The organism is Chelonobacter oris (genome assembly GCF_000772535.1).
Lineage (GTDB): Bacteria > Pseudomonadota > Gammaproteobacteria > Enterobacterales > Pasteurellaceae > Chelonobacter > Chelonobacter oris.
The window spans coordinates 1-57,671 of sequence record NZ_JSUM01000012.1; the positions used below are offsets into that span (position 1 = coordinate 1).

Below are 57,671 nucleotides of genomic sequence, written 5' to 3' on the forward strand. Positions count from 1 at the left end.
CAGTCAAGTTGTAGGGGCGTTAAGTGCGGCAGCGATGGCGAACAACGGCACAGATGCTTATCAAGGGGCTGAGACGGCGAAAAGTGCGGTTGAGAATAATTTATTTAGGTATGTTGAAGAAAATCCAGAAGTTGCAAATAATATGTTTGTTCTTTCTAAAGCAAATTCAGTAAGTAAGAAAATTGAAGAAAAAGTTTTAGAAGAACTACCGGCTCGCACAATTCCACATTATATGATAATAGAAGGGGTTCTGTATAAGTATCCAATAAAAGTAGCAGTTAATACTAGAACTGCCGATATATTCACTGGAGTAGGCATGAATCCACTGACTGCACCCACTTCAGGATTATCTATGTCAACTCAGATAGGATGGATTACTAATTTAGATAAGTATGAACTTGGTAATAATTTAGGTGCGACGATCAATAAAACCCTAGAGGGGGAGTATTGGTGGAAGTCTTTGCTATAGTCTTGTTTGCAGTTCTTTTTCTAAGACGATTGTAATTAATGGTAATTCTAAATATTTGTTAAGTGTTGGAGCTGGAGGTGGTGTTTCTGTTAGTTCAGATTATTTATATAAAGTAACAGGAAGAGATAGTAATGAATCTAATTAAAAAAACAAACAAGCTTAAAATAGCTAGTGTTATGATGCTACCTTTATGGATTTTCTTTCTTTTATTCTCATTTTTAAAGGTTAATGGAGTGAAAATTGAAAACAAGAGAAATGACACTAAAATAATAAATATTCTTAGTCAAGAATATGGTCGGATTGAAAAATATGATAATAAAAGTTCTACATTTGGTTATGGCTTGATTTATTTTAATAATATTTATTTTTCTAATTGTCGAGATAAATTAATAAGATTAGGATTTAATCCTAAAGGGGGATATTATTGTTATGAAAAAACAGAAATTTCCATTCTGATAATAGATGGGAAGAAATTGTTTAGATATTACTATCCAAGTGAAAAGTGTCAAAATTAATTAAAGTATGTAGTCGATTGAAAGGCGGCATTATCGACAGCAAAGCGACGGCAGAAAACAACCGCTTCAGCACCGGTACATTGACCACGGAGAACATCGAAATGCGCATCTTAATATTGAGGATAAATAATGAAAGCAAAATTAAAACTAATAAGTGACTTATTCGGTGAATTTGAACCTGCTGAATATTCACCTAAAGAAATTGATATCTTTCACGTATCATTATTACTTGGTATTGGAGCAAATGAAAATGATTCTATAGATTATTTTGATGTTTTTGTATGCACGCCAAAATGGATAGATCTTAACGAAAGAAAACCAATTTTATTAAGAAATACGATCGTAGTCAAAGATTATAACTTTAAGGAAATTATTAGGTACATAAATTCATTTATAGATAGTTGTGATGGGAACGATTGGGAGGAAATAGCACATAAACTGTCGAAACTTTTCCGATGGGAATTTGATGATTATAAATAATATTAATAACATCAAATTCTTATCTGGGATTAACCACGGAAAACATCGAAATGCGTCTGCGAATGTAATAGCACACACTTTGCTGGGGGCAATTGAAGCAAGTGCAACGGGTAATAATGCGTTGGTAGGTGCGGCAGGCTCTGCAACAGCCGAGTTAACGGCACCAATTCTCACTGAACGGCTCTATGGTAAATCTGTTAAAGGACTGACTGAATCGCAAAAAGAAACGGTTTTAACACTTAGCCAAATTGTGTCGGGGTTAAGTGGTACATTAATTGGTGATGGTACTCAAAGTGCGGTCGTGAGTGCTGAGATAGGGAAAAGAGCAGTTGAGAATAATTGGATAAAGCATATGATGAAAAATCCTCAAATTGCTAATGACATGCTATTTTCAGAATTAGCCAAGGAAAAGCAAGACGAAGTAGAAAAAGAAATATCAAAACAATCTTTGAAAGAGCTGGCAGATAGGGGAATTCCACACTATCTTGCCAGTAGCATAGCGCTAGGAGAAGCATCAGCAAAAATAGCCATAAATACAAGGAATGCAGATTTATTCGGAGGCTATGAAATATCACCCAATATGACATCAAAGCCATCGAGAATTATTTCTATGGAAACAGGTTGGATCGTTAACTTAAAAAAAGAAGATTTAGGTGATAATCTCTCAAGGGTAATAAGTAATACTCTAGAAGGGCAAAGTGTTGGTGTAAAAGGCTGTTATTATGGGGTGTGTTTTGGTTTTTCAGAAACCATTTCTCCAGAACCTAAAAAGCTTTTTTCGATAGGTACTGGTATAGGATATTCTGCTGGCTCTGATAAGATGGATAAAATAAAATGATTGATGTAAGAAGAATATTCGTTTTATTTATTTCTGTATTGCTTGTTGTTTATATATCCTATATGGGAAATGATAAGAAAGAAATTTCTTGGGAGACAAAAGATATATTTAAAAAAGAATTACAAAAGGAGTTTGGTGAGAAAATCATAAGGATCCGTGATTCTAGCCAAACCTCAGCTTTGATGTTTTTCGAGTTTGATAGAGCTGATAAAAAAACGTTATCAAATTTTGTTGTATCCTTAGGATTTTTTCCAATGAAAGAATCAAATAATGAGTTTTGCTTAAGAAAACAATATATTCGTATTTTTTATTTAGAGAATAATTATAGATTAATGTATGTATATCCTGATGAACAGTGTTGATAAGATGTAACCAGTGAAGAAATTTCCGCACGGAGTTTAATCGAATAGCTTTATGGCAAAGCAGCGAACGAACTGACCGCCGACGAGAAAGAAACCATCTCAAGCCTCAGTCAAGTTGTGGGCGCACTAAGTGCGGTAGCGGTGGCAAATAATGGAACCGACGCATATCAAGGGGCTGAAGTAGCGAAAAGTACGGTTGAGAATAATGCGTTAATGAATATAGCCGTTAAAGGTTGCATGCATATTCATGCATATTAATGTATGTAAAAAAGAGATACCGTGATGAATTCCGGCGGCGATTTGCTCGAAACGCATTACAACGTATCGGATGTGAATTACCTGTATGGGCGTGATGTCAGCCATGAACGAAACGGGTACCGGCAGTGCAGGTGATATATGATATATTTATCAAGTGAGTATGAAATTTTAAAAAACCTTTCCGCACGCCAAACGAAGTCATGAAATGTAATCTCTTACAAAAAGCGAGAGCCGGATCACAAATTTACTTTTTGTGATTTAAGTGTCGGCGATGTCCTCTATATAATCGCTTCTTCTATTATTCCTTTCCTTTTATTACTTTTTGATTTTTAGTCAGTTTTTTATAGGACTACTCGGAAATCATATTTTTCGTAAATATTATTGCGAATAATTCTCAAGTCTATATCATTCCACAAATTTAATAACTATTAGTTATTATTATTGGTGGTTATTATTTCAACGGATAGTTTATGAAGTCAACGATTAAAAGTGCGGTCGGAAAGGGGTTGCTCCCGTTTTTGATCGGAATGCCGTTTAGTGTAGCGGCGGAAGTCGCCGTTCAGCACGAGCAGAGTTTGCGTGACAGTGAGCGTGAGATTCAACAACAGATTGAACAAAACCGCTATCAACAGCTGTCGGCACAAAAAGATCAATCGCTCGAAGAATCTTCAGATGAGGCATTGTCGACACACTGTTTGCCGATTAACGGCGTACAGCTTTCAGGTATTACTTTGTTAGACAAACAAGATTTGGCGGGTTTATCGACCATTCCCGGCGACTGTATTAACGATGAAAATGTTAATCGTTTGGTCAGAGAGTTGACCCGGCGTTATTTGGATAAAGGCTATATTACAACGCGCGTGGTGTTTGCGCCGTTAGATGAAAATAATACCTTGCGGCTGCATGTCGTGGAAGGTGTGTTAGAGGCAATCGAAAGTGATGACGATCGGTTTTCGGTCGGCAATGTGTTTCCGAATATGCAGGGTAATGCGCTGAATATCCGTGATTTGGATCAAGGGTTGGATCAATTGAATCGGCTGCAATCCAATCAGGTTACGCTGGATATTGTGCCCGGTACGAAATTCGGCAGCTCGATTTTACGCTTGAAAAATCAGCGGAAATCGCCTTATCACGTCTCTTTTTCAGTAGATAATTACGGCAATCGGCGTACAGGGCGAACCTTGGGGCGCATTGGGTTAAGTGTAGATAATTTTAGTGGACATTCGGATTTTTTATCGTTGAACCACAGCCGGAATTTAACCGATCGCTCAATTGGTTATAACCGCACATCAAGTGCATTGTATTTTATTCCGTACGGCTATTGGACGGCGAGCCTATTTGCATCTCAAGCCGAATCGTCTTCGCTTTTGCCGTTGTCCGGCGCACGTTATAACGGCTCAAGTCGGCAAATCGGGGCGCGTTTGGATCGGGTGCTTTCACGAGATCAGCGTAAGATCAATACGCTGAGTATCGGTTTGAGCCATAAACAGAGCCGCAGTGAGCTGTTGGGCTATCGGCATCCGGATCAAAATATACGCTTAAGCGTGGTTGATCTCAGTTTCGATCAGTTGCGTGTGCTGGAGAACGGTACATTGACGCTGAATCTCGGCATTCAGAAAGGATTGGGAATTTTTGGGGCGAGTGCTGCCGATAGCGGTCGTTTGACCGAACCGCACTTTACGAAATGGAGTGCAAGTGCGGATTGGCAATATTCAATGACAATGGCGGAAAAGTCCTTTCAGATGAATCACCACTTTGCTGCGCAATATTCGCGGGATCGTCTGCCGTCAATGGAAACGTTTGATTTAACCGGACGCCATGTCGTACGGGGCTTTGACGAATTGAGCCTCAGCAGCGACAGCGGCTGGTATTTGCGTAATACCTTGTCCTATCCGATAAGCTACGGTGCGGTGCGTTTAGCGCCTTATATCGGAGTTGACGCAGGACGATTATTTAACCGAAAAAGCACGAATGCCTGGCAAAGTGCGGTCGGAACCAGCTTTGGGATTCGCTTGGGTTATCAGCAGTTAAGCGGATCCTTTTCTTTTGATCGCGGGTGGTTTGTTTCATCGCCCGGCCGACAAAATGAAAGCCGATTTTTAGGCAAAATTACCCTGTATTTTTAATCGAAAACCAATAATCTTAAATAGAGGAAAAATTATGCGATCTTTTAAATTGTCATTCAGCGGCAAGCTGAGTTGTACATTAAGTATTGCTTTATTAGGCGGGATAACCGCTGCTGTATCACATGCGAATCAGGATATTGTCGGCGGCGGCCACTCGGCGCCGACGGTTATCGGCGTAGCGGCAAACGGTGCGTCGGTGGTGGAAATTGTGACCCCGAATGCTCAGGGATTATCGCACAATACGTATGATAAATATAATGTGAATCAAGCCGGTGCGGTATTGAACAATTCACTGAAAGACGGAAAATCCCAATTGGCGGGCGAACTGAATGCCAATCCGAATTTAAAAAATGATCAGGCGGCGAAAGTGATCTTGAATGAAGTGGTCAGCCGTAATCCGTCGTTGTTGTTGGGGCAACAGGAAGTTTTCGGCATGGCCGCCGATTATGTATTGGCAAACCCGAACGGCATTACCTGTGACGGCTGCGGTTTTATCAATGTGCCGCGCGCCTCAATGGTAGTCGGACAGGCTGAAATCGATCAGGGCAAGATTAAAAACCTGAAAACCGCAAACAATAAGAACAGTTTGGACATTAAAGGGAAAGGCGTATCGGGCAGTGATGTACTGGATTTAGTTGCACCGAAGATCAATGCGTCGGGGCAAATTAAAGCAAAACAAGAAATTAATGCGTTTACCGGTCGTAATAGCGTCGATTATGAAACGAAAAAAGTGGTCAACAGACAAAACCGTGAGGTCGGGCTGGACGGTTATTATGTCGGCGGTATGCAGGCAGGGCGGATTAACATTGTCAGCACCGGTGCCGGCAACGGCGTAAATCTCAGTGGGGATATTCAAACGAGCGATCAAAGCGGTTTGAATGTAAAAGCCGTCAGCGTGATTAATTTTGTGGCGGCGGACGTTAAAGGCAATGTCAGTGCGATTGGACAAGATGTGAAGCTGACCGGCAAAATAAGCGAAAAAACCGAAACAATCCAACGTGACGGGAATTACTCGGCACATAACGGCGCCAGCAAGAAACGTGCCGAAAAAGAGAGCCAAAGTTGGAAGGGTACTGATATTCGGGGCGATAAAGTGGTATTGGCGGCAAAAAACAGCGTGAATTCCACCGCAAGCAATATTCAGGCAAAATCATTGAATGTAGTCGGCAGAAAGGTGAATTTGGATTCACAAAAACTGACGTCTAAAAATACCGAGTTGGATCACAACTGGAAATACTCGTGGGAGCATAATCAAACCCGAGTCAACACCGTTGAAACGCAGGTCGGGAATAGTTTTCGAGCCGATGAGACCACCATTCGGGCGACAGAATATGATGTTAATATTCAGGGCGGTTTGATTGAGGGCAAAAAGCAATTGTCGGTCAGAGCCGATAAAGGCAACGTCTTCACCAACGGCAGTGTTGAAAAAGTGACGGATCTTGATGTCGGCAATAAACGCAACCACACCGCCAGTCTGGAAACCGGCAGTTGGAATATTGTCACGGAACAGGAGCATTTGTATAAAACAGAGTTGGCCGGTGACGGTGCAATCGGTGTTTCCGCCGCAAAAAATGTCAATATTACCGGCACCGACATTATCGGCAGCGGAGATATTCTGTTGAATGCCAACGGCAAAGTCAATGTCGGCGCGCAGCAAATCAGCAACAATAAAGTCACACGTGACAACCAAGTTTATTGGGGCGGGATCGGCGGTGGTTACGATAAAGACAACAACCGTAGCGACAAGTTACAAGTGGCGTCCGAAATCGAAAGTAAAGGCATGATTATTGTCAGCGGCGATCAAGGTGTACAGGTGCAGGGCAGTAAAATTGTGGCGGATAAAGGCGGTTATGCGCAATCCAAAACCGGTTCGGTAAACGTGGATAATGCAACCAATTTCAGCCATGAGATTATTGAGCAGCGTAACGGCACGGTGTTCAACATCACCAAAGATTCACAATTCAGTGATGAGAAAACCGAAAAAGCCAAACAATCCGAATTGGTTTCCAATGCCAAATTTGACATTATTTCCAACCAGAATATTGCCATTATCGGCAGTTTGATCAAGGTGGCGGAGCAGTTGAACCTGAAAGCGGTCGGAAACATCGATATTGAGGGTGCCAGACAAACCTTGGATCGCCAGAGCAAAACCCGTGAGCTGAGAGGCTCGGCGTATGCCGGGCAAGACGGTGATAAACAGTATCGTGCCGGTGTCGGAATTGAGCTTGAAAGCACAGCCGAAGCCCGCAGCGAAACGTCACATTTGGGCAGCACGGTGCAAGGCGGAACCATCACAGTGTCCAGTGAAAAAGATGTCAACATCAAAGGCTCGACGCTGAAAACCGATAAAGGCAACGCCGGTGTGAATGCTGAAAATATCCGTATTACCGCACAGCAAGACACCGCAGTGGTGAATAAGGAAAACAAAAAAGCCGGTTTCGGGGTTTATGCCGGCGGCGGAATGGATCGTGTCACTATCGGATTGGAAAGCGGTTTGACGAAAACCGGCAGCGAGAAAGAAACGTCGACCGCACTTGAATCTTCAAGTGAAATCAGCGGTGATTTGTCACTGAATGCGAAAAACGCATTGCAGTACGAAGGCGGAAAACACCAAATCGGCGGCGCTTTAAGTGAAAATGCCGCAACGATTCAACGCAAAGCGGCGACAAATAGCGAAACCGGTAAAACAACGACCACAACCTTTAAGCATGATGTCGGGGCCAGTGCGGATATCGGCGGTATTACCCGCCCGATTGAAAAAGCCGTGAACGGTCTGGCGGACGGGAATCCGGTCGGTGCGTTTGCATCTGTCAATGCAATCGGGGCGCCAAACGCCAATGTGACCGTGAAATTCAGCGGCGGAACCAAAGTCGAGCACAGCGAAAGCAGCCAAGCGACAGGTGTTCAAATTCAGGCCGGCAGCGTGGCGGCAACCGCCGACAGTATTCGTGATGAAGCGACAAGCTACACGGCAACGGCAGGCGGAATCCGCTTGAAAACGCAGGATTATGCCAATGTAGCCGCCGCCAATACCAAAACCGTCAATACGGTTGAAGATAAAGGCGAAGCCTCATTGGGGGTTGCGACCTCTACCGGACAAGACATTACCATTACGGCAAAAGGCAAAGGCGGACACAGCGAAGGGCGTGAATTCAACTCGGAAGCAGTAGTCGGCGGTTTTAATTCGGTTGCCGATATTCAGATTACCGCCGATAAAGGCATCGTGCTGGAAGGCAACCAAGTGCGGTCTGAGAAAGGCGGTTTAAACCTGAACAGCAACGGTAACGTCAAATTGGTGCAGGCCAATAACGTTAAAGAGAGCAGTAAAAACGGCTTTAATGTGGATCTTAACCTGTCAGCCGGTATCAGCAGTAGCAGCAAATCCGGTTCAGGCGGAATCGGCGGCGGTGCTAATAATGCCGATTCGCAGTCGGTGGTTGCCAAAGCGGGTGAAATTGCGGTCAACAGCATGACGCTGAGCGGTGACAATGTATTGCTGCAAGGCATGAACGGCAAGGCTGATAAGGTGACGGTCACGGCGAAACAAAGTGCGGTGATCAGCGCGGCACAGGGTTCAAGCCGTGATCAGGGGCTGGATTGGTCTGTTAATTTAGGCGGTGGCGGCGGTTCGACCGAAGGCGATAAAGCGGCCAAAAACGGTTCGTTGAAAATCGGTGTCAATGTGAAGAAAAGCGATCAAGCAACAACCGACTATCAAGCCGCGGCATTCACAGCGAAAGATATCAATGTGAGCGCAGGATCAACGCAGACCAACGCCATTCACATCGCCGGCGGTTCATTGCAAGGTGACAATGTGAATTTAACGGCGCAGAACGGCGGCATTGTGATTGAGTCCCGTACCAACAGCGAACACAAAGATAACCGTGCGGTTAAGCTGGGCGGCGGCGGCAGTATCAAAAAAGTCAACGCTGAAGATAAAACCACACAAGACGGCAATGCCGATTTAAGCATTGCGATTGAGAAGAAAGAGAAAGCCGTTCAGCTGAACAGTCGGATTGACGGTAAGCAAGTGACCGTTAAAACCGGCAATGATCTGACATTGTCCGGTGCGAATATCCATGCCGATGCGGTTAAAGGCGATATCGGCGGCAATTTAACGGTGGAGAGCCGCAAGGATTCGGAGCAGGCATTCGGCTTTAATCTGGATCTGACGGTGACCAACGGCAAAAATAACGGGGCATTGAACGGCGTGATGAAAGCGGTACCGTCAACCAAAACCACTGATGCGGTCAAAGGGAAAGTGACGGCAGCGGTCAATTCGGCGGCGGAGCAAGCCGGCTTTGCCGAACATAATCCGCTGACCGGCAAAACCGCCAAACCGTCATCCTTGGTGGTATCGGGCAGTATTGTATCGCAGGATCAAGTGGTGAGTGCCGCCGGAATTCAGGGCGGCACGGTAGACTTGACGGTGAAAAATCATACTCAATTGACCGGTGCAAGCGTAACGGCTGAAAACGGCAAACCGAATTTGAGCAGCGGATCGGTCGATACCAAAAATATCGACGGGCATAACAACCGTTATAGCGGTGAAGTCACTATTTCAAATAATATTCCGCTATTGATTCAAGAAGCGGTAAAAGATTTGAAAGACGGCAAGTTTCCGTTGATCAACGGCAGCATCAGCCAAGAGTCAACCACGGCAACGGCTGAAATCGGTGAAGTGACGAAACGTTAACGATACCGGTAATTGCCATACAAAAATCAATGCGCTTTTCATTTAGAAAAGCGCATTTTTTATTGCCGATAAATCGTTTAGATCAAATATCTTCGATAATCAGATAAACTTGTTTAATCGGGCCGTGTACGCCGATGACTTTCACCAGCTCAATGTCGGCGGTGGCGCTCGGGCCGGAAATGATATTGACGCAAGACGGCATACGTTCGCCTTGTTGTGCCTTGTGGTGCAGAATAGTGGCAAGCTGTGCGACACGCGGCAAAATAGTACTTTTTTTCACCACGGCAATCGAGATTTGCGGCAACAGGCTGGTGGCGCGCCCGCGCTCGGCGGAGGAATACAGCACAATGCCGCCCGATTCGGTCAGCCCGTATTCGGCAAACACAATGCCGATATTGGCTTTTTCGGCGAAAGTGCGGTTTTGTTCGCCCGTTTCCGCCGACCAGATATGTGTGGTGTAGCGCTTCTGTACGACTTGGGTTAACCCGTATTCGCTCAGACGGGGATCATCGTTTAGAATCACCTCGCCGCCTTGTAGTTTCTCACACAGTTGCAAAAGTGCGGTTGGTGCATCGGCGGGCGATGTCAAAACGCATTCGACCGCCATCACCTCCGTGGCAACCTTGACGAATTCGGCACAGCGCTGTTCGTCGTTCAGTTCGGTTAAGCGGGTGGTCGGACGGGTTGTCACCGTTTGATAGCCGCCTACCGCCTCTTTGCGCAACGGTCTGCCCAGCTGTGTTGCCAGATGATCTAAAAATTGCTGTCTGTTTTGTTGATCTAACATAGTGTTTTCCTTGAATCCGTTGTGTTCAAATCAGCGGTTTTTAAACCATTGACGGAAACTTTCGCCCTCTGCTTCCGGCAGATCACGGGCTTTGGTCCATTCTGAAACGGCGCCGACATTCAGCGGCGCTTTGCCGTTTTTAATCAGTTTTTTACTCAGTTTTGCTCCGATATTCATGCCGACTTTCCAGAGAGCAGGGTGATTATTGGCAAGGGTAAACAGACGTACGGACAGTTTTTCTAAGGTCGGGGTGATGCCTTGTTCGACCATGTTACCGCGATGTTTCAGTAACAGATTTGCCAGCGGAATTTTTACCGGACAGACCTGATTACAGGCGGTGCAGAGCGAGCAGGCATACGGCAGATCCTTGAAATCGTCGTAGCCGCCTAAAATTGGCGACAGTACCGAACCGATCGGGCCGGGATAGATGGAGCCGTAGCTGTGGCCGCCCATTTGACGGTAAGCCGGGCATACGTTCAGACAGGCGCCGCAACGGATACAGCGCAGAATATCGTTAAATTCGCTGCCTAACGCTTTTGAACGGCCGTTATCGACAATGACTAAATGAAACTCTTCCGGGCCGTCGGTTTCGCCGGCGAGACGAGGGCCGGTCAACCAAGTGTTATAACTGGTCAAACGAGCGCCGACCGCACTTCGTGCCAGCAATGTGATTAAAATATCGACTTCTTCGAATGTCGGTGCCAAACGTTCCATGCCCATGACGGCAATATGGGTTTTCGGCAGAGTAGTGGCGAGGCGGAGGTTGCCTTCGTTGGTCACTAGACAGACACTGCCGGTTTCGGCAACGGCAAAGTTACAGCCGCTGATGCCGATATCCGCCTCGATAAAATCTTTGCGAATGGTTTCGCGGATAAACAGCGTCATCTCTTCCGGTGTGGCTTCGCCCTGATATCCCAGCTTTTCATGCAAGACATTGCGAATCTGATAACGATCTTTATGAATGGCCGGCACAACGATATGCGACGGTTTGTCGCCGGCCAGCTGCAGAATATATTCGCCCAGATCGCTTTCGATCACCTTGATGTTTTCCGCTTCCAGCACGTGGTTTAAGCCGATTTCTTCCGTAACCATCGATTTGGATTTCACCACTTTTTTAGCCTGTTTTTGCAAGGCGATTTTTTTGATGTAATCGGTGGCGTCCTGTGCGGTATCGGCAAAATAAACCTGTCCGCCGTTAGCGGTCACTTTTTCCGACAGTTGATACAGATAAGCATCTAAATTTTCCAGCACATGGTTACGAATGGCTTTTGCCTGTTCGCGCCACTCTTCCCAATGCCCCAATTCGTCCACCATTTTTTGACGGTTGGCGCCGATCCGCTCTTGCGCCATTACCACCGCTTTGCGCATCACTTCATTGTGAATTTCATCGTTAAGCCGCTCTTTGAACGGAATTTCACTGGTTCTTAATGACATAATATTCTCCTTAACGACTCATCAATACTTCGGCGATATGCATGACTTTAATCGGGCTGCCTTCCCGTTTCAGGCGACCGCCGATATTGATTAAACAACTGACATCGGCCCCGATAAGATAATCCGGTCGGACTTCCTGAATATGTTCGGCTTTTTCCGTCACCATTTCGCCGGAAATTTCCGCCATTTTCACGGAAAACGTGCCGCCGAAACCGCAGCAGGTGGTCTGATTGTGAATCGGCAGCAACTCCAGCCCTTGAACCTGCTGCAACAGTTTGACGGGTTCGTCTTGGACGCCGAGTTTGCGGAACAGGCTGCATGACGGGTGATAAACGGCTTTGCCGTCCAGTTTGGCGCCGACATCGGTCTGTCCGATTTTATTCACGATAAAATCGGTCAAATCATGAAAGCGATCCGCCACACGAACCGCTCTTTGCGCCCATTCCGGTTCGTCTTTCAAATATTCGGCATAGGTTTTAATCGCATACACGCAGGAGCCGGCAGGTGCGACAATCGGGTAGTCGTTGGCTTCAAAGGTGGTGATCAGGTTTTTCATCGCCGGAACGGCTTGTTTACTGTAGCCGCTGTTGAGAGCCGGTTGGCCGCAACAGCCCTGCTTTTCTAAAAATGTGATCTCACAGCCGAGCTGTTCGAGCAGCAAGACACTTTGCTTGGCGACATTGGCTTTCAGCGCGTCGGCAATGCAAGTTACATAAAAATTAACGTTCATTGATATACTCCAACAAAATAAGACATGCCGCCGATAAATCAGCGGCGATGTTTAATCTCAGCGATTTAAACATTAAGATAAAATCAGGGTTGCGACCAACGCCGCAATCACACCGTAGATAAACATCGGTACGACGGTTTTTTTGATGATGGTGCCTTCTTGATTTTTGACATCTAAAACAGAACAAACGGCGATAACATTATTGATACAGACCATATTTCCCATCGCCCCACCGACGGATTGCAATGCCAGAATCAACGGTACTGAAAGTGCGGTTGTCTGTGCAATCGAATATTGAATGCCGCCGAACGTCAAATTGGATACCGTATTGGAACCGGAAAAAAACGAGCCGATTGCGCCCAGATAGGCGGAGAAATAGGTCCAGTTAGATCCGGTTGCCGCCGCAAAATCACGCCCGATCGTTTGCACCATCGAATTTTCGCCGCCCAACAGCATTAATTTTACCATAATCAAGGCGCCGATTAGCGCGAAAAACGGTTTTTTAGTTTGCTGGAACGTACTGAAAAAAATGGATTTTGACTGTGTGCCGTTCAGTTTGAAAAGTGCGAGTGAAATCAAAACCGTAACGATAAACGGAATCAGTGACGGCACATACAGGGTTTTATAGCTGTCGCTGACACCTTGTCCCAGAATGTTTTTCAGTGACAAAATCAACGCACGGCTGACTTCAAATTGACCGAATTGCCCCAGTGACACCGAGAACCACGTGGTTGCGTCATTCAGTAAGGCTTTCAGTCCCAGTTGGTGGATCCGTGTGACGATGAGAATGCCGATTAACAATAACGTCGGCAACATGGCTTTGAACAGCGTGACGAACGGCACGCGTTCCGCCGCTTCTTGCGAATCGGTTTTACGCAGCCCGATGCCTTGATTGGCCAATAAAATCGAGATAAGCAAGCCGACAGCCCCGCCGACCAGCGCCGGAAACTCATAATTGACACTGGCGAGCAACAGATACGGCACGGTGCAGGAGACAATGCTTAAATAGATAAACAGCAGGTTTTTGCGGATTTCCTGCCAGCTGCTGACAAAACGCAGCGCCATCACCGGAATGACAAAACCGGCAATAAAGTGGATAAAGGCGGTTTTATAGCCGATATCCATCAGCGTTTCATCGTCCAGATTCAACGGCGCAAAACCGAACCAAGTCGGCGTGCCGACCGCACCGAATGAAACCGGTACGGAGTTCATCACTAAAGCAAATACGGCGACTTTTATCGGATTGAAGCCCAGTCCGACCAGAATCGGCGCGGCGATAGCGGCAGGCGTGCCGAAACCCGATGCGCCTTCAATCATGAAAGCGAACGCCCAGCCGATAATCATCAATTGGGCGATCGGATTTGGGTTGATATTCGACAGCCAGCGGCGCAGGACATTGATTGATCCTGAGATTTCCATCATTCGATTAAACAAAATCGCACCGAAAATAATGGTTACCGGTGTTTGGGTGGCGATAATGCCGGAAATCACATTAGCGTTGACCAGCATGAAATCTTGATCGAAGTAGGTCAGCTGTAAGACGTAAACCAACAGCGCAATCAACGGTAAGGCGATAAAGGAAGGGGTGCTGTTACGTTTCACCATTAAATAGATCAGTAAAACAATCGGAAAAAGACTGAGTGTTAAAGCCATTTAAACATCCTGTATTAAAAAAATTAATTTAATTAATGTGCAACATTAACCATAGACAATGTATTGTTATTAGGGATTGTTATCATAATGTAATAAAAGAAATAGAGTTGTGATATAGATCTCAAGTTTGTGATCAAAATAATAAGGAACGGTATGATTTTGGTTTAATTGAAGAAAATTTCGCCAGCGATCAAAACCAAACCGCACTTTAATCGGCGTGACGCCGTAAAGTGCGGTCGGCAGAATGACGGATAAGCGGGGTTAACGCGGTGTTTGCAGATAAACCGTTTGTGTCAATAAATATTCTTCCAGCCCGTGTTTACCGTCGGCGCCGCCGATACCGGATTGTTTCCAGCCGGCATGAAAGCCTTGCATGGCTTCAAAATTTTCTCGATTGATATAGGTTTCACCGAATTGCAGGCGGCGGGTGATATAGAAGGCATCGTTCAAACTTTCGGTATAAACCGAGCTGGTTAAACCGAATATGCTGTCGTTTGCCATTGCCACCGCTTCATCAAGGGTGTTGAAGGCGGCTATCGGCAGAACCGGCCCAAAGGTTTCTTCATGCATAATGTCCATGTCGTTTTTGACATCGGTCAAAATCGTCGGTTCGAAGAAAAAGCCTTTTTGTTGTGGGCGTTTGCCGCCCAAATGCAAAGTTGCGCCTTGCTTGACCGCTTTTTCCACTTTGGCGGCAACGGCATCAACCGCTCTTTTTTCAACAAGCGGCCCCATATCCAGCGTATCTTGCGCAGCGGCCGGATTACCAAACCGCACTTGTTGCATAGCGGCGGTCAGTTTGGCAACAAAGGCGTCATGAACCTCTTGCTGCACATACACCCGCTCGGCACAATTGCACACTTGTCCGCTGTTGATAACCCGTGAGGCGACGATGGATTTGACCGCTAAATCCAAATCGGCATCTTTCAACACGATTGCCGGTGCTTTTCCGCCCAATTCCAAAGAAACTTTGGTAATATTTTGTGCCGCAGCGATCATCACTTGCCGACCGGCTTCGACTGAGCCGGTCAGGCTGACCAAATCCACTCGCGGGTGTTGTGCCAGATGGCTGCCGATCTCCGCTCCCGCACCGTTAACCACGTTAAACACGCCTTTCGGCAGGCCGGCGGCATGGACGATTTCGGCAAAAATAAACGCATTGATCGGGGTAATGCTGGAGGGTTTGACCACAATCGTATTGCCGGTCAGCAGTGCCGGCCCCATTTTGCGGGCGATCAGGAAAAACGGAAAATTCCACGGCAGAATACCGGCAACGACACCGTGCGGGCGTTTAAATAACAAAATATTTTCGTTCGGCCGATCGCTTTGAATAATTTCGCCCTCATAACGGCGCGCCCACTCAGCCTGATAATCCAGATAATCGGCGGTAAACAACACTTCTACCTCGGCCAACTCTTTGGTTTTTCCGCCCTCGGCAACAATCGTAGCGGTCAGTTCTTGCGCACGTTCACGAATCCCCTGTGCGATTTTGCGCAAATATGCGCCGCGTTGCACTGCCGGCGTGTGTTCCCACTCGGTCTGTGCTTGTTTTGCGGCTTCAACCGCCAAATCAACTTCCGTTGTACCGCCTTTCGGTTCATGAGCAATGACCTCTTCTGTCGCCGGATTCAAGACATCACGGTAGGTCCCGTTAAAATCGGTAACAAATTGACCGTTGATATACATCGCTAATGTTTTCGTTGATTGTGACATAGGCACCTCGTTGGATTGATGGATGGTTGAAACGGATTGCTTCAACTATAGCCGATTTTGCCGATAAAGAAGGTGTTCAAGTTCACAAAATTAACAATTAATTATCAAAAAAATAACAAAAGTGCGGTTGCTTATTCCTGATAACACAACAAATAAGGCGCCGAATCAAGCCGACGGCGCCTATTAGGTGAACGTGCGATAAAAATCTAAGGTAAGTTTACCAATGGTGTTTCCAACACGGCGATTGGTTTGCCACCTTGAATGTCGGCAATCGCTTGCGCTGTTTTTTGTACGGCTTCTTTACTGTCCAAAATAGTGAAAGTCAGGTCAAATGTTTTTTGCTCGCCCGGTTTGATTTTCGGCACAAGTCCCAATTCACGCTGATATTTACGGTTATAGGCGTAGCTGGTTCCCGGCTCAATTCCGGTGACATAGCCTTGTTTCAGGGTATCGGTATTTTTCCACATGGTTAAAACCGGCAGCTGTTTGGTATCAAAGCTGACGGCAATCCCTTTGTCTCCGCGCTTATTTTCCAGCATGGCGAGCGTTTTACCGTTGCTGTCGGCATAAGGCACAATGTTATAGACGGTTTCATCGTAATCGACTGTTGGGGCGGCGTATTGATTCCAACGATTCATTTCTCCGACAGCACGTTGATTAAACGGCGAAACTTCTTTGATTGGCGCACTGAATTTCGCCCCTTCTTCCAATAACGGTTGTCCGTAGTTGCTGTGATAAATAATTTGGTATTCGTTTTCATAATCCCCCAGATTGGTCAGCTGATCGTGTAGGGAGAATGATTTTTCACCCGGCACAACGGTTAAACCCGCCCAAACTTCATAGTCATTTTTTTTGAAGGTTTTTTCATAGACTGCACCTTTAACAGTGATGGTATAAGGGGCTTGTTCGGCAATATCGACGATCACGGTAGAAGCCGGCGTATTGCCGACACGCCCGTGCAGGCTCAACAATTGGCCGTCATCGTCAACCCCGGGATGTCCTGTCCATTCGAATCCGCAGCGCACCATCATTTCGTTGAAACCGTCAAGCCAGCCCAATCCGTTGCGGCTTTCCAGTTCAATAAAAGACGGATTGACAATTTCTTTGACCGGAGAGTCCCAGCCTAAGCGGATATCGCCGCTTTTGACTTCAAAGATATTCATGCCGCGAGTTGGGATCAGGCTAATCGTCATAACCCCATTGTCAATATCGATAACGCGTACGCCTGCCTGTTTTCCGCCGTGTAAAACCCGCTGGGTGACGCTGAATGTCTTGTCAATGCCCAAGGCTTTATTGTCGATATGCCAGTTGCCGACATCGGTGGCAGCCTGAGCATCGGTAATCACAAATTCTTTGGCAATGATCGGGGTGGAAATCAGGGAAAGCAAAGTGATTGCAATAAGTGAACGCTTCATAATAACAGCTCCTTTTGGTTGGGTTCATTCTTTATAAACAGTAGAAAAAACGATTAAGCTGACTTAATTGTAGCCAAAAAATAGCCGTTGAATATTTAAAATTACTTCATTTGGTGAGCTTGATCACAGAAAATCTATCGACTTGAAAAAGAGGAAAGACAGAGATTCATGATTTCAGATTAACCGTGTAAGAATTTCCATTTTACACTAGTCACTTATAGTAATAAGGGCTAAAATATCCGATACTTTTTTAATAAAGTGCGGTTTTCCGCCCTATAATTCATTAAACAGGCAAATAACATGATTGATCCTAATTTATTGCGTAATAATCTGGCAGAAACTGCCGAAAAACTGCGAATCAGACGTCATTTCACACTCGATACCGCTAAAATCAGTGAATTGGAAGAGCAGCGTAAGGTGTTGCAGGTGAAGACCGAAACTTTACAGGCGGAGCGCAATGCCCGTTCCAAAAGTATCGGGGCGGCAAAAGCCAGAGGCGAGGATATTCAGGCGTTATTGGCAGAAGTGGATTCAATGGGGAATGCATTAAACGATGCCAAAACCGCACTTGAGCAGGTGCAAAATGAAATGCAGCAAATTGCCCTCAATATTCCGAACATTCCTGCCGACGAAGTGCCGTTGGGCAAAGATGAAAGTGAAAATTTGGAAGTGTTGCGCTGGGGCGAACCGAAACAATATGACTTCGGCGTGCAGGATCATGTCACGTTGGGTGAAAATGCCGACGGACTGGATTTTGCTGCCGGCGTCAAATTGGCTGGTGCGCGTTTTGTAGTCATGAAAGGGCAAATCGCCAAGCTGCACCGCGCTTTAAGCCAGTTTATGCTTGATTTGCATACCGAACAGCACGGTTATCTGGAAACTTATGTGCCGTATCTGGTCAACCATGAAACGTTATACGGCACGGGGCAATTGCCGAAATTCGGTGAAGATTTGTTTCACACCGATGCATTGGAAGACGAACAGCCTTACGCCTTGATACCGACGGCGGAAGTGCCGGTGACCAATATGGTGCGTGGTGAAATTTTGGACGAAGAGCAACTGCCGATCAAGATGACGGCACATACGCCGTGTTTCCGCTCTGAAGCGGGATCTTACGGGCGTGATACTCGCGGCTTGATCCGCATGCACCAGTTTGACAAAGTGGAAATGGTGCAAATCGTTGCGCCGGAAAAATCGATGGAAGCGCTGGAAGAGCTGACCGGACATGCCGAGAAAGTATTACAGTTGCTGGGCTTGCCATACCGGAAAGTATTATTGTGCAGCGGCGATATGGGCTTTGGTTCGGCAAAAACCTATGATTTGGAAGTGTGGCTGCCGGCACAAAATACCTACCGTGAAATTTCGTCCTGCTCCAATATGTGGGATTTCCAAGCACGCCGTATGCAGGCGCGTTGTCGTGCCAAAGGCGATAAGAAAACCCGTTTGGTGCACACCCTTAACGGTTCGGGGTTGGCGGTCGGACGCACGTTGGTTGCGGTGCTGGAAAATTATCAGCAAGCCGACGGCTCGATTGCCGTTCCGGCGGTATTACAACCGTATATGGGCGGCTTGGCGTTTATCGGAAAATAGCTTGACCGCACTTTAATCGTTTAAATCCTTTTCGGGCATACCCCTGAAAAGGATTTTTTATTGGACGGTTGAGATTAATTCAAGTAAAGATTAAATTTAGTCAAAAAAAATCGGGAATATCTTACATTTACAATGCGAAATAACTCTTGGGTTTTTGAGTCGTATCACTATAAAATTAATCACCCGATTAACTGTTTAGCGAGACAGCAACCATGAATTCAGTCCTTATTCCCACCCTTGAGCTAGCGGCACTTGTCGCCAATTCCAATGATATTTCCCGACACGAAAATAATATGTTCAGCCTGCCGAACGGTTGGCAAGTGTTGGATACCGCACTTTCGTCCAAAGCGACGTTAAGCGGCAATTTGGGATATGTGCAAAATAAACAGAGCGGTTTTGAAGCAAAAGCGTATAGCAAAGGGGAGCAAATCGTGATTGCCTTTGCCGGAACTAATGTCGATGATTTAAAAGAGTGGATTGCCGATTTTGAAATTGCCTTAGCAGGCAAATCCCATCAGCAACTTTTTGATGCGGCGGTGTATTATCAGGAAGTCACCGCACAACACCCCGATAAACAAGTGGTTTTTGCAGGCCATTCCCTCGGCGGCGGCTTGGCATCGTTAATGGCGGGATTTTTCGATAAACCCGCCGTCACATTTGATCAAGCGCCTTTCCGTTTGGCCGCCACAAAAGCCGTTGCAGAAAAAATACAGGCACTGTTGAAACAGTTAGGCTATGCCGATGATGCGGATCTCAACGGCTATTACACCGTAGAAAAGCCGGTGGCGGAATTGAAAGCCGTGTTGGGCGATATGTTCAGTGCATTGGTGCTGAAAAATGCCTTGTATCCGCTAGACATTCGTGGTGAACAAAATGTATTGTCCTATGCCTTGCGAGGCGAATTTTTAACCGACGGTTTTGCATTTTTACAACAAGGGTTGGCGGCGTTAAAAATCGGTGAGCTGAATCTGATTAAAGCGGACGCCGGCGAATTGACCTTATCGCCGTTTACCTATCACGGTTTAGAACTGCTGGTGCTGCCGATGATTGCACCAAAAATAACCGCACTTTCGGTTTATTTTCCCGAAATTTTCCAAAACTTAGAGAATTATCAATCCTCGACCTATGCCAACAGCCAAACCAGCACCTTGATTCAATTTTTACAGCAGGAAATGCACGCTATTTCGGCAGGAAAATCATATAGTTTCTTGCAGGGATTTTTAGCGGATCTTGAGCGGGTGGCAACCTCGATTGATAACCTTGAAGCCAATTCAGTGGTGAAACACCCGCAATTGCGCAGCGCATTGCTAAATCTGGTGATCGATTATTACTACCACACGCCCCTTGGCGAAGCGCCTCAACCGTTCTTTGAGATTAAACAAGATGCACTGTATTTTTCTAGCGCAGATACGGTCAGGACGCAGTTGATTTCAGACATGGTTCAGCAATTAAACCGGCTGAATCTCATCGAAAAAGGAACCTTATTATCGGATTTGCGTTCGGGTAAAAATCACGATTGGATTTTAAGTTATCACGAAGAGCAAGGGCTGTTTTTCAGTGATACGGAAAGTGCGGATCATCATGTCGTGATCGGCAGCCGTTATGACGATCAAATCTCGGCCGGAAGCGGTGATGATATTATGTTCGGCGGGCAGGGTAATGATATGCTCAATGGCGGCGGCGGTGCCGATAAAATGTACGGCGGCGCCGGCAACGACAGCTATTATGTCGATAACAAAAATGATGTTATTCTCGAAGGCATCGGGCAAGGCACGGACACCGTCATCAGCGCCATTTCCTATAAATTGGGATCTTATTTAGAAAATTTAACCCTCATCGGCGATGAACATATCAACGGCTCAGGCAATATTTTAAATAATGTGATTCAAGGCAATGACGGGAATAATATACTGCGCGGTGAATTGGGCAACGACGGTTTACACGGCGGCAAAGGCAACGATTGGCTGATTGGCGGTGCCGGTCATGACATCTTAAACGGCGGTGAAGGAAATGACGTGCTGGAAGGTGGCTTAGGCAACGACACTTATGTATTCGAACGCCATTCGGGGCGTGATGTTATCCGTGATTTCGACCCGTTTGTCGGCAGAGACTCGCTTAAATTGACGGATATTAAAATTGAACAAGCATCTTTCTTCCGTGATGAGAAAAACCTGATCGTGGCATTACGTGAAAGTGATGACAGCGTCACCGTACAAGATTGGTTTAAACCGTTCTCCGGCTACATGCATAGAATCGAACAGTTTGAATTCAGCGACATCACCATCAGCGGTTCGCACGCGGAGCAACTTGCCGCTTATCAGCATAAACCCGATTATTATGAACAACCGATCAACTTAATCGCCTAGCTTGCAATAGCGCTGCTGTCGGATTTCCGTATTTTGCTTATGATTTGCGAATTGGACTACCGAGGGCGACGCTATTGACAACGTGTATACCGCACTTTTCATCGAACAATCTGTTTTTTTTATTCTTTTTTCTGCAAGCCTGTCGGATTTCCTATCTTATTATTCGTTTTTATCTAATAAAGAGTTAGGTATTCAGCTTCTTATCATCATAAATTATTTGCCTATAATGGTGATATTTTCAACGAATACTCAAAAGAAGGGCAGGATATGGAAAACATAAGTTTACCCAAAATTATGTTGGGTACTTGGTCTTGGGGCGGTGGTCTGTATGGCGGCGATCAGGTATTTGGCAACAGTATTTCGGCAAAAGATGTAAAAGAGGTGTTTAAAGTCGCGTTAGAAAACGGTTTGAATGCGTTTGACACGGCAACGGCTTATGGCTTAGGGGCATCGGAAGCGATTTTGGGCGAATTGATGCGCGACTATAACCGCACGGATCTTGTGATTTCGACGAAATTTACCCCGCAATTAGCAGAGATGTACGACAATTCCGTAGAAAAAATGTTTAATGCAAGTGCGGCACGTTTTAATACCGATTACATTGATATTTATTGGATTCATAATCCGTCGGACGTAGAACGCTGGACAAGCGGCTTAATTCCGTTGTTAAAAGCGGGCAAAGTTAAAGCCGTGGGCGTATCAAACCACAATTTAGCGCAAATTAAGCGTGTAAACGAGATTTTAGCGCCGGCAGGTTTCAAGATCGATGCCGTTCAAAACCATTTCAGCTTACTGTATCGCGCCTCAGAAGACGCCGGCATTTTGGATTACTGCAAACAAAACGGTATTGTCTTCTTTGCCTATATGACACTTGAACAAGGTGCATTAAGCGGCAAATACAGTCCGGAAAATCCAATGCCGATCGGTTCCGGACGCGGCGATACTTATAATAAGGTATTACCCCAATTAGTCAAATTAACCGACAAAATGCGTGCAATCGGAGAAAAACAAGCGGCAAGCGTAGCGCAAATTGCGGTGGCATATGCGATTGCCAAAGGCACGGTGCCGATTTTGGGTGCAACCAAATTGCATCATGTGACCGATGCGGCGAAAGCGATGAAGTTAAATCTTTCGGCTGATGAAGCGGCAGAACTGGAACGTCTTGCTAAAGAAACCGGCGTGGATACCCGCGGTGCTTGGGAAAACCCAATGGTATAAATCTCACTCGACAGGCGGTTGCAAAATTTTGCTCGCTTGTCATCTTCAATGACAGGTGTAAAATGAAATTTATGATTAAAACGCTTATTTTTTCAACCGCACTTTTTACTTTGCCTGCGACAACCTTTGCCACTGACACAAAACCTGCGACACAACAGACAGCACAAGGAGAAATGCAAATGAGCCTTTCAACTCGACAATTTTCGCTGGCACAAATCGCTGCGCTGACGGCGAAAGGTGATATCCCGAATCTTAAAATTGCCGTTGATCAGGCATTGGATAACGGCTTGACCGTCAATGAGCTCAAAGACGTCATGGTACAACTTTATGCTTACACGGGCTTTCCACGAAGTCTAAACGGCTTAAATGCCTTGGTGGAAAGTGTGAAAGCGCGTCAAGCGAAAGGAGTGAAAACGGAAACCGGGCGTGAGCCGACCGCACTTCCGGCTAATGCCGATATGGCACAAAAAGGCACCCAAACCCAAACCGAGTTAGTCGGACAAGCGGTGGATCTTTCCGCACTTTCACCGGATATCGATCGTTATTTGAAAACCCATTTATTCGGCGATATTTTCGCCAGCGACCTCTTAAGCTGGCAAGAGCGGGAAATCGTGACCGTCGCCGCATTAAACCAACTCGTCGGCGTGGAGAGTCAACTCAATGCCCATATCGGTATCAGTAAGAAAAACGGCATAACCGATGAACAAATCAACGCCGTAAAAAATGTATTGAATCCGAAAGAAATGAGCCCGTTTCCGGCAGGTGACGAAAACACGGCTTACGCCGACTATTTTGTCGGCAAAAGTTATTTAAATATGCTCTCGCTCGACCAAGTCGTGATCGGCAACGTGACGTTTGAACCCGGTACGCGCAATAACTGGCACATTCACCGTGCGACCAAAGGCGGCGGTCAAATGTTGATTGTCACCGCAGGGCGTGGCTATTACCAAGAGTGGGGCAAAGCCGCCCAAGTGCTTAAAGCAGGCGACATCGTTCACATTCCTGCCAATACGAAGCATTGGCATGGTGCCGCCCCAAACGAATGGTTTCAACATTTAGCCATTGAAGTTGCAGGCGAGAACAGCGGCAACGAGTGGTTAGAACCGGTTTCGGACGAAGATTACGGCAAACTGAAATAATCAAGCAAGACGTAAAGTGCGGTCGAATCTCCGGCATTGCGACAATTTTTTTATCAGCGAATAAGCAGGAAGCCTTAGGGCGGCTTGTGGAGATAATCGACCTTTGTATTTTTCATATGTTGAAAAACCGATAACTTGTATTTGAGAAGGGGGAAAATATGGTATCTCGTCGTCAAACTTTAAAAACATTAGCGGCAACGTCACTGTTCGCCATTTTGCCAAACAGTCTGGTAAAAGCTGCGCAAGTCGGCGAAAACAGGTTTCACCCTTTTGATTTTGAAAAACGCACAGTGACGCTCAATAATGGGATCGAAATGCCGATTATCGGTATCGGTATGTGGACGCTTAGCCCGGAACAAGCGGAAAAATCCGTCACCGAAGCGTTAAAATCGGGTTACCGTTTAATCGATACCGCTCGGATGTACCGTAACGAAGAGGCGGTGGGGCGTGCGGTTCGCAATTCAGGCATTCCGCGCGATCAGATTTTCATCACTACGAAAATTTACGGCAGTCGTGATTACGCCGACGCTGAAAAAGCCATCAATGAACGCTTGAAATTACTCGATACCGATTACATCGACTTATTGCTGTTGCACTATCCCGATACACATGACACCGAGGCTTGGAAAGTGATGGAAAAATTCGTGCAAGCAGGCAAATTGCGCGCAATCGGTTTGTCGAATTACCATCAAAAAACCTTTGGCGACATCATGAAAGTGGCGACTGTCACTCCGGCCGTTGTACAAAATGAAGTCCATATTTACAACCAAGATAAGCATACTAAAGCCTTCTTACGGCAATACGGCACACAAATGGAGGCTTGGTATCCGCTCGGCGGACGCAACAGCTACGGTAACGGTGGTAAAGACGTGTTATTTGCCGATCCGACCATTGTTGCGACGGCAAAAGCCCACAATAAAACACCGGCGCAAATTTTACTCCGTTGGCAGTTACAGGCAGGCAATATTGCCATTCCCGGTTCAAGCAATCCGGCGCATATCAAAGAAAACATTGCGATTTTTGATTTTGCGCTAAGCGAGAAAGAGATGGCACAAATCAGTAATTTGGATAAACAAACGAAGTTCTCGACATTCGGCAACGAGTAGCGAGCTAAACCAAACGCCCTGAAAATCGACCTCACGTTATGACAATTTATTGAATGTGCGGAGTTAGTTTAGTTAGTTTCTACTTATAAGCGGTGGGATTTTTGCAAAATTGGCAAGCAATCTCACCGTTTTTTTTGGGAGCAAAGTTCAGATTTTATTGTTTGGTTAAATCTAATAATCAGTTAATTAAAGGTAGTCTTATCATTTTAATTGAACATTTTATAATACGCCGTATCAAGCAATCGGCTTGCGAAACAAATTCGAATCCAACCGCACTTTGCGGCCTTTTAAGCAGGAATAAAAAATGACAAATTCAATCAAACCCGTTTTATGTGTTGTAACCAGTGCGCCAATCAAAGGCAAAAGCGGTATTCCGACAGGTTTTTTTCTGGCGGAATTAACCCATGCGTTGAATGAAATGGAAAACGCCGGTTTATCGACCGTGATCGCCTCTGTGCGTGGCGGGATTCCACCGATTGACGGTTTCGATTTAACCGATAGCGTGAATGCAACATATTGGAACGAACGGGATTTATATTCACGTTTAGAAAATACGCCGGCGCTATAGGAAACAAACCGATGAAAATTATTGCGGTAGAAGAACATATACAAAGTCCGGCGTTGGCAAAAGTGATGATGCCCGCCATGTTGGCGCAAGCCCCTTTCTTACTCGATTGGGGAAAAGACGTCGCCGACAGTATTACCGATCCAAGCCGTCCTCAGGTGATCGCCGCCGGTGATTCTTTGAAAAAACTGGCGGATGTCGGCGAAGGGCGTCTTCGTGAGATGGATGAGTATGGCATTGATATGCAAATGCTGTCTTATGCCGGTTTGCCGCAATTGGTAGAAGGGGCGGCAGGCGTGCAGGCGATTCGTGCGGCGAACGATTACTTAAGCGAAAAAATGCGGTCGAATCCAAGCCGCTTCGGCGGGTTTGCCTATTTGCCCTGGCAAGATGTGAATGCGGCGGTGAGTGAGCTTGAACGTGTACATAAATTAGGTTTTAAAGGCGTGTTGATTAACGGGCGGCCAAGTGAAAAATGGCTCGATAATGTCGAGTATGAAGCGGTGCTGGCGAAACTCGATGCGCTTGAAATGCCGCTTTTTTTACATCCGGGGTTGCCGTTTGAACAGGTTCAGCAAGCCTATTACGCCGGTTTTAAACGTGAAGTGTCGGCACGTCTTTCCATGTTTGCCTGGGGGTGGCATAACGAGGCGGGCATTCAACTTATTCGTATGATTTTGGGCGGTGTGTTTGACAAATTTCCTCAATTGAACGTCATTATGGGACATTGGGGCGAACTTGTGCCTTATTATCTGCAACGCTTGGACGACAGCATTCCGCAACAGGCAACGGGTTTAAAACGCACGATTACGGAAACCTTTAAGGCGCAGGTCTATGTTACCCCGAGCGGTATGATGAGCAATCCGCACTTTGTTTTTAACCGCGCGATTGTGGGGGCGGATCGCATTCTCTTTTCAGTGGATTACCCTTATCTCTCTATGAACGGAGCAAGACAATGGTTGGAAAACTTAGATATCGCTCAAGAAGATAAAGAAAAAATCGCCTACAAAAATGCAGAGCGTTTATTTAAATTATAGGAAAAATGATTGGAATAAGTTATGTCACATAAATCAGCATTATCACCGGAAGAAATTTATAGCGTGTCGCCCACCTTAGCGGCACTCACTAAAACTTTAATTTCAGACGATATGTGGAACCGCCCGATTCTCGACAAGCATGATCGGGCTGTGATCACTGTGGCGGCGTTGATCGCCCGTCAACAAATACGGCTATTGCACACGTAGCAAAAGTATACGAATAATCCGTTCAACGTCTATATCATTGTGATGTGGTCGTTTTAGGGATAACGTGAGTATATCAACCATAATAAACAGAGGAAAAACATCATGAACAACATTCAAAATAAAGTGGTGATTATTACCGGCGCATCAAGCGGTATCGGCGAAGCAACCGCTTACAAACTGGCAAAAGAAGGCGCTAAACTCGTACTGGGCGCACGTCGTGAATCAAAACTGCAAGCGATTGCGGACACCATCAACAGCCAAGGCGGTGAAGCGGTTTACCGTGTGACGGATGTGACCAAAGCGGAAGATAACGCCGCATTAGTCGAATTGGCAAGATCATCGTTCGGTAGAGTAGATGCAATTTTCTTAAATGCCGGTTTAATGCCGAACTCAAATTTTTCCGCATTGGAAACCGCCAACTGGAATGCAATGGTCGATGTGAATATCAAAGGCGTATTAAACGGTATTGCAGCGGTACTGCCGACATTCGAAGCGCAAAAATCCGGGCATATCATCAGTGTGTCATCGGTCGCAGGCTTAAAAGTCTATCCGGGGGCAGGCGTCTATTGCGGTACAAAATGGGCGGTGAAAGCGATAATGGAAGCGTTGCGTATGGAATCGGCACAAGCCGGCACGCATATCCGCACCGCCACGATTTACCCCGCCGCCGTGCAATCCGAACTGGTAGCGGGCATCACCGACGAAGCCACTTCAACCGGTTACCGTCAGCTTTACGACACTTATGAAATCCCGGCGGAGCGTGTGGCAAACGTGGTGGCATTCGCCTTAAGCCAACCCGATGATACTAACGTGAGTGAGTTTACCTTAGGTCCGACAACCCAACCTTGGTAATGACCAAAGTGCGGTCGGAAGTTGCAGAATTTTGTTAAGCTCCGACCGGCTGTATAATCTATCCCCTCTTTAAGGAGAACCGTTATGAGCTGGAGTCTTGCAACCTTAAATAAAATCAATCAAGCCGACGATTTGAAAATCGCCCCGGAACGTGCCGACGGCAAAACGGGCACACCGACTTGGATCTGGGAAGTGATCGTGGACGGACGTTTGTTCGTGCGTGCTTATTTCGGCAAACAATCGTCGTGGTATCAATCTGCCATCGCCTATAAACAGGGCATTATCAACGCCGCAGGCCAAACGTTTGACGTTCGATTTTCTCCGATTGCCGACCGCACTTTAAACGATAAAATCGACGATGCTTACCGCCAAAAATACAGCAAAAGCCAATATATGCGCCATATGATTCAAGCCGGCTGCCGTGAGGCAACCGTGGAGATTCTCTTGGCGGCATAATGCTGAGTCGGCGAGCGTTGGTCGGACATTGATATGCTTTCGGACAAACGTTCGCATTGAAAAAACGTAAGCCGATTGCGTCGTGTTTTTCATCAGATAAAATCCGCACTTTACGCCGTCGCTTGCTTTGTCCGACTTTCACGGTGCGGATCTTTTATTTTACCAACGGTATTTTACGTCGACACCGGCGTTAAATTGGGATTGAATCGCATCACCGTGTGCATAGCCCCCTTTGAGCGTGATGTTGAACCGTTTGCCCAAGCCGAAAACCGCACCGAGTTCACTTTCCACCCGATTTTTAAACAGGGTTGCGCCGAATGCGTGATTATCGGCATACAGCGTTTGCTGCTCATGAAAATTTTGCACATAATTGAATGCGCTATACAGTTTCAAGTTGGCTTTGGCTGTGATAGCAAATGTTTTGTCCAACATAATGCCGGTACGAAGTTGCCAAAAGTCCATGCTGTCACTGTGGAATCGGATATTTTCATGACGATAATCGCCGGCAGCGAGACGATAATAACTCACATCGGCGGAAGGCGTGACACCAATCGAACCGAGTTGCAGGCGCTGACCGAAACCGATGGTGGCCGTTATTGCATTTTGTCGGATTTTTTGCCGGTTTAATCGGGCATTTAGATCGTGATAGCTGATAACCGAAGTCAGATAAAACCGATTGTCAAAAATCACCTTGTTATACCAACTAAAGGTATGTTGAATACTGTTACCGTTCTGGTTTTCGGCAAAGGTGTTGTTGGCACGGCTGTGAGTGAATGCAATGCCGGACAGCCAATCGCCCCGATTAAACGGCATGGCTTTATCTGCACCGATTTGTCGGGTGGCAAGCCGCTGTTTATAAGTGCGGTAATTATCGCTGTTGTAACGCATCTCTTCATGATCCGCATTGAGCCACACACCGCTGTTACTGCCGTTTAAGCGCTGTAAATATTGGTTGAGCTGACGCTGTTGTTTGTTCAATTGATTGATTCGAGCCGCATGATCGGAAAGTGCGGTATTGACCGTGCGGCTGGTCCATTGCTGTTGCCGGATTGAAATATCCGCATTAGGAGTGGCGCGCGATTCTACACCGGATTCTGCCGTTATGCTGTCTGTTGCCTCATCGGCGGCAATCGTCCCGGTTTCTGTTGCCGATGGGAGAGGCGCATCTTTGCTGGCCAGTGTCGGTTGTAGGGCGTTATACAAGGCAAAATGCTTGTTTTTACGTGTTAAAACATAGCGGTATGCGCCGATATCCAAATAATGGTTTGGTAATGCAACCGTTATCGCTTCCCAGTCCTGTCGGGCATGATTCAGGGTCAGCAAGGGCAGAAAGCCTGACGATGAAGCCGCTTTTTCGCCGATGGTGCCCAATTTCAACAAATAATGGCCTTTCGCCAAGCCGTTAACCACAATACGATCGCTTTTTTGGGCGGCAAGATCGGCATTAAGTACAAATTGCCCGCTGCCGTTCAAATCGCTGTTGATGGTGAGAGTATGGAAGCGGTTTGTGTCGCTATTGCCGTTTAGGTTAACCGATGAGCCGTTATCCATTTCAAGTATCCCGAGCGTGCTGTTGTCCGTCATGTTCCAAACGGCGTCATGGCCGATTTGTGTGCGGCTGGTTTTTTCCGCTTGAATCTTGCCGCTGAAATCGGTTTTACCCAAATTGAGAACCGCACTTTCAGCCAAGGTAATATTGCCGTTTACTTTTGCAGGCGGAAGTGCGGTATAAAGCGTTTCGCTCAAGGCGTTTTGGTGACAGTTCACCAGTCCGCTGCCGTCATTAAGCGTGCATTGCAGGCTGTTGCGTGCGGCATTTTTGTCGTTGATGTAGCCCAAACTGATTTTACTGTTTTTTTCCGCGCTGAGATCCCCCTCTAAATTAGCGTAATTGCCCAACTGCAAGGCGGCGCCGTTAGCGGCGATAAAGCGAGCGGCTTTAAAGTGTGTTGTAATCCAATCGCTGTCAATCGTGATGTTGCCGGCGTGCGGTGTCGGTCTGCCGGAAAGTAATAATGTCCCTTTTTCAACTTTGATCTCCCCGTTCAGGTTGCTGCCGCCGGCAAGAGTATAAATGCCGCCGTCAATAGGAGAATGATAATGGAAATTTAATTTTCCGTTGTGTTTTGCAGCATCGGTTTCACCCAGTACGCCTAAAAAAACCGCTTTGTTTTGTTGTGAAAGAACGGTGTCTTTTGCTTTGGCTTCTTCGTGCCCTGCAAATGCCCAATCGTTGTTGCCTGCGGCGTTGGTCGGAAACCAGCTGTAAGTAGATTTTTTGAGAATAAAATAGTCGATACGGTTCCCTCGGTGGGTATTGATATATTTATAAAGGGTGCCGATCGTGCCTCGCTGGCTGTTATTCCAAGTATAAATCGGCGTATCGGTGACGCCGGTTATATTCACCGTTGCGGCTTTTTGCTGATGATGGTTGACAATTTGTGCGCCGTTATCAACATTTCGAATGCGGCTGAACGCGAAATCATTACCATTGAGATCAAGCCGACCGCCGCGAAAACCGAAATAGATATTGTCGGGATTGACCTGTTTGTTATCGCTCAATACCACCGTCGGGCGGCCGCTGACGATCTGGATTTTGTCAAACGCTTGAACCGCACTTTGATCGCCGGCCTGCTGTTTTAAAATAACCGTGCCGTCGCCTACGCTGAGATTGCCGTGATTTTTGCCTTCGGCATTAACAACGAGTGTGCCTTCGCCGATTTTGTGCAGAAAATCGTTATCTATTCCGTTCACTTGCCAAGTGACGGTGTTGTCTTTGGCAATATTTACACCAGCGCCGACCCAAGTTTGATTGGTTTCGGGTTTGACGGTGTAATCCCCGTTAAAGGTCAAACCGCCGGCACCTTGATTAATATTGTCGCTTAAGGTGATTGTGCCGCTGCCGTTCAGGTTGACATTTTGTCCATGATTCAGGGATTGTTTGTGATTGTTGCTTTCACTGTCGGCAAGTTTGACATGCCACGAGAGTTCGCTGGTTTGTGTCAGTACGCTGGTGCCGCCGTTATTGCCGAGTTTATCCGCCGTGTCTCTTTTCCAGATAAGGTCGCCGCTATTTTGAATATCCGGCGCTTGATCGGTTTTAAAATGCTGTTCGGCAAACGGCTTGTCAACCACGATCCACCAATTGCTGGTGTTGCCGGCGATGCCGTGCAGTACGCCGACAATCACCCATTTGCCAAGGGTGGTGTCCCACCCGAACAGGGGCGAACCACTGTCTCCAGGTTGCCCCTGCATGGCGAGCGGTTCGTTGTTTTTGTCGTATAGCGCACCGTTTTCATTATAAAACGTGGCATTGGAAAAAACAGGGGTTCTTACCGTGCCGCCGGTCAGAAACGTATAGCTTCCGGCAACCCATGTATTTTTACCGCTGCTGTCTCGGACTTGTTGATCGCCGCTGCCGAGGCGATAAAAAATGGGAAAACGGGTTTGATTTTTGTAAACATTACTACTCATTCCCGCATCCGTTATCGCAATCGGGGCAACATCCGTCACGTATTTGTGTAAGCGCGGGATATGTAAATCTTTTGTGTTATGCTCATTTCTGTCGACCAGCTCATAGCGTTGCCGCAGATAGTCGGGATTATTGCCGCTGCTGCCGAAATAGATATTCTGGTAGCCGCGATTGTGCTTGACGCCGGCGACATATTGCTGATTGACCAGCGTTGCCACGCCGGGCGGGCCAAAGGTATTGACGCTGCTGAAATCGATCATCGGGGCTTTATTGAGTACCCCGACCAAAGTTCCGTTATTCGTGAAAATTTCAAAGTCGGTGCTGCCCGGTATAAATTCGCCTTTATTTTCTGCAAAATCTCTGAAAATCTGGTAAGAAATATCGTCTCTGACGATAGAGGTGAACGCTGGATAACTCAAAAGTGCGGTTGAGATCAGTACGGCAAGTTTATTCGGTTTGAATGACATGATTGCTCCGATTATATTTTTTGTTATGGAGCGGAATTATATTAAAAATGCCGTCAATCTTTCTGGGGTGACGGCAAATTAGCGCAAAGTATCCGATTGTTTTTTCTGAGAAATCTATTCCAATCCGGTATAAATTTGCACAAATTAGATGGAAAGACGACAGCGGTTATATTTTCTGCGGATCGAATAGGCTCAAATCGATTCGGTTTTCAGTGTGATAAAATTCGCATAATGCCCGACGCAAGGTTTCAGCCCGTTTCGGCAGCCCTTGTTCCGCATAGCGGCAAACCTGTGCATAAACCGCATTTTTAAACGGCTGCGGATTTCCGACTTGTCCGCTGAGATTGTCGGCGCTGGCAAAAAAGCGTTTGCCGGCGGCATTGGAGAGAATCCATTCAATTGCTTGCGGCTTTACTTCCACTTGTTCAAACAAGCGCTGCTGTTCTTCGCTGCGTCCGTCAGGTTCGTACCAATAGCCGAAATCCTCCAACAGCCAACGTGAACGCCCCGCCACCAGCCAATGTGCGATTTCGTGCAATGCGCTGCTGTAATAACCGTGAGCGAAGCGGATCGAATGGTAAGTGCGGTTTTCATCGGCAGGCAGGTAAATCGGTTCATCACCGCCTTTTTCCAGTTTGGTATTATATTCCTGATAAAAACAGCGGTTGAAGATATTGATGAGATCGTGATAGTCGTGTTCCATAATCGGATTCCAAAGGGAAAATAAAAAGAAGGGGCTGAAATCAGCCCCGAAAATCATAAAGTGCGGTTATCTTAATTGAGTTTTTGCAATGCTTCAATCCGTTTTTCCAACGGCGGGTGGCTCATAAACAACGCCGCCAGCGGCGTGCCGCGTTTGCCGTTGATTGCAAAAGCCGCCAGTTCGCCTTCCAGTTCTTGCGGTTCATGCAGTGTTTGCAGACGTTTCAACGCCGCAATCATTTTTTGTTTGCCGACCAATTGTGCCGAACCGGCGTCTGCATGGAATTCACGGTAACGGGAGAACCACATTGCGATAATGCTTGCCAAGAAGCCGAAGACCACTTCCAGCACCATAGCCACCATAAAGTACATACCGCTGCTGGTTTCGCCGTCACGGTTGCTGGCAATAACTTTGGCAATCATGCGTGAAACGAAAATAACAAAGGTATTCAACACGCCCTGCAATAAGGTCATGGTGACCATATCACCGTTGGCAATATGGCTGACTTCGTGCGCCAGAACCGCTTCCGCTTCATCGCGGGTCATGGTATTCAGCAAGCCGGTACTGACGGCGACCAATGAATTCTTTTTACTGGCGCCGGTGGCAAACGCATTGACATCGGCGGAATGGTAAATCGCCACTTCCGGCATCGGCAAGCCGGCTTTACGGGCTTGTGCCTGTACCGTGTGAAGCAGCCATTGCTCCTGTTCGTTGCGCGGCTGTGTGATAACTTGCGCGCCGACCGCTCTTTTGGCCATCGATTTAGACATAAACAGGGAAATCAATGAGCCGCCGAAGCCGAATAGTGCGGCTAAAATCAATAAACCGGCGGCATCTTGCGATTGGATGCCGGTTAAGGTCAAAATAATGTTAAAAACAAACAAGACTGCCATGTTGGTCAACAAAAACAGAATAATTCGCATCATAATCAAATACTCCTAGAATAAAAACAGGGACAGAATCCATTTAATAGTGGTTATCAAATTGTTAATTTCAAGCCTTGCCGCAAAGTTTAAGGGAATCGGGCTGGGAATGCTATCTTTTTATCGTAGGAGCGATAGCGCTCAAACCTACAAATTCGGTTTAAATGCAAGACGTTTTGCCGGTAATATTTCAATTTTGCGATCCGGATCGAGAAAAAAAGTGGGCGACATGGCGAACAGGCGCTAAAAAAACTAGATTAATTCCCATTAAGCCAGTAAAATCGCCGACTTCTTAAACATACCTTGTCGGTATCCTGCCGACGAAGCCGTAATGTGTAATAACGAGGCGTGAATCATCATGACAACCAAAACGAATTTACTGGATTTAAACCGCAAAGCATTGCGTGAATTTTTGCAAGGATTGGGTGAAAAGCCGTTCCGTGCCGATCAATTGATGAAATGGATTTATCATTTCGGTGAAGATAACTTTGATAATATGACCAATATTAACAAAGTGCTGCGTGAAAAATTAAAAGTCGTTGCCGAGATTAAAGCACCGCAAGTTGCGGAAGAGCAACGTTCTGCCGACGGTACAATCAAATGGGCGATGCAGGTCGGCGATCAGCAGGTGGAAACGGTGTATATTCCGGAAAATGATCGGGCGACATTGTGCGTTTCTTCGCAAGTCGGTTGTGCTTTGGCGTGTACTTTTTGTTCTACCGCCCAGCAGGGCTTTAACCGCAATCTGACCGTATCGGAAATTATCGGTCAGGTCTGGCGGGCGGCAAACGTGCTGGGGCCACACGGTGTCAGCGGTGAACGTCCGATTACCAACGTAGTGATGATGGGCATGGGCGAAGCGCTGCTGAATGTCAGCAATGTGGTGCCGGCCATGGAGATTATGCTGGACGATTTCGGCTACGGTCTGTCGAAAAGACGGGTGACGTTGTCAACTTCCGGCGTGGTGCCGGCGCTGGACAAATTACCGGATATGATCGATGTGGCATTGGCGGTATCGCTGCATGCGCCGAACGACGAATTACGTGATGAAATCGTGCCGATTAATAAAAAATACAATATCAAAATGTTGATGGATTCGGTCAGTCGTTATTTAAATATTTCGAAAGCCAATCACGGCAAGGTGACGATTGAATATGTGATGCTCGATCACGTTAATGACGGCACCGAACATGCGCACCAATTGGCAAAAGTATTGGAAAATATTCCGTGTAAAGTGAATTTGATTCCGTGGAATCCGTTTCCGGAAGCACCGTATAACAAAAGTTCGAATACCCGAATCGATCGTTTCCAGAAAGTGTTGATGGAGTACGGTTTGACAGTGATTGTACGTAAAACCCGCGGTGATGATATTGATGCGGCTTGCGGACAATTGGCGGGGGAAGTGATTGACCGAACTAAGCGCACGCTGCACAAAAAAGCGTTCGGCGAGGCGATTTCGATTAAACAACAGGCGTAAACCAAGATAAGGGAGAAAACATGATCAGCTTCGGGCAAATGAAAAAAATGGCTTTTTTATCCCTTGTTTTTGCTTTTTTAGTCGGCTGTAGCGCCCGTCAACAGCAGGATAATGCCCAAAGTGCGGCTTATGCCAGAGTGCAGGTTGCATTGGGATATTTACAGCAACATCAGTATGAAGCGGCCAAGCAAAGCTTAGACAAAGCGTTACAGCATAACCCCGACTATTATCTGCCGTATTTGGTTTCGGCGCATTATTACCAATTAATCGGTAACAGTACGCAGGCGGAAAACCAGTATCTGACGGCACTGCAAAAAGATCCGCATCAGGGCGATACGCATAATAATTACGGGGCTTTTTTATGTCAGCAGGGGAAATTTGCCGAAGCGTTCCGGGCTTTTGAAACCGCACTTGCCAGCCGTGACTATTATCGCTTGGCACAAACCTATGAAAATACCGCACTTTGCGCCCATCAGGCAGGGGATAACATACGTCGGACGGAAGCATTGCAGAAATTGGATAAGATTGACAGCGCACAAGCCAAACGATTAGGTGCATTATTACGCTGATAATTTGCCGTTTTTTTCATATATCTGTTCTCGAACCATGATTAACTATTGCAAAAGCAGGGTGGTAATTTTAAACTCTGCGCTTGAAATTAATTTTATGGTAATGTCATGGAAAATCAGCAATTGCAAAATGAATCTAATCTTGGTGAAACGCTGCGCCAATATCGCGAAAAACTGGGCTTAAGCATTGAAGACGTAGCCAACAAAACGTTGCTCAAGCAGGCGGTTATTAAGCATATTGAAAATAATGAATTTATCGTTGCCGCCTGTCCGCCGACTTTTATGAAAGGCTATGTGCGCAGTTATGCCAAATTCCTGAAAGTGCCGGAATCCGTCTGGAATAATCCGGCGATCTCCTATGGCGAACCGATTCGCAATGACCTGCAAAAAAATATGCGGACCAACAACCGGGTTAATCATTATTCCTCTTATTCGGGCTGGATCGGGCGTTTGACCTGGCTGATCGCACTGATTATGATCAGCATGACCGCATACTGGTGGTGGCAAAATTACCAACAGTCGCAAAGTGAACGAACTAATTTGGTGGAAAGCTTTCTCAACAGCACGCAATCTGAAAATACGGAACAAGCCGTTCAAGTTGCAAGCACCGGCGACAACGGCGGTCAACACGGAGAGGCGGTGACGGCGGACACGACAATCGATAGTCCGTTGGCAAACTTGCCGACAACCGGTGAGGAAAATGGGGTGCTGACACCGCCGGCAGAGGTTTCGACAGCGGCAAACGACAGTGTTGCCTCATATCAAGGGCAGACGTCCGGTCAAGTATTAAGTGATGTTATGGAGCAATTGGACGGTTCGCCAAATACGCTCAATCCGTCCGATAATAGCGAACAAAGTGCGGTCGGTGATTCCGGCGCGGCGATTGTCGGCGACGGCTTGACAATCGAGATAGTCGGTAACAGCTGCTGGCTCAGTGTTCGTGATGCAAATCGTAAAATCTTGGCGCAAAAAGAGTATAAACAGGGTGAAATCCTGACATTCAGTGACGGCGAGCCTTATTCATTAGTCATCGGCGCACCGCAAAATGTCAGAATCACCTTCCGTGGACAAGAAGTGCCGTTAACAATTGACGGCCGCGTTGCACGCATTAAGTTGCCTGAATAAGCGCTGTTAAAGGATAAAGACAGGATATGTTAAAAGAAACCCCTATCAAACGTCGCGAATCGACCAAAATTTATGTCGGCAGCGTACCGATCGGTGGTGATGCGCCGATTGCAGTACAATCGATGACCAACACCCGCACCACGGATGTGGAAGCGACTGTGGCACAAATCAGGGCGTTGGAAAAAGTCGGCGCCGATATTGTGCGTGTTTCTGTACCGACCATGGACGCCGCAGAAGCCTTTAAGCGGATTAAACAACAGATTTCCGTGCCGTTGGTGGCGGATATTCATTTTGATTACCGCATAGCGCTGAAAGTGGCGGAATACGGCGTCGACTGTTTACGTATCAATCCGGGCAATATAGGACGGGAAGATCGGATTCGGGCGGTAGTGGATTGCGCCCGAGACAATAATATTCCGATTCGGATCGGCGTTAATGCCGGTTCACTGGAGCGGGATATACAGGAAAAATACGGTGAACCGACACCGCAAGCCTTATTGGAGTCTGCGTTGCGGCACGTGGACATCTTGGATCGTTTGAATTTTGACCAATTTAAAGTCAGTGTAAAAGCATCCGATGTTTTTTTGGCTGTCGAATCTTATCGTTTGCTGGCAAAAGCGATCAAACAGCCGCTGCATTTGGGGATTACCGAAGCCGGCGGGGCGCGTGCCGGCGCTGTGAAATCGGCAGTCGGTCTGGGAATGTTATTGTCGGAAGGCATTGGCGATACGCTGCGTGTCTCACTGGCGGCGGATCCGGTAGAAGAAATCAAAGTCGGATTTGATATTCTGAAATCGTTACGTATCCGTTCGCGCGGAATCAATTTTATTGCCTGTCCGACTTGTTCACGTCAGGAATTTGACGTCATCGGTACGGTCAATGCGTTGGAACAGCGCTTGGAAGATATTGTGACGCCGATGGACGTATCGATTATCGGCTGTGTGGTAAACGGTCCGGGAGAGGCGTTGGTTTCCGATTTGGGCGTGACCGGCGGCAACAATAAGAGCGGTTTTTATCTGGACGGTGTACGGCAGAAAGAGCGGTTTGACAACGAAAACCTGATTGATCAACTGGAAGCCAGAATTCGCGCTAAAATCGCAATGCAGGATCCGAACCTGCGTATTGATACGACGGATATACAAGCCTGACGAAGAAAGAAAAAGGAAAAAACGTGGCAAAAACAATTCAAGCAATTCGCGGAATGAACGATTGTCTTCCGCAAGATACACCGTTATGGCAGTGGCTGGAAGGCACGGTCAGACGGGTATTGACCGGTTACGGTTACAGTGAGATCCGAATGCCGATCGTAGAGTCGACACCGTTATTTAAACGGGCGATCGGTGAAGTGACCGATGTGGTCGAAAAAGAGATGTTTACTTTTGAAGACAGGGATCACGAAAGCCTGACGTTGCGCCCGGAAGGCACGGCCGGATGCGTGCGTGCCGGCATTGAGCACGGTTTGCTGTATAATCAAGAACAGCGGTTATGGTATATGGGGCCGATGTTTCGCTATGAACGTCCGCAAAAAGGGCGTTACCGCCAATTTCACCAAATCGGGGTAGAGGTATTCGGTATTGCGCAAGCCGAGATTGATGCCGAACTGATTTTGATGACCGCGCGTCTTTGGAAAGCATTGGGTATCGATCAACATGTGACGCTACAGCTGAATTCCATCGGCTCACTGGATGCACGGAAGCGCTATCGTCAAGCATTGGTCGAGTTCTTGCAGCCGCATCAGGCTATTTTGGATGAAGACTGTAAACGTCGTTTAACCACGAATCCTTTGCGTATTCTGGATACTAAAAATGCACAGATCCAACAGCTTCTAAATGATGCGCCTACATTGCATGAATATTTGGACGAGGATGCTAAACAGCATTTTGCACAGTTGTGCGCTATTCTGGATCAAATGGGAATTGCCTATGAAATAAACCAAAAATTGGTTCGTGGTCTCGATTACTATAATAAAACCGTTTTTGAATGGGTGACGACTGCACTGGGTGCGCAGGGAACGGTGTGTGGCGGCGGACGTTATGACAGTCTGGTCGAACAGCTTGGCGGTCACGCGACTTGCGGCGTCGGCTTTGCGATGGGGATTGAGCGGCTGGTTCTGCTGGTACAAGAGGTTAATCCGCAGTTGAGCTTGCCGGCAGCCGTTGATATTTATATTGTACACCATGGCGAACAAGCAGCCTTGCAAGCGTTTAACATTGCCGAACAATTACGTGATGCCTGCCCGCAGAAAAATGTGATGCTGCATTGTAGCGGCGGAAATTTCAAAAAACAATTTAAACGGGCGGACAAGAGCGGTGCGGCATTTGCCGTCGTTATCGGCGAAGAAGAGGTTCAAAACGGGCAGTTAGTGGTGAAAGATTTACGGGGTCGTAATGAACAACAAACGCTGCCGAGTGCGGAAGCCATTCGCTTCCTAATGGAAAGTATCTAATTTAAAGGAGTAAAATCAGTGTCTTATATTACCGAAGAACAACAAGTCGAAGAGCTGAAAAGCTGGTGGAAAGAGAACAGCAAAGTGATTATTGCAACCTTCATCTTGGTTGTGGGCGGTGTGTTGGGCTGGCGTTATTGGCAGACGCACCAAATTAACAGCCGAATGGCGACATCAAACGAGTATGAACAGGTGGTACAGGCTTACTTGCAAAATCCGCAAGTGAACACGGAAGTGCTACAGAAATTCGTTGATGAAAATAAAGATTCCAGCTATGCGGTGTTTGCCCTGTTTGCTCGAGCTAAAAGTGCGGTCGAACAAAATAATCCAGCATTGGCGGAAAGCAGTTTTCAGCAAGCGGTTCAAATCAGTCGTGACGATAATTTACGCACGATTGCGGCATTGCGTTTAGCTGAATTGCAAGTGCAGCAGCAAAACTACGATGCGGCGCAAACAACGTTGAACAACGTGAGCGACAATGCTTGGGCAGGCAGTAAACAGCAGTTGATCGGCGATATTTTATTGGCGAAAGGTGAACAGCAAGCGGCGCGTCAGGCCTATCAACAGGCACTGGAAAGCGCAAATCTGAATGTATCCGACAGACAGCTGTTGCAATTGAAAATCGACAGTCTGGCACAGTAACCGTTTTATTACATGAGTTTAAACAAGAGGAAAAATAATGTCTGATTTACAAACCATCATTGAAAACGCATTTGAAAAACGTGCGGAGATTACCCCGAAAAGCGTGGATTCAGCGACTAAAGCGGCAATTGACGAGGTTATTGCCGGTTTGGACAGCGGCAAATGGCGTGTGGCGGAAAAAATCAACGGCGAATGGGTAACGCATCAGTGGTTGAAAAAAGCGGTATTATTATCTTTCCGTATCAATGACAATCAATTGATGGAAGGCGCCGAAACCAAATATTTTGATAAAGTGCCGATGAAATTTGCCGGTTATGATCAGGCACGTTTCGAAAAAGAGGGTTTCCGTGTGGTTCCGCCGGCGACAGTGCGGCAAGGTGCGTTTATTGCGCGCAATACCGTTTTGATGCCGTCTTATGTCAACTTGGGCGCCTATGTTGATGAAGGGACGATGGTGGATACTTGGGCGACAGTGGGTTCTTGTGCGCAAATCGGGAAAAACGTACATTTGTCCGGCGGTGTCGGAATCGGCGGCGTATTGGAGCCGCTGCAAGCAAATCCGACCATTATCGAAGATAACTGTTTTATCGGAGCACGTTCTGAAGTGGTGGAGGGTGTTATCGTAGAAGAAGGTTCGGTGATTTCCATGGGCGTATTTATCGGTCAGAGTACTAAAATTTATGATCGTGAAACCGGTGAAATTCATTACGGCCGTGTGCCGGCAGGATCGGTGGTGGTATCCGGCAGTTTACCGTCGAAGTGCGGTAAATACAGCCTGTACGCTGCGGTTATCGTCAAAAAAGTGGATGCCAAAACACGTGGAAAAGTGGGCATCAACGAATTATTGCGTACAATTGACGAATAATTGTTGTCTTTTTATGCAAAAAAGAGGCCTCGATTGTAAAAATCGGGGCGTTTTGCCATATAATGCTTGTTATTTGTACAAATAAGCGTGAAAAGTGTTGTACTCAGGCAAAAAATATCGGACACTTGCCTACGCTCAAATGTGAGTGTTGTGTAAATAACTTTGCATAACATTAACAAGCTTAATTTAAATAGGAGTTTAAAAATGAAAAAATTGTTAACCACTGCTTTACTGGGCGCCAGCGTATTGGCGGTTACCGCTTGTGACGACAAGCAGGTACAAGATGTTAAGAACACCGTAGCGGAAGCAAAACAGGACGTTGTTGAAACTGCGGCCGAAGCCAAAGATACCGTAGTGGAAAAAGCAACTGAAGCGAAAGACGCCGTTGCTGAAAAAGCGGCGGAAGTGAAAGATGCGGTAGCCGGTGCGGCGACAGATGTTAAAGATGCCGCAGCGGCAAAAGTGGCAGAAGTCAAAGAATCGGTCGACAGTACGGTAGCCGATGCAAAAAAATCAATTGATAATACCGTTGAAAGCGCTAAAAGTGCGATGACGGATGCCAAAGAATCCGTTAATGATGCAACAGCAGACGCTTTGAATTCGGTTGAGAAAACACAAGCGGAAGCGGCTTCTGCGGTTGAAAATGCACAGCAAAATGCACAACAGGCAGCTGCTCAAGCTACAGATTCTGCAACTGAGCAGGCAAAAGCGGCACAAGAAAGTGCGGCGGCAGTAGCGGCTGATGCAAAAGAAACCGTTGCGGAAAAAGCCGCTGCGGCACAGGAAAGTGTTGCTGCAACCGCCACTGAAGCGAAAGCCGCCGTGGTCGAAAAAGCAGAAGCGGCAAAAGAAAGTGTAACGGCGACTGCGACAGAAGCGCAGGCAGCGGTTGCGGAAAAAGCGGAAGCCGCAAAAGAGAGCATCAACAATCTGGTGGATCAAACCAAACCGGCTGAAGAAGCGGCTAAATAATCGCTTTCCAAAGCATTGAACAATGAAACCTCTATCATTATGATAGAGGTTTTTTTATTTCTAAAACAAGGTGATAGCAATCAAAGTGCGGTTTTTTTAGAAAATCGATAACGCTTTGTGCTATAATAACAGCCTTATTTTGAGTTGTGTCCCACGACATGATTTTATATTCACTCTTTGTAAAGAAAAATAATAGCACAGCGTATCGAATCAGAACACAAAAGTGCGGAGAAAAGCATGATAGCAGCGAATAAACGTTCAATTATTACTCTTTTTTATGATGAATCCAGTTTGGGTTCACATCAGGTCAGAATGGTTTTGGCAGAAAAAGAAGTGCCTCATGAGCAGGAATTGATTCAACCAGGCGTGATTAATGAAGACTTTTTGGAGTTGGGCACAAACGGTGAATTGCCGACATTGGTTGATCGGGAATTAGTTTTGTTTAAACCCCGTATTATTATGGAATATCTGGACGAGCGTTTTCCGCATCCGCCGTTAATGCCGGTTTATCCGGTCGATCGCGCCAAATCCCGTTTGCTGATGCATCGCATAGAACAAGACTGGTTTTCGGTTATCGAACAGGCGGAGCGCTTGGCGGAAACGGAAAAACTACAGATGCTGAATAATCTGAAAGATGAAATTTTGGCATTCGGCCCTATTTTCGCCCAGAAGCCTTTTTTCATGAGCGAATCGTTCAGCTTGGTGGATTGCTATATCGTACCGATTTTGTATCGTCTGCAAAACTACGATATGAAATTTACCGGTGCCGGCAGTAAAGCCATTAAGAATTATATGGATAATTTGTTTGAGCGTCCGTGTTTTGTATCGTCGCTGAAAAATACCCCGCAAAAAATCATTATTGAAAAATAGAAACAGGTTTTGTGATGGCAAGAGCAAATATGGGGGCAAAGCGTCCCTATTTACTGAGAGCGTATTACGATTGGTTTTTGGATAATGATTTAACTCCTTATTTGGTGGTTGATGCTTTTTATCCGAATACTGTCGTGCCGGACGATTTTGTCCGAGAGGGGCAAATTGTGCTGAATATCTCGCCGAACGCCTGCGGTAATTTACAATTGGGCAATGATAAAATTCTGTTTAATGCCCGTTTCAAAGGATTACCACGCGATATCAGCGTGCCGTTGGGGGCGGTGGTTGCAATTTATGCCCGTGAAAACGGCGATGGCGTGATGTTTGAACCGGAGCTGGTGTACGAGCAGGCGTTGGAACAAAGTTTGGGCGATTTGGTGGAACAGCCGTCCGATTTCAGCGAAATTGTCGATAAACCGCAGCAAGATGAGAATGAAGTGAAGCCTAGATCTAAGCCTAAGCCGAAACGCACCGCATCCCACCTTAAAATTATCAAATAACCCGCCAAACCGCACTTTTGATCTGTAAAGTGCGGTTTCCCTATGGTGCACAACAAGATTTGCCGCTGAGCGAATCAATAATCGGACAATCGCTCTGTTCATCGCCGGGGCACTGGGCGGCAAGCCTTTCCAACTGTTGTTTCATCTGTCGTAATTTCAAAATCTGCCGATCGATATGCGCGATTTTTTCTAGTGTCCGCTGTTTGATTTCACTGCTGTGACGGCTCGGATTCAGGTAGAGATCCAATAATTCTTTTGATTCGGGCAATGAAAAACCGACATTGCGGGAGCGGTGCAGAAATTGCAGCTCATCAATTTGGCGCTGACTGTATTGACGGTAGCCGTTGCTTGCACGAGAGGGCGGGCTAATCATACCTTTACTTTCATAAAAGCGGATGGTTTTATCGGTTAATCCGGTGAGCTGCGCAACTTGTTTGATATTCATAAAAACCGCTTGACCTTATCGTTAGGGGAAGGTTTATTCTAGCCCTGATCTTGATGAGATTCAAATTACAGATAGATAATGATTAAGGAGAGAGTATGTCGATAACGATTCTGGGATTGCAACAGCTATCCTGTCAAAACTGCGTGCGCCACGTGAAACAGGATTTGAGTAAAATAACCGGTGTCGATGCGGTGAAAGTCAACCTGCATTATGCTTGGGTGAGCGGCTCGGTGGCGCAAGACCTTCTGATTCAGGCGGTAACGGATGCCGGTTATCAGGCGAGTGCGAATCCTCAACCGCACTTTAGCCTGAGACTCGACGGTCTGTCCTGTCGGCACTGTATTAAAACGGTTGATAAGGCATTGGCAGCGTTTGATTCTGAATTGATTTATCAATTGGAATTGACGGAATTAAAAGTATATGCCGATGTTGATCCGCAAGCCGTTATAGATGTGATTAAAGCGGCGGGCTATCAGGCGGCTTTGGATATGGCACTGCACGAGGTAAACGAAAGCCCAAAGTCTGATCTACTATCAACCAAACCGCAAATCTCTGATAAGCGTGATTCTGATCCGGTGGTAGTAGAGCGGGGCGATCAGAATCAAACGACAACACAATTATTACTGAGCGGTATGACATGCGCCGGTTGTGTGTTAAAAGTAGAAAAAGCGTTGTCGGCAGTGGCGCAGGTGGCGAAGGTCAATGTGAATTTAGCGGACAGCAGTGCGTTGATTTACGGCGATGCCGATACGGCGGCGTTAATTCATGCGGTCGAGAATGTCGGTTATGGCGCCGAAGCGATTGAAGATCCGCAGCTGCGCCGTGAAAAACAACAACAAAATACACAGCGTGAGATCAGACAGCGGAAATGGCAGGCGATTCTGGCATTGCTGTTTGGTTTCGGTTTGATGTTCTGGGGGTTTTTCTATGGCATGGCAGTAAGCCCTGCTTCGCAATTCGGCTGGCTTGCGGTCGGGGTTGTCAGTGCGGTGGTGATGACATTGAGCGGACGCCATTTTTTTATCAGTGCATGGCGTCAGTTGCAGCACGGCAGCGCCACCATGGACACCTTAATCGCACTGGGAACCGGCGTTGCTTGGCTTTTCTCGATGGCAATCGTCGTGTTTCCGAACTTCTTTCCGGAAAATGCCCGTCATCTCTATTTTGAAGCGAGTTTGATGATTATCGGTTTAGTGAATTTGGGTAAAATGTTGGAAGTGAAGGCTAAACAGCGATCTTCCAAGGCACTGGAAAAATTGCTCGATCTCACCCCTGCCGATGTGACGGTAGAAGACGGGCAAGGCGAAAAACGGTTACCGTTAGGACAGGTAAAACGCGGCATGCTGATGCGCTTGAAAACCGGTGATCGAGTGGCGGTTGACGGTGTGGTCGTCAGCGGAGAAGGCTGGCTTGATGAATCGATGCTGACCGGCGAACCGTTGGCGGTGAGTAAAACAACGGGCGACCAAATTCGGGCGGGAACGATTGTGGATAACGGCAGTTTACGTGTCGAAGCCACCCAAGTGGGCGAGCAGACCGTGTTGGCGAATATCATCAAGCTGATCCGGCAGGCACAGAGCAGTAAACCGCAGATTGCCAAACAAGTGGATAAGATTGCAGCCGTATTTGTACCGATTGTCGTGACGATTGCGGTTATTGCCGCCCTGATTTGGTATATTGTCGGGCCGGAACCGAAACCGGCGCATTCGTTAGTGGTATTGACGACGGTATTGATTATTGCCTGTCCGTGCGCTTTGGGGTTGGCGACACCGATGTCGGTGATCGCCGCTGTTTCCCGTGCGGCGGAATTGGGAATATTGGTGCGTGATTCGGACGCTTTGCAGAAAGCGGCCAATGTCGATGTGGTGGTATTTGATAAAACCGGCACGCTGACCGAAGGCAAACCAACCCTGACCGCACTTTATTCTGCTGAGGGAATGACCAACGAGCTGCTATTGCATTGGGCGGCCAGTTTGGAAACCTATGCCAACCATCCGTTGGCGAAGGCCTTATTGGATGCGGATCGGATTCAGCATGATCAATTGTGCGAAGTCAGCGAATTTATCACACTGAAAGGCATGGGCATCAGCGGCAAAATTGACCGTCAACCGTTTTATTTAGGCAATCTGGCATTGATGAATTTGCAAAATATTGTGATCCCGGCTGTAATGGCGGAACAGGCAAATGCAGAAAGTCGAGCCGGCGGTACGGTGTTGTATTTGGCAAAAAACGGCGAGTTTGCCGGTTTTATGGTGGTGAAGGATCAGCTTCGTGCCGAGAGTCGAAGTGCGGTAGAAACGCTGCAACAGGCCGGTTACCGCACGGTGATGCTGACCGGTGATCAGCAACAGACGGCGGAAGCAGTGGCAAAACAGTTGGGTATTGATCAGGTTATCGCCGGCGTTTTGCCGCAAGGCAAAGTCGATGTTATCCGTAATTTACAGCAGCAGGGCTACCGTGTGGCGATGGTCGGCGACGGGATTAATGATGCGCCGGCGTTAGCGTTGGCGGACGTCAGCATTGCGATTGCCGGCGGCAGTGATGTGGCGATTGAAACGGCGGATTTAACCTTAATGCGCCATAGTATCGATGCGGTGTCTGATGTTTTATCATTATCGCAGGCAAGTATGCGCAATATCAGACAAAATCTGTTGGGGGCGTTTATTTACAACAGTCTGGGGATTCCGGTGGCGGCAGGTATTTTGTATCCGTTTTTCGGGGTGTTGCTCAATCCGGTATTTGCCGGTGCGGCAATGGCGCTATCATCAATTACGGTTGTCGGCAATGCGAACCGATTACTCAAATTTAAACCTTAGCAGCAGGCTTGGTTTCAACGTGAGGTTTTGCTGTAAAAAGTCGGACACAAAACCCGTGTCCGACTTGTTTGTCACGGTTAAAATACCCGTTTAAACGGCTTAACCGTCACATCGCCATAGACACCGGCAGCCACGTAAGGATCTTCTGCCGCCCATTGTTTTGCCTGTTCCAGATTGTCAAACTGTGCGATAACGGTAGAGCCGGTGAAGCCGGCTTCGCCCGGATTTTCGTCATCAATTGCCGGATTGGGGCCTGCCACTAACAGGCGGCTTTCAGACTGTAGCGCCGTCAAGCGTTTTAAATGTTGCTCACGTACGGATAGCCGTTGTTGGAGAGTATCCGGTTTGTCTTGTGCAAAAATAACATAGTACATCAGCGTTCTCCTTGGTTTTCTTGATAGGCTTTTAATTCCAGTATTGCTTTTTCCAGTTCTTGATTATTTTCTTTCGGAATGACTTTCGGACGGCCGTTTTTGTCAATCGCAACAAAAGTAAAGACGGCGTCGGTTACGCAATAACGCTCGTTAAACGGCTCGGTAGAGACTTTTTTAACCCAGACTTCGACCTCGATTTTAATCGAGCTGTTGCCGATTTTTACGCAGCGGCCGTAGCAACAAATGACATCACCGACCGAAACCGGGCGGATAAAATTGATTTTATCGACCGATACCGTCACCACTTTGCCTTGGGCAATTTCTTTTGCCATAATGGCACCGCCGATGTCCATTTGCGACATAATCCAGCCCCCGAAAATATCACCGTTGGCATTGGTGTCGGACGGCATGGCAAGGGTACGCAGCAGTAACCGCCCTTTTGAAATCCGCCCCGGGTTCGCACCAAGTGCGGTTTCAATAAATTCGTGTTCCATATTTTAATCCTGATCCTGTTTATGGTCGCCAATCTCTTTGGGTAAATGGCGATAAAGATACAATCCGGTGATCACGGTTGCGATAAGCGTCATGCCCAATACACCGAATACTTTGAATGTTGCCCAAGCATCATCGGACATGAACCGGCTGATATACAGATTGACCAGCATACAGAGGACAAAAAACAGCGCCCAACCGAGATTAAGGCGATTCCAAACCCATGTCGGCAGGGTGATCTCTTTGCCCAGTAGACTTTTTACCAGCGGTTTTTTGAATCCATATTGGCTGATCAACAATGCGGTGGCAAAAATAGCGTACACAATAGTCACTTTCCATTTCAGAAATTCCAAATCATTAAAATAAACGGTCAGCAATCCGAAAAAGATCACGGCAACCGCCATGATTTTTTGTTGTTTTTCAATCGTACCGAATTTCAGTTTCAAAATAACCATTTGAGCAATCGTAGCGACAATCAGGGTAATGGCGCCGGCTTGGATACCGTAAACTTTATAAGCAATAAAAAACAGGATTAAAGGAATAAATTCAAGTAGTTGTTTCATTGAAACTTCCTTAGCGCGGTTTTATCGATAAACAGTTGATAGAAACGGTAACTGAAGACTAAGGTAAACAGGCTGATCAGTGCGCTGATAACCGCGATCCCCAATGTGGTAAGCAGAGACGGTGCTAATCTGCTCAGTTGTAAGGTGATGAGCAACGGCAGTAAATAGACCAGCAGACTGAACAAAAAAAGCGGCAGTACACGCCCGACGCCGTTTAACCAGACCAGCTTTAATGCTTCGGTAAAAGAACTGTTTTCAATAATATAAGAATAAGGGGCAAGACACAGACGAATAAACAGATAGGCACCGATAAGCATTGATAACAGCGAGAAAATCGAACTTTGTTGGTTAAAATAACTGGCGGCAGCCAAGCTGAAGGGCAGCACGATTACCAGATTCAGCAGCAGGTAGAACGGCATTTTTTTTATGCCGTAGGAAAGAGCGGTAACCAGATTCGGCTGCTGCTGACGACTGATTAAGGTGATGACGCTCAACAGCCAGAGAACCAAAATGGCATTGACCACTTGGCTGGCAAGCAATATCAATAAAACCGAACGTGAAGTTTCTTCGCTCTGTAGATTCGGGCTGTCGAGTAAGTAGCGGAAAAAAAGATTGTCAATAATCAGCAGCACCAGAAAAAACAGCACGGTTTGTCTCTGGTTGAGCATGAAATTCCAGCTGTCTTGAAATATTTTGATGAAATTAACGGGCATAATATGTCCTACAACATTAAAAAGAGCGCTATTATAACAAATAATGCATTATTTATATGCGGCAAATAGCGCTTGATGGGCGAGCAATTGCGTTTTGGTCAGGGAAAATACGCCGTCACCGCCCTGTTCGAACCGAATCCAATTAAACGGAACCATCGGAAACTGTTCAATCAGATGTACCATGCTGTTGCCGACTTCGCACACCAGAACGCCGTTATCGGTCAAATAATCGGCGGCGTGGGCTAAAATCCGTTTTGCCAAAATAAGCCCGTCATCACCGGCTTCCAACGCCAGCATCGGTTCGTGGTAGAATTCCGCCGGCATTTCATCGAGATCTTGCGCATCGACATACGGCGGATTGGTGACAATCAGGTTGTATTGATCCGGCGGAAGTGCGGTAAACAGGTCCGACTGAATTGGGAAAACGTGATGTAACGCATTGTGTCGCTCGATATTCATTTCGGTAATTTGCAGGGCGTCCGGCGATAAATCGACCGCATCGATTTCCGCATTCGGGAATTTTGCCGAACAGGCAATGGCAATGCAACCGCTGCCGGTACACATATCCAGAATCCGTTTCGGCTCCTCTTTCAACAGCCCGGTGAAACCGTTTTGAATCAGCTCTCCAATCGGCGAGCGCGGCACGATAACCCGTTCGTCAACATAAAATTCATAGCCGCAGAACCAGGCGCTGTTAGTCAGGTACGCCACCGGTTTACGGGTTTCTATACGCTTGATCACCATATTAAACAGTTTTTGTTTCTCATAATGGGTCAGATTGGAGGAGTACAGCTCGGTCGGTACATCATGCGGCAAATGCAGGGTCGCCAATACCAATTGTACGGCTTCGTCCCAAGCATTATCCTGCCCATGACCGTAAAAAATATCCGAAGCATTAAAACAGCTGTAGCTCCAACGTAAAAAATCTTGAATGGTTTTGAGATCGTCCTGATTGGCTGAAAGTGAAATTTCCTCCACCAAATCGGTGTTATAAGTCATCGTTTCGGGCATAAATTAAGCTACCTGGTTAAGACGGTGTGAAAAGCTATTTATACCATATTTTCTTAATGCCGTCACAGCATGTTAGAATGAATCCATCGAGAACCGAACCAATATAGCGACAATGACTTTAGACCAAGACGACATTAACCTTTTTCGTGAACAGATTAAAGGCACTAAAAAACTGCGGCAAGATACTTACATTGCGCCGAGAATCAAAAATAAACGCAAGCAGGCATATAACGAATTAGTACAGCAGCAGGATAATTTGTTCTATTTTTCCGATCAATACGAACCGCTATTGCAAGAAGATCAGAAAGTGCGGTATCTGCGCGAGGGGGAGGATTCCCACTTGTTGAAACAGCTGCGTCGAGGGGATTTCGAACCGGAATTATTCCTTGATTTACACGGATTAACACGTGAACAAGCCAAATCCGAACTGGCGGTGCTGTTACACGCCTGTGAAAAAGAAAATGTGCATTGCGCCGGTATTATGACCGGTTATGGCACATTTGCCCTGAAACTGCAGATTCCCCGTTGGTTGGTGCAACACCCGAAAGTGCGTGCGCTTCACCAAGCGCCGAAAGAGTGGGGCGGCGATGCGGCATTTTTGATTTTGTTTGAGACGGTTGAATAACCAAAAAAAGCCCGCAATTTGCGGGCTTTTTGTATTGGCAGGATTAAAAAATGAGGCGATTACAACACCATTGCCGCAATCCAGCCGAATACCAAAAGGGGAATGTTAAAATGGATAAAGGTCGGCACCACCGAATCCCAGATATGATCGTGTTTGCCGTCAACATTCAAACCGGAGGTCGGACCCAATGTCGAATCGGAAGCCGGAGAACCGGCATCGCCCAACGCGGCGGAAACGGCAACCAGTGAAACCGTTGCCAATTCGGAAAAGCCGAGGCTGATACAGATCGGCACATAAATTGCCGCGATAATCGGTACGGTAGAGAATGAGGAACCGATGCCCATGGTGATGAACAGGCCGATCAGCAGCATGATCATCGCAGCCCAACCTTTGTTGTCGCTGCCGATAGTTTCACTGAAGGTTTGCACCAATACGGCAACGCCGTCGGTTTCTTTAATCACATTGGCAAAACCGGAAGCGGCAATCATCACAAAGCCGATCATCGCCATCAGGCGTAAACCTTGTTGGAACAGATCATTGCTCTCTTTCAGCTTAAAAATACCGCCTAATGCAAAAATAGTTAAACCGACCAAACCGCCGACAATAATCGAATCGGTGTAAAGCTGTAGTGCAAATGTTGCAATGATAGCCGCAATACTGACGGCAATATGGAACGGGCTGATGTCGGCGATCCGTTGTTCAATCGAATCGGCGGTCGGTTCCGGCATTGCTGCCTGATATTCGCGCGGCTTACGATAAGTCCAAAATACGGCAATCAGCAAGCCCAGAATCATACCCGTTACCGGGATCAGCATCGCACTGGAAACCTGTGCGGCATTGGTTTGCAGTCCAAGTGCGGTTCCGGCTTCGTTAATTTTGGTGACAATAATATTATCGATGAAGATTTTGCCGAAACCGACAGGCAGAATCATGTAGGTTGCGGTTAAACCGAATGTCAGCACGCATGCTACCGCTCGGCGATCCAGTTTCAGGCGGTTCATAATGTCCAGCAACGGCGGCACGACAATCGGAATAAAGGCGATATGCACCGGCAGAAGGTTTTGTGATGAAATGGCAAACAGCACCAATAGCAGCAGCACCAGATATTTAAACCAAAATAAGGCTTTTTCACTCGGTTGTCCGCCTAATTTTTTGATAACCTGCATTGCCAGTAAATCGGTCAACCCCGATTTTGAAATGGCAACGGCAAACGCCCCTAAAATCGCATAATTCATCGCCACGGCAGCACCGCCGCCCAAACCGTCAGTGAAGGCAGAGATCGTGGTTTGAATATCCATATTGCCCAATAAACCGGCGGCCAAGGCGGAAATAATCAGGGCAATGACCACATTAATCCGCATCAGGCTGAGCGCCAACAGTAGAATAATGGACAAAACCACATTGTTGGTAAGTAACATAACGAGAGTTCCTTGAGTCTGGTTAAAACAAAAATAAATGAAAAAGATAAAGCGAAAAGATTTTAAAGCAAAATAAACGGATTTGCCTGATTTTATTGCGGATCAGCCTGAAATAATGGAAATCCGCCCACATTTTTTAACCGATTGACCATAAAACAGAATAATTCTGCGGTTTTTTCAGTGTCATACAGGGCGGAGTGTGCCTGTTTCGGATCGAAAGCAATGCCGGCGGCATGACAGGCTTTGATCAACACGTTGTTGCCGAACATAAAGGCACTTAACGTAGCGGTGTCCAGCGTGCCGAACGGGTGAAACGGATTGCGTTTCAGTTGGGTACGGTCGGCTGCCGCCATTAAAAAGCCGTGATCAAAAGCGGCATTGTGTGCCACGATAATCGAACGTTTACAATCAGCGGCTTTCTGCGTACGGCGCACCATTTTAAACAACCCGTCAAGTGCGGTTTGTTCGCTGACGGCGCCGCGTAAGGGGCTTTCAATATCAATGCCGTTAAATTTTAACGAATCGGGATTGATATTTGCCCCTTGAAACGGCTCGATATGGAAATGGCATTTTTCATCAGGGTGCAGCAAGCCGTTTTCGTCCATTTTCAGGGTAACGGCGGCGATTTCCAGCAAGGCATCCGTTTTAGCGTTAAAACCGGCGGTTTCCACATCGATAATGACCGGAAAATATGCCCGAAAACGGTTTTTCAGTAGGTTATAGTCGGGCGTATCGGCTGGAGTGTTTGGCGCAACTGTCGTCAAAATAAATCTCTCTGTTATGATCAAAAACCTGCCGAAATAACCATTCCGGCAGGTTGATCGTCATGATGGTTAAAATGTGTGATAAAACATTAATCGCCTAAACCGGCTTTAGCGCTTTTGTTTTCGATAAATTCGATTTTATAGCCGTCCGGATCCTCGACAAACGCAATGACGGTTGTGCCGCCCTTCACCGGACCCGGTTCGCGGGTGACGTTACCGCCGGCAGACCGCACTTTGTCACAGGTGGCGTAAATATCGTCGGTACCGATGGCAATATGCCCGTATGCCGAGCCCAACTCGTATTCCGTCACGCCCCAATTGTAGGTTAATTCCAATACCGCACTTTTATCTTCATCGTCATAGCCCAGAAAAGCCAAGGTGTATTTGTATTCGGTATTTTCGCTGGTGCGTAATACCCGCATACCCAACGCTTCGGTATAAAAGCGGATTGAGCGATCCAAATCGCCGACACGCAGCATGGTATGTAAAATTCGCATGATTAGTCCCCTAAGTTGTTAACGAAACAAGAAATGTGGCATTATAATGGCAATTTACGATCCATTACTATCCATTTTATCACGTTGAGTGTTTTATGTCAGATCATAACGAAAACAAACGTCAGACGATACTTTCTTCGCTGTTACCGCCGATATTGCTGTTAGCAGCCGAAACCGCACTTTGGTTTTCACATCACGAATTAACCGCATTTATCGCCGGTTTTTCATTGTCGGTGCTGAGTGCGCAGTGGGTTGGGCAACTGGTTTTTGTCAAAGGCGAAATTTGTCACGGACAGCGCTCGCGCTTGATTAAGGGCAGCCTGTATTTGGCGGTGTATTGGCTCGGATTATTGCTGCTCGGCGCATTGGCGGCGAAGCGTTATATTCCGCAGGCCTTGGTGATCAGCGCGGCATTGCTGCTGTTGTTCGCCGTTTGGCAGCAACCGAAAGACGACGAGCGTTTGCGCCGCGGGCTGTTATTGTTTGCCAATATTTGCGGTGTGATCGGGCTGTTGGCATATCTTTCCGTTTGGTTGAATCTGCCGCTGCAAGACTGGTTGCGTTACAGCCCGTTCAGCCAGCTGTTGCTCGGACTGGTCGTCGCAAGCTGGTTGTTGCGGGTTGCCCGTAATCGCTTGCAGGGTTTGATCGCATTGTTGCCGCGATTGATGCTGTTGATGGTATTACTGAATGCGGTTTACAGTGTCATTGTGCTGTTGTCGATGCATCTCAAACTGATCTTACCGACTGCCGGCGTTAGCGGTTTTGCCAGCTATTTTGCCGTGCATTTATTGACGGCTGCCGTATTGGGTTGGTTAATATTGAAAAATAGACCGTTGACGCTGCCGATTTTGGGTGTTTTACTGCTGTTGGCGATCAGTTTTCCGTTTTGGTTGTTCGGGTAGTTGAGTATGCGCAAGCGGTGTTTGCTGGTGTTGGTGGCGTTGCTGATCTTGTCGGCAACCGTACTTTTCTATCTGTTACAGGGTAACGGAGTGCAGCGGATCGCCAATTATTTTCTTGCACCGGACTACCAATTGACACTGGAACAGCCCTTCAGACTTGATTCCGGCGGCATCAGCCAACCTGCGATCCGGCTACAAATTGCCGATTGCCCGTTGGCGCAAGCGCAAGATATCCGGTTGGCGTGGCGGACACGCAAACTGGTTTTGCAGCGATTGCAGCTCGATTATGCCTGCTTGCAACCGCTGCTCAAGCAACAGGATAACGAACAACCGAGTCCGCCGTTTACACTCCGGCGCTTATTTGCGCTGCTGCCGCTAGGGGAGTTGGATATTGCCGAGCTGAATTGGGTCAATACCGACGGTGTGGAAAATCCGCAATTGCAGCAAATTTTGACGGCAACGACCAATATAAGTGCGGTTCGTGACGGGGAGGAACTGCGCCTGCACCTGCGCGCCGAGCAACAGGGCGCACAGCCGCAAAATCCATTGTTTAATCTGGACGGTGTACTGAATAGGCAGGATTTGAGCGTAACCGCCACCTATCAACCGGACAGCGAACAATACAACCATGTCACGCTGAAAAGCAAATTGGCGGAGCGTTTCGATCAATTGCCGTTAAACGGCGATGTGGATTTCGGCTGGCGTTCGCCCAACCTGATTATTCCGCAGGGCGGCATCAAACTGCACTGGCAAGCGGAGCAGGCAACACTGCAATTGTATGAAGTGGCGGAACAAACGGAACATGAATTGTTAAATCTGCCGTTTGATATAACAAACGGACATTTGCATGTTAAGCAGGCTAAATTTAATTGGGCAAAAGATCTGCCGCAACCGATGAACGGTTTTCTCGATTTAAATGTGCAGGCGGAAGACGAAGGTCGTTTTTTCTGGAACAGTTTCCCGTTGAAAATCAATTTTCGCCTGTCATTGCTCTCCAACGGCGAAAAAGGCAAAGGGTTGATTGTTGTTCAGGGCGTAAACGGTACGGTTGATCAGCAGGCATTGCATATTCCGTTACAAGTCAACGGTGATGTGAAATCGTTCGATACTATTTTTTATGCCGGTTTGCCGATGAGAGTTGAAGGGCCGCTGCATGATCCGATAGTCCGTTTCTTAAGCGGATCATTACTGCGAATGAACGGTAACACCGACTATATCGACATTGAAGAGCTGCGCCTGCCGTTAGCCGGGGTTGTTGTCGGACAATATGGCATAAGAGGGCGGCTACAGGCGATTTTAAAAGGCAAAACCCGCCAATTTGACAACATTGATTTGCGCTTGGACGGACGGGCAAACGAGTTTATCGCCGGTATTCATTCCATTTTTAACATTCGTTCCGCTCAAGAAGTCGCCGGTTTACAGCAGGCACAAATCGCCGCCAATATCTGGAATTGGAATTTTTGGGGGTATGCCGACATTCCGAGTTTGCGCAGTTTGGTCGGTTTACGCGGCAGGGGATTCTGGCAGGATAACTTAATCAATATTCAGCTGTTGGACGGTGAGCTGTCGCGTTTTGCCTTACCCGGCGTGCGGGTTGAGCCGTTAAAACTGACATTGGCGGAGACGGTGGCATGGGATTATCAACAACAGCAATTGCATGGAGCGCTGACGGTTAACACCCCGAAAATTCAGTTTGATTACGGCGGACAGTTTCTCAAACCCGATATTCTTGTCAGTATTGACGGGAAAGATTTTAGCGATTTGAATCTGAGAAGCGAGCTGACGTCGGACAAACTGGGCCCTATCCGCCTGTTTTCACGTTATCAAGACGGAGCTTTGCGCGGCAATGTTTACTGGCCGCAGCAATCCGCCAATGTTTTCCAACCGCTATTTCCGCAACGTTGGGACTGGCTGATTCAGCGTGGTACGATTCGGGGGCAGACTGCATTTTCGATTACGCAGCAAGACGGTTTGGTCGCCGGCGGACATATCGTCATTCAAAACAGTGATATTTCGTTGCCGGAAGGGTCGATCAGCGGCATCAATTTCTCATTGCCTTACCGCTATCAAAACCAGCGATTCCAATTGGGGGTCAGAGAGCCGGTAGACGTTAAAATCGCCTCGCTGGAGAACGGGATCCGCTTGCAGAATATTTCGGTACGGCTGCAAGGGCATTACCCTTGGACACGAAAAATGCCGCTGTCGCTGACCCGTCTGCATCTCAATCTACTGGGGGGAGAATTGGACGTCGCTAAATTTTCAATGCCGCAACATCAGCCGGCATTTTTGCGTCTGAGCCAGATTGAGTTGACCGAAATTTTGGCACTGCTGCAATACAATCAATTGGAAATGCGCGGCAAAGTGAATGCCGATTTGCCGTTTTGGATTGAAAATTCAACCTGTATTATTTGTGACGGCATTATTGAACAGGGCAGTGACTGGCAAATCCACTTGGGCGATGAGTTGATTGAAAAAATCGAACAGGGCGGCGGCATAACCGAGCGGATTTTGACCAATTTGATGGAAACCATGGACGTGTATGATTCGAATATTAAGGTGAATCTGTTGACAGACGGCACCGGTTTGATGAATGCGCAAATTAAAGCTAACAATGCGTTACAAAACCCGATCTTTTTGAATTACAATCATAAAGAAAATGCGTTTGATTTATGGAAGTCGATCAATTTCGCTGCCGAGTTGCAGCAGAATTTGGAATACCGCCTGTATCAACGACAAGAAAACCGTAGAGAATAGCCATGTTATTAACCGTGAAACCGTTGACCGCACTTTTGTTCAGCCTGCTGCTGTTGTGCGGCTGTGTGCCGAAAATTCAGCTTGAAACCCCGAAAGAGGGGATTACAATCAATATGAATGTGGAAGTGGAACACAAGATTCAAATTGAAACCGATGACAACACCCGTCGGATCTTGACGGAAGAGAGTTCGGCGCAAGTTCAGTAAAAGATCGGTTTGCGAAAGTGTTTGTTAACGCTTATTTATTCCCGCCTTGCCGATTTGCCCAGTCAAACCAGGCTGTCGGTAGCAGGCGCCGCAGCCACCAATAGAGTTTGGTCGGAAAAGTCACCTGATAACGGGCTTTCGGCTTCGGACTGTTCAAACACTGCCGCACGGCTTTGGCACAGGCTTCTGCCGGCAGCGTGAACGGATTGGCGTTGCCTTTGCTGTTCAGTCGCACCAATTGCTTTTCGTAGGCGGTTTTATGGACGCTGTTTTGCCAGTCGATATAGTGATGAAATGTTGCCAATGCATTCGGGCGGAATCGGCTGGTAATCGGCCCCGGCTGCAACAGGCTGACAAAAATACCGCTGCCGGACAATTCGGTACGCAAAGTGTCGCACAAACCTTCCAGTGCAAATTTACTGCTGTTATACGCTCCGCGCCACGGCATACCGGCAAAGCCCAAAATGCTGCTGTTGACGATAATTCGTCCGTGTCCCTGACGGCGAAAAACCGCCATCGCATATCGGATACATTCCCAAGTGCCGAATACATTGGTTTCAAATTGCGCACGCAGGGCGGTGCGGCTCACATCTTCCACTGCGCCGGTTTGCCCGTAACCGGCATTACAGAAAATCGCCTCTAAAGTGCGGTTTGTGCTGATCTTAAGGATAACCTGCTGAATCTGCTGTGAATCGGTGATATCAAGCTGTACGCAGTCAAAGCCTTCTTGCCGCAAACGTGTGACGTCGTCACTTTTACGGCAAGCGGCAATGACGTGCCAACCGTGTTGCTTAAGGTAAAGTGCGGTTGCATAGCCGATGCCGCTTGAGCAGCCGGTGATCAGAATCGTTTTTTGTGTTTGTTGCATGATTAATCCAAATGATGTAGCAGGGTTTCGATATTTTTCAGGCCGTTTAATCGGGTTTGGCTCAATCGTTGGGCAATGCCGCACCGCTGCAAAAGTGCGGTCACATCGAATTGTTTCCGTTCTGTCGCGCTGAGCCGATGCAATGCGCTTAACACTAAATAGAGCAATCCGTTCATG

At 46.9% G+C, this 57,671-nt stretch carries 53 protein-coding genes (1 of these 53 running past the window's edge); 33 read left to right on the plus strand and 20 right to left on the minus strand.

The features are described from left to right. The 8 genes from OA57_RS07380 to OA57_RS07410 form a co-directional block, all read left to right on the plus strand. Positions 1-469 (plus strand): VENN motif pre-toxin domain-containing protein (locus OA57_RS07380; RefSeq protein ID WP_034615740.1); only part of this gene is annotated, 469 nt, incomplete at its 5' end. A 131-nt stretch (positions 470-600) separates the two neighbouring features. Next, a complete protein-coding gene (locus OA57_RS07385) occupies positions 601-984 on the plus strand; it encodes a hypothetical protein (protein ID WP_034615743.1) in 384 nt (127 codons plus the stop codon). 129 nt (positions 985-1,113) lie between these two features. Next, positions 1,114-1,464, plus strand: a complete 351-nt coding sequence (locus OA57_RS07390) for an Imm8 family immunity protein (RefSeq protein WP_034615746.1) — start codon at positions 1,114-1,116, stop codon at positions 1,462-1,464. After that, positions 1,451-2,302, plus strand: coding sequence for a VENN motif pre-toxin domain-containing protein (locus OA57_RS07395; protein ID WP_034615747.1), 852 nt, complete (start codon positions 1,451-1,453; stop codon positions 2,300-2,302). Before OA57_RS07390 ends, OA57_RS07395 begins: the two co-directional genes overlap by 14 nt. Beyond that, the gene (locus OA57_RS07400) at positions 2,299-2,664 is read left to right on the plus strand and encodes a hypothetical protein (RefSeq protein WP_034615749.1); all 366 of its coding nucleotides are present in this window, start codon (positions 2,299-2,301) and stop codon (positions 2,662-2,664) included. Before OA57_RS07395 ends, OA57_RS07400 begins: the two co-directional genes overlap by 4 nt. Positions 2,665-2,736: 72 nt before the next feature. After that, complete coding sequence (locus OA57_RS12970; protein ID WP_084589891.1) at positions 2,737-2,922, plus strand: VENN motif pre-toxin domain-containing protein; 186 nt, start codon at positions 2,737-2,739, stop codon at positions 2,920-2,922. A 470-nt stretch (positions 2,923-3,392) separates the two neighbouring features. Then, positions 3,393-5,048 (plus strand): ShlB/FhaC/HecB family hemolysin secretion/activation protein, encoded by a 1,656-nt coding sequence (locus tag OA57_RS07405; protein WP_052122426.1) that lies wholly within the window; start codon positions 3,393-3,395, stop codon positions 5,046-5,048. 34 nt (positions 5,049-5,082) lie between these two features. After that, complete coding sequence (locus tag OA57_RS07410) at positions 5,083-9,744, plus strand: hemagglutinin repeat-containing protein (protein WP_034615752.1); 4,662 nt, start codon at positions 5,083-5,085, stop codon at positions 9,742-9,744. 82 nt (positions 9,745-9,826) lie between these two features. Here OA57_RS07410 and OA57_RS07415 read toward each other — a convergent pair whose 3' ends face one another. The 6 genes from OA57_RS07415 to OA57_RS07440 form a co-directional block, all read right to left on the minus strand. Beyond that, positions 9,827-10,531 carry a LutC/YkgG family protein gene (locus tag OA57_RS07415; RefSeq protein WP_034615755.1) on the minus strand — a complete coding sequence of 235 codons (705 nt, stop codon included), beginning with the start codon at positions 10,529-10,531 and terminating at the stop codon, positions 9,827-9,829. Positions 10,532-10,561: 30 nt separating this feature from the next. Further along, positions 10,562-11,965: a LutB/LldF family L-lactate oxidation iron-sulfur protein gene (locus OA57_RS07420; protein WP_034615758.1), complete on the minus strand. Its 1,404-nt coding sequence runs from the start codon at positions 11,963-11,965 to the stop codon at positions 10,562-10,564. Positions 11,966-11,975: 10 nt separating this feature from the next. Continuing rightward, positions 11,976-12,695, minus strand: a complete 720-nt coding sequence (locus OA57_RS07425; RefSeq protein ID WP_034615761.1) for a (Fe-S)-binding protein — start codon at positions 12,693-12,695, stop codon at positions 11,976-11,978. Between the two features lie 72 nt (positions 12,696-12,767). Beyond that, positions 12,768-14,348, minus strand: a complete 1,581-nt coding sequence (locus OA57_RS07430; protein ID WP_034615762.1) for an L-lactate permease — start codon at positions 14,346-14,348, stop codon at positions 12,768-12,770. 261 nt (positions 14,349-14,609) lie between these two features. Next, complete coding sequence (gene aldA / locus OA57_RS07435) at positions 14,610-16,061, minus strand: aldehyde dehydrogenase (RefSeq protein ID WP_034615764.1); 1,452 nt, start codon at positions 16,059-16,061, stop codon at positions 14,610-14,612. Positions 16,062-16,267: 206 nt separating this feature from the next. After that, entirely contained in the window at positions 16,268-17,476 is a 1,209-nt protein-coding gene (locus OA57_RS07440; protein WP_034615766.1) for an aldose 1-epimerase family protein, read from the minus strand. 300 nt (positions 17,477-17,776) lie between these two features. Between OA57_RS07440 and serS the strand changes: the two genes are divergently transcribed. The 10 genes from serS to OA57_RS07490 all read left to right on the plus strand — a co-directional run bounded on the left by serS (position 17,777) and on the right by OA57_RS07490 (position 28,012). Continuing rightward, a complete protein-coding gene (gene serS, locus OA57_RS07445; RefSeq protein WP_034615769.1) occupies positions 17,777-19,066 on the plus strand; it encodes a serine--tRNA ligase in 1,290 nt (429 codons plus the stop codon). A 212-nt stretch (positions 19,067-19,278) separates the two neighbouring features. Beyond that, positions 19,279-21,432: a calcium-binding protein gene (locus OA57_RS12260; RefSeq protein WP_084589892.1), complete on the plus strand. Its 2,154-nt coding sequence runs from the start codon at positions 19,279-19,281 to the stop codon at positions 21,430-21,432. 267 nt (positions 21,433-21,699) lie between these two features. Next, positions 21,700-22,650, plus strand: a complete 951-nt coding sequence (locus OA57_RS07455) for an aldo/keto reductase (protein ID WP_034615772.1) — start codon at positions 21,700-21,702, stop codon at positions 22,648-22,650. Positions 22,651-22,712: 62 nt separating this feature from the next. Then, entirely contained in the window at positions 22,713-23,789 is a 1,077-nt protein-coding gene (locus OA57_RS07460; protein WP_084589893.1) for a carboxymuconolactone decarboxylase family protein, read from the plus strand. 158 nt (positions 23,790-23,947) lie between these two features. Next, the gene (locus OA57_RS07465; protein WP_034615774.1) at positions 23,948-24,895 is read left to right on the plus strand and encodes an aldo/keto reductase; all 948 of its coding nucleotides are present in this window, start codon (positions 23,948-23,950) and stop codon (positions 24,893-24,895) included. A gap of 304 nt (positions 24,896-25,199) precedes the next feature. After that, positions 25,200-25,463, plus strand: coding sequence for a type 1 glutamine amidotransferase family protein (locus OA57_RS07470; protein WP_034615965.1), 264 nt, complete (start codon positions 25,200-25,202; stop codon positions 25,461-25,463). An 11-nt stretch (positions 25,464-25,474) separates the two neighbouring features. Next, the gene (locus OA57_RS07475) at positions 25,475-26,497 is read left to right on the plus strand and encodes an amidohydrolase family protein (RefSeq protein ID WP_034615777.1); all 1,023 of its coding nucleotides are present in this window, start codon (positions 25,475-25,477) and stop codon (positions 26,495-26,497) included. 21 nt (positions 26,498-26,518) lie between these two features. Next, positions 26,519-26,704 carry a hypothetical protein gene (locus OA57_RS07480; protein WP_034615780.1) on the plus strand — a complete coding sequence of 62 codons (186 nt, stop codon included), beginning with the start codon at positions 26,519-26,521 and terminating at the stop codon, positions 26,702-26,704. A gap of 102 nt (positions 26,705-26,806) precedes the next feature. After that, positions 26,807-27,556, plus strand: a complete 750-nt coding sequence (locus tag OA57_RS07485) for an SDR family oxidoreductase (protein WP_034615783.1) — start codon at positions 26,807-26,809, stop codon at positions 27,554-27,556. A gap of 84 nt (positions 27,557-27,640) precedes the next feature. Further along, positions 27,641-28,012, plus strand: coding sequence for a DUF2255 family protein (locus OA57_RS07490; protein ID WP_034615786.1), 372 nt, complete (start codon positions 27,641-27,643; stop codon positions 28,010-28,012). Between the two features lie 159 nt (positions 28,013-28,171). Here the strand turns inward: OA57_RS07490 and OA57_RS07495 are convergent, their stop codons facing one another. The 3 genes from OA57_RS07495 to htpX form a co-directional block, all read right to left on the minus strand. Then, complete coding sequence (locus OA57_RS07495; RefSeq protein ID WP_034615788.1) at positions 28,172-31,951, minus strand: S6 family peptidase; 3,780 nt, start codon at positions 31,949-31,951, stop codon at positions 28,172-28,174. A 166-nt stretch (positions 31,952-32,117) separates the two neighbouring features. Beyond that, positions 32,118-32,654, minus strand: a complete 537-nt coding sequence (locus tag OA57_RS07500; protein WP_034615790.1) for an elongation factor P hydroxylase — start codon at positions 32,652-32,654, stop codon at positions 32,118-32,120. A gap of 71 nt (positions 32,655-32,725) precedes the next feature. Beyond that, complete coding sequence (htpX, locus tag OA57_RS07505) at positions 32,726-33,580, minus strand: protease HtpX (RefSeq protein WP_034615795.1); 855 nt, start codon at positions 33,578-33,580, stop codon at positions 32,726-32,728. Positions 33,581-33,935: 355 nt separating this feature from the next. Here htpX and OA57_RS07510 point away from each other — a divergent pair, with 355 nt between their 5' ends. From OA57_RS07510 to OA57_RS07555, 10 genes are all read left to right on the plus strand, one after another. Next, positions 33,936-35,054, plus strand: coding sequence for a bifunctional tRNA (adenosine(37)-C2)-methyltransferase TrmG/ribosomal RNA large subunit methyltransferase RlmN (locus tag OA57_RS07510; protein ID WP_084589894.1), 1,119 nt, complete (start codon positions 33,936-33,938; stop codon positions 35,052-35,054). A 20-nt stretch (positions 35,055-35,074) separates the two neighbouring features. Next, positions 35,075-35,623 (plus strand): type IV pilus biogenesis/stability protein PilW, encoded by a 549-nt coding sequence (pilW, locus tag OA57_RS07515; RefSeq protein WP_052122428.1) that lies wholly within the window; start codon positions 35,075-35,077, stop codon positions 35,621-35,623. Positions 35,624-35,731: 108 nt separating this feature from the next. Then, entirely contained in the window at positions 35,732-36,748 is a 1,017-nt protein-coding gene (locus OA57_RS07520) for a RodZ domain-containing protein (protein ID WP_034615800.1), read from the plus strand. 26 nt (positions 36,749-36,774) lie between these two features. Continuing rightward, complete coding sequence (gene ispG, locus OA57_RS07525; protein ID WP_034615803.1) at positions 36,775-37,896, plus strand: flavodoxin-dependent (E)-4-hydroxy-3-methylbut-2-enyl-diphosphate synthase; 1,122 nt, start codon at positions 36,775-36,777, stop codon at positions 37,894-37,896. Between the two features lie 23 nt (positions 37,897-37,919). Continuing rightward, entirely contained in the window at positions 37,920-39,194 is a 1,275-nt protein-coding gene (gene hisS, locus OA57_RS07530; RefSeq protein WP_034615808.1) for a histidine--tRNA ligase, read from the plus strand. A gap of 18 nt (positions 39,195-39,212) precedes the next feature. Beyond that, positions 39,213-39,836 carry a YfgM family protein gene (locus OA57_RS07535; protein WP_034615812.1) on the plus strand — a complete coding sequence of 208 codons (624 nt, stop codon included), beginning with the start codon at positions 39,213-39,215 and terminating at the stop codon, positions 39,834-39,836. Positions 39,837-39,873: 37 nt separating this feature from the next. Then, positions 39,874-40,701 carry a 2,3,4,5-tetrahydropyridine-2,6-dicarboxylate N-succinyltransferase gene (gene dapD / locus OA57_RS07540; protein ID WP_034615814.1) on the plus strand — a complete coding sequence of 276 codons (828 nt, stop codon included), beginning with the start codon at positions 39,874-39,876 and terminating at the stop codon, positions 40,699-40,701. 204 nt (positions 40,702-40,905) lie between these two features. Further along, positions 40,906-41,673 (plus strand): hypothetical protein, encoded by a 768-nt coding sequence (locus OA57_RS12265; RefSeq protein WP_052122429.1) that lies wholly within the window; start codon positions 40,906-40,908, stop codon positions 41,671-41,673. A gap of 237 nt (positions 41,674-41,910) precedes the next feature. Further along, positions 41,911-42,543, plus strand: a complete 633-nt coding sequence (locus OA57_RS07550) for a glutathione S-transferase N-terminal domain-containing protein (RefSeq protein ID WP_034615816.1) — start codon at positions 41,911-41,913, stop codon at positions 42,541-42,543. A 14-nt stretch (positions 42,544-42,557) separates the two neighbouring features. Then, a complete protein-coding gene (locus OA57_RS07555; RefSeq protein ID WP_084589895.1) occupies positions 42,558-43,043 on the plus strand; it encodes a ClpXP protease specificity-enhancing factor in 486 nt (161 codons plus the stop codon). A gap of 40 nt (positions 43,044-43,083) precedes the next feature. Here OA57_RS07555 and cueR read toward each other — a convergent pair whose 3' ends face one another. Continuing rightward, a complete protein-coding gene (cueR, locus tag OA57_RS07560; protein ID WP_034615822.1) occupies positions 43,084-43,488 on the minus strand; it encodes a Cu(I)-responsive transcriptional regulator in 405 nt (134 codons plus the stop codon). A gap of 95 nt (positions 43,489-43,583) precedes the next feature. On the opposite strand from cueR, the gene OA57_RS07565 reads away from it, so the two are divergent. Further along, positions 43,584-46,304, plus strand: a complete 2,721-nt coding sequence (locus OA57_RS07565; protein ID WP_034615825.1) for a cation transporter — start codon at positions 43,584-43,586, stop codon at positions 46,302-46,304. Positions 46,305-46,381: 77 nt separating this feature from the next. Here OA57_RS07565 and OA57_RS07570 read toward each other — a convergent pair whose 3' ends face one another. From OA57_RS07570 to prmB, 5 genes are read right to left on the minus strand one after another with little or no spacing between them, the layout of a single operon-like run. Next, entirely contained in the window at positions 46,382-46,678 is a 297-nt protein-coding gene (locus OA57_RS07570; protein ID WP_034615828.1) for a YciI family protein, read from the minus strand. Further along, on the minus strand, positions 46,678-47,172 hold the full coding sequence (gene yciA, locus OA57_RS07575) for an acyl-CoA thioester hydrolase YciA (RefSeq protein WP_034615830.1): 495 nt from the start codon (positions 47,170-47,172) through the stop codon (positions 46,678-46,680). Before yciA ends, OA57_RS07570 begins: the two co-directional genes overlap by 1 nt. A gap of 3 nt (positions 47,173-47,175) precedes the next feature. Further along, positions 47,176-47,733, minus strand: a complete 558-nt coding sequence (locus OA57_RS07580) for a septation protein A (protein ID WP_034615833.1) — start codon at positions 47,731-47,733, stop codon at positions 47,176-47,178. Then, complete coding sequence (locus tag OA57_RS07585; protein WP_034615836.1) at positions 47,730-48,446, minus strand: hypothetical protein; 717 nt, start codon at positions 48,444-48,446, stop codon at positions 47,730-47,732. The genes OA57_RS07580 and OA57_RS07585 overlap by 4 nt, the downstream gene beginning before the upstream one ends. Before the next feature lie 48 nt (positions 48,447-48,494). Further along, a complete protein-coding gene (prmB, locus tag OA57_RS07590) occupies positions 48,495-49,457 on the minus strand; it encodes a 50S ribosomal protein L3 N(5)-glutamine methyltransferase (protein ID WP_034615838.1) in 963 nt (320 codons plus the stop codon). 112 nt (positions 49,458-49,569) lie between these two features. On the opposite strand from prmB, the gene smrB reads away from it, so the two are divergent. Beyond that, on the plus strand, positions 49,570-50,082 hold the full coding sequence (gene smrB, locus OA57_RS07595; protein ID WP_034615840.1) for an endonuclease SmrB: 513 nt from the start codon (positions 49,570-49,572) through the stop codon (positions 50,080-50,082). 59 nt (positions 50,083-50,141) lie between these two features. Here the strand turns inward: smrB and OA57_RS07600 are convergent, their stop codons facing one another. The 3 genes from OA57_RS07600 to gloA all read right to left on the minus strand — a co-directional run bounded on the left by OA57_RS07600 (position 50,142) and on the right by gloA (position 52,761). Continuing rightward, a complete protein-coding gene (locus OA57_RS07600) occupies positions 50,142-51,500 on the minus strand; it encodes a Na+/H+ antiporter family protein (RefSeq protein ID WP_034615842.1) in 1,359 nt (452 codons plus the stop codon). Positions 51,501-51,592: 92 nt separating this feature from the next. Next, entirely contained in the window at positions 51,593-52,264 is a 672-nt protein-coding gene (rnt, locus tag OA57_RS07605; RefSeq protein ID WP_034615845.1) for a ribonuclease T, read from the minus strand. An 89-nt stretch (positions 52,265-52,353) separates the two neighbouring features. Then, positions 52,354-52,761, minus strand: a complete 408-nt coding sequence (gene gloA / locus OA57_RS07610; RefSeq protein ID WP_034615848.1) for a lactoylglutathione lyase — start codon at positions 52,759-52,761, stop codon at positions 52,354-52,356. Between the two features lie 95 nt (positions 52,762-52,856). On the opposite strand from gloA, the gene OA57_RS07615 reads away from it, so the two are divergent. From OA57_RS07615 to OA57_RS07625, 3 genes are read left to right on the plus strand one after another with little or no spacing between them, the layout of a single operon-like run. Then, complete coding sequence (locus OA57_RS07615) at positions 52,857-53,666, plus strand: hypothetical protein (RefSeq protein ID WP_052122430.1); 810 nt, start codon at positions 52,857-52,859, stop codon at positions 53,664-53,666. 6 nt (positions 53,667-53,672) lie between these two features. Then, entirely contained in the window at positions 53,673-56,420 is a 2,748-nt protein-coding gene (locus OA57_RS07620; RefSeq protein WP_034615851.1) for a YdbH family protein, read from the plus strand. Positions 56,421-56,422: 2 nt separating this feature from the next. Next, positions 56,423-56,626 carry a YnbE family lipoprotein gene (locus OA57_RS07625; protein WP_052122431.1) on the plus strand — a complete coding sequence of 68 codons (204 nt, stop codon included), beginning with the start codon at positions 56,423-56,425 and terminating at the stop codon, positions 56,624-56,626. 31 nt (positions 56,627-56,657) lie between these two features. On the opposite strand, the gene OA57_RS07630 is transcribed toward OA57_RS07625, so the two are convergent. Further along, positions 56,658-57,494 carry an SDR family NAD(P)-dependent oxidoreductase gene (locus OA57_RS07630; protein ID WP_034615854.1) on the minus strand — a complete coding sequence of 279 codons (837 nt, stop codon included), beginning with the start codon at positions 57,492-57,494 and terminating at the stop codon, positions 56,658-56,660. Positions 57,495-57,496: 2 nt separating this feature from the next. Next, positions 57,497-57,671 carry the 3' end of a SufE family protein gene (locus OA57_RS07635; protein ID WP_034615857.1) on the minus strand. 221 nt of this gene lie beyond the right edge of the window, so the window shows 175 of its 396 coding nt (coding positions 222-396); its start codon lies off the right edge, out of view — the gene reads right to left on this strand; it ends in the stop codon at positions 57,497-57,499.

Bases quoted from the DNA above. Each gene is read 5' to 3' on its own strand.
- OA57_RS07385 (WP_034615743.1), top strand. From the start codon at position 601: ATGAATCTAATTAAAAAAACAAACAAGCTTAAAATAGCTAGTGTTATG.
- OA57_RS07390 (WP_034615746.1), top strand. From the start codon at position 1,114: ATGAAAGCAAAATTAAAACTAATAAGTGACTTATTCGGTGAATTTGAA.
- OA57_RS07395 (WP_034615747.1), top strand. From the start codon at position 1,451: ATGATTATAAATAATATTAATAACATCAAATTCTTATCTGGGATTAAC.
- OA57_RS07400 (WP_034615749.1), top strand. From the start codon at position 2,299: ATGATTGATGTAAGAAGAATATTCGTTTTATTTATTTCTGTATTGCTT.
- OA57_RS07405 (WP_052122426.1), top strand. From the start codon at position 3,393: ATGAAGTCAACGATTAAAAGTGCGGTCGGAAAGGGGTTGCTCCCGTTT.
- OA57_RS07410 (WP_034615752.1), top strand. From the start codon at position 5,083: ATGCGATCTTTTAAATTGTCATTCAGCGGCAAGCTGAGTTGTACATTA.
- OA57_RS07415 (WP_034615755.1), bottom strand. From the start codon at position 10,531: ATGTTAGATCAACAAAACAGACAGCAATTTTTAGATCATCTGGCAACA.
- OA57_RS07420 (WP_034615758.1), bottom strand. From the start codon at position 11,965: ATGTCATTAAGAACCAGTGAAATTCCGTTCAAAGAGCGGCTTAACGAT.
- OA57_RS07425 (WP_034615761.1), bottom strand. From the start codon at position 12,695: ATGAACGTTAATTTTTATGTAACTTGCATTGCCGACGCGCTGAAAGCC.
- OA57_RS07430 (WP_034615762.1), bottom strand. From the start codon at position 14,348: ATGGCTTTAACACTCAGTCTTTTTCCGATTGTTTTACTGATCTATTTA.
- aldA (WP_034615764.1), bottom strand. From the start codon at position 16,061: ATGTCACAATCAACGAAAACATTAGCGATGTATATCAACGGTCAATTT.
- OA57_RS07440 (WP_034615766.1), bottom strand. From the start codon at position 17,476: ATGAAGCGTTCACTTATTGCAATCACTTTGCTTTCCCTGATTTCCACC.
- serS (WP_034615769.1), top strand. From the start codon at position 17,777: ATGATTGATCCTAATTTATTGCGTAATAATCTGGCAGAAACTGCCGAA.
- OA57_RS12260 (WP_084589892.1), top strand. From the start codon at position 19,279: ATGAATTCAGTCCTTATTCCCACCCTTGAGCTAGCGGCACTTGTCGCC.
- OA57_RS07455 (WP_034615772.1), top strand. From the start codon at position 21,700: ATGGAAAACATAAGTTTACCCAAAATTATGTTGGGTACTTGGTCTTGG.
- OA57_RS07460 (WP_084589893.1), top strand. From the start codon at position 22,713: ATGAAATTTATGATTAAAACGCTTATTTTTTCAACCGCACTTTTTACT.
- OA57_RS07465 (WP_034615774.1), top strand. From the start codon at position 23,948: ATGGTATCTCGTCGTCAAACTTTAAAAACATTAGCGGCAACGTCACTG.
- OA57_RS07470 (WP_034615965.1), top strand. From the start codon at position 25,200: ATGACAAATTCAATCAAACCCGTTTTATGTGTTGTAACCAGTGCGCCA.
- OA57_RS07475 (WP_034615777.1), top strand. From the start codon at position 25,475: ATGAAAATTATTGCGGTAGAAGAACATATACAAAGTCCGGCGTTGGCA.
- OA57_RS07480 (WP_034615780.1), top strand. From the start codon at position 26,519: ATGTCACATAAATCAGCATTATCACCGGAAGAAATTTATAGCGTGTCG.
- OA57_RS07485 (WP_034615783.1), top strand. From the start codon at position 26,807: ATGAACAACATTCAAAATAAAGTGGTGATTATTACCGGCGCATCAAGC.
- OA57_RS07490 (WP_034615786.1), top strand. From the start codon at position 27,641: ATGAGCTGGAGTCTTGCAACCTTAAATAAAATCAATCAAGCCGACGAT.
- OA57_RS07495 (WP_034615788.1), bottom strand. From the start codon at position 31,951: ATGTCATTCAAACCGAATAAACTTGCCGTACTGATCTCAACCGCACTT.
- OA57_RS07500 (WP_034615790.1), bottom strand. From the start codon at position 32,654: ATGGAACACGACTATCACGATCTCATCAATATCTTCAACCGCTGTTTT.
- htpX (WP_034615795.1), bottom strand. From the start codon at position 33,580: ATGATGCGAATTATTCTGTTTTTGTTGACCAACATGGCAGTCTTGTTT.
- OA57_RS07510 (WP_084589894.1), top strand. From the start codon at position 33,936: ATGACAACCAAAACGAATTTACTGGATTTAAACCGCAAAGCATTGCGT.
- pilW (WP_052122428.1), top strand. From the start codon at position 35,075: ATGATCAGCTTCGGGCAAATGAAAAAAATGGCTTTTTTATCCCTTGTT.
- OA57_RS07520 (WP_034615800.1), top strand. From the start codon at position 35,732: ATGGAAAATCAGCAATTGCAAAATGAATCTAATCTTGGTGAAACGCTG.
- ispG (WP_034615803.1), top strand. From the start codon at position 36,775: ATGTTAAAAGAAACCCCTATCAAACGTCGCGAATCGACCAAAATTTAT.
- dapD (WP_034615814.1), top strand. From the start codon at position 39,874: ATGTCTGATTTACAAACCATCATTGAAAACGCATTTGAAAAACGTGCG.
- OA57_RS12265 (WP_052122429.1), top strand. From the start codon at position 40,906: ATGAAAAAATTGTTAACCACTGCTTTACTGGGCGCCAGCGTATTGGCG.
- OA57_RS07550 (WP_034615816.1), top strand. From the start codon at position 41,911: ATGATAGCAGCGAATAAACGTTCAATTATTACTCTTTTTTATGATGAA.
- OA57_RS07555 (WP_084589895.1), top strand. From the start codon at position 42,558: ATGGCAAGAGCAAATATGGGGGCAAAGCGTCCCTATTTACTGAGAGCG.
- cueR (WP_034615822.1), bottom strand. From the start codon at position 43,488: ATGAATATCAAACAAGTTGCGCAGCTCACCGGATTAACCGATAAAACC.
- OA57_RS07565 (WP_034615825.1), top strand. From the start codon at position 43,584: ATGTCGATAACGATTCTGGGATTGCAACAGCTATCCTGTCAAAACTGC.
- OA57_RS07570 (WP_034615828.1), bottom strand. From the start codon at position 46,678: ATGTACTATGTTATTTTTGCACAAGACAAACCGGATACTCTCCAACAA.
- yciA (WP_034615830.1), bottom strand. From the start codon at position 47,172: ATGGAACACGAATTTATTGAAACCGCACTTGGTGCGAACCCGGGGCGG.
- OA57_RS07580 (WP_034615833.1), bottom strand. From the start codon at position 47,733: ATGAAACAACTACTTGAATTTATTCCTTTAATCCTGTTTTTTATTGCT.
- OA57_RS07585 (WP_034615836.1), bottom strand. From the start codon at position 48,446: ATGCCCGTTAATTTCATCAAAATATTTCAAGACAGCTGGAATTTCATG.
- prmB (WP_034615838.1), bottom strand. From the start codon at position 49,457: ATGCCCGAAACGATGACTTATAACACCGATTTGGTGGAGGAAATTTCA.
- smrB (WP_034615840.1), top strand. From the start codon at position 49,570: ATGACTTTAGACCAAGACGACATTAACCTTTTTCGTGAACAGATTAAA.
- OA57_RS07600 (WP_034615842.1), bottom strand. From the start codon at position 51,500: ATGTTACTTACCAACAATGTGGTTTTGTCCATTATTCTACTGTTGGCG.
- gloA (WP_034615848.1), bottom strand. From the start codon at position 52,761: ATGCGAATTTTACATACCATGCTGCGTGTCGGCGATTTGGATCGCTCA.
- OA57_RS07615 (WP_052122430.1), top strand. From the start codon at position 52,857: ATGTCAGATCATAACGAAAACAAACGTCAGACGATACTTTCTTCGCTG.
- OA57_RS07620 (WP_034615851.1), top strand. From the start codon at position 53,673: ATGCGCAAGCGGTGTTTGCTGGTGTTGGTGGCGTTGCTGATCTTGTCG.
- OA57_RS07625 (WP_052122431.1), top strand. From the start codon at position 56,423: ATGTTATTAACCGTGAAACCGTTGACCGCACTTTTGTTCAGCCTGCTG.
- OA57_RS07630 (WP_034615854.1), bottom strand. From the start codon at position 57,494: ATGCAACAAACACAAAAAACGATTCTGATCACCGGCTGCTCAAGCGGC.